The organism is Vibrio hyugaensis, assembly GCF_002906655.1.
Lineage (GTDB): Bacteria > Pseudomonadota > Gammaproteobacteria > Enterobacterales > Vibrionaceae > Vibrio > Vibrio hyugaensis.
Genome location: NZ_CP025794.1, coordinates 2,130,660 through 2,188,330 on the forward strand (window position 1 = coordinate 2,130,660; position 57,671 = coordinate 2,188,330).

At 46.3% G+C, this 57,671-nt stretch carries 45 protein-coding genes, 9 tRNA genes, 3 rRNA genes and 3 pseudogenes (1 of these 60 only partly in view); 29 read left to right on the top strand and 31 right to left on the bottom strand.

Annotated elements, in window-relative coordinates; all coding sequences use genetic code 11:
• Nucleotides 1-276: 276 nt before the first annotated feature.
• The 5 genes from C1S74_RS10500 to C1S74_RS10520 all read right to left on the bottom strand — a co-directional run bounded on the left by C1S74_RS10500 (nt 277) and on the right by C1S74_RS10520 (nt 880).
• Nucleotides 277-353: transfer RNA gene (locus tag C1S74_RS10500), tRNA-Pro, on the bottom strand.
• A gap of 65 nt (nt 354-418) precedes the next feature.
• A tRNA-His gene (locus C1S74_RS10505) sits at nt 419-494 on the bottom strand.
• A 48-nt stretch (nt 495-542) separates the two neighbouring features.
• A tRNA-Pro gene (locus tag C1S74_RS10510) sits at nt 543-619 on the bottom strand.
• A 75-nt stretch (nt 620-694) separates the two neighbouring features.
• A tRNA-His gene (locus tag C1S74_RS10515) sits at nt 695-770 on the bottom strand.
• A gap of 33 nt (nt 771-803) precedes the next feature.
• Nucleotides 804-880: transfer RNA gene (locus C1S74_RS10520), tRNA-Arg, on the bottom strand.
• Between the two features lie 361 nt (nt 881-1,241).
• On the opposite strand from C1S74_RS10520, the gene C1S74_RS10525 reads away from it, so the two are divergent.
• Nucleotides 1,242-1,655, top strand: a complete 414-nt coding sequence (locus C1S74_RS10525; RefSeq protein WP_045402812.1) for a c-type cytochrome — start codon at nt 1,242-1,244, stop codon at nt 1,653-1,655.
• Between the two features lie 72 nt (nt 1,656-1,727).
• Here C1S74_RS10525 and rep read toward each other — a convergent pair whose 3' ends face one another.
• Nucleotides 1,728-3,743, bottom strand: coding sequence for a DNA helicase Rep (gene rep, locus C1S74_RS10530; protein ID WP_045402810.1), 2,016 nt, complete (start codon nt 3,741-3,743; stop codon nt 1,728-1,730).
• 170 nt (nt 3,744-3,913) lie between these two features.
• On the opposite strand from rep, the gene C1S74_RS10535 reads away from it, so the two are divergent.
• From C1S74_RS10535 to ubiK, 4 genes are all read left to right on the top strand, one after another.
• Nucleotides 3,914-4,495 (top strand): TetR/AcrR family transcriptional regulator, encoded by a 582-nt coding sequence (locus C1S74_RS10535; RefSeq protein ID WP_045402808.1) that lies wholly within the window; start codon nt 3,914-3,916, stop codon nt 4,493-4,495.
• 18 nt (nt 4,496-4,513) lie between these two features.
• A complete protein-coding gene (vmeC, locus tag C1S74_RS10540) occupies nt 4,514-5,620 on the top strand; it encodes a multidrug efflux RND transporter periplasmic adaptor subunit VmeC (protein WP_045402806.1) in 1,107 nt (368 codons plus the stop codon).
• Between the two features lie 11 nt (nt 5,621-5,631).
• The gene (gene vmeD, locus C1S74_RS10545; RefSeq protein ID WP_045402805.1) at nt 5,632-8,754 is read left to right on the top strand and encodes a multidrug efflux RND transporter permease subunit VmeD; all 3,123 of its coding nucleotides are present in this window, start codon (nt 5,632-5,634) and stop codon (nt 8,752-8,754) included.
• Between the two features lie 131 nt (nt 8,755-8,885).
• Entirely contained in the window at nt 8,886-9,137 is a 252-nt protein-coding gene (ubiK, locus tag C1S74_RS10555) for a ubiquinone biosynthesis accessory factor UbiK (RefSeq protein WP_005427244.1), read from the top strand.
• A gap of 34 nt (nt 9,138-9,171) precedes the next feature.
• On the opposite strand, the gene C1S74_RS10560 is transcribed toward ubiK, so the two are convergent.
• Both C1S74_RS10560 and ilvC read right to left on the bottom strand, forming a co-directional pair.
• Nucleotides 9,172-9,705 (bottom strand): hypothetical protein, encoded by a 534-nt coding sequence (locus C1S74_RS10560; RefSeq protein WP_045402803.1) that lies wholly within the window; start codon nt 9,703-9,705, stop codon nt 9,172-9,174.
• A 335-nt stretch (nt 9,706-10,040) separates the two neighbouring features.
• On the bottom strand, nt 10,041-11,525 hold the full coding sequence (ilvC, locus tag C1S74_RS10565) for a ketol-acid reductoisomerase (RefSeq protein WP_045402800.1): 1,485 nt from the start codon (nt 11,523-11,525) through the stop codon (nt 10,041-10,043).
• A 142-nt stretch (nt 11,526-11,667) separates the two neighbouring features.
• Between ilvC and ilvY the strand changes: the two genes are divergently transcribed.
• Nucleotides 11,668-12,558 (top strand): HTH-type transcriptional activator IlvY, encoded by an 891-nt coding sequence (ilvY, locus tag C1S74_RS10570; protein WP_045402797.1) that lies wholly within the window; start codon nt 11,668-11,670, stop codon nt 12,556-12,558.
• 274 nt (nt 12,559-12,832) lie between these two features.
• Nucleotides 12,833-13,780, top strand: a pseudogene (locus tag C1S74_RS10575) (IS630 family transposase).
• 92 nt (nt 13,781-13,872) lie between these two features.
• Here C1S74_RS10575 and C1S74_RS10580 read toward each other — a convergent pair.
• From C1S74_RS10580 to C1S74_RS10610, 7 genes are all read right to left on the bottom strand, one after another.
• Nucleotides 13,873-13,963: transfer RNA gene (locus C1S74_RS10580), tRNA-Ser, on the bottom strand.
• Nucleotides 13,964-14,047: 84 nt separating this feature from the next.
• A 5S ribosomal RNA gene (gene rrf / locus C1S74_RS10585) occupies nt 14,048-14,164 on the bottom strand.
• A gap of 88 nt (nt 14,165-14,252) precedes the next feature.
• Nucleotides 14,253-17,143: ribosomal RNA gene (locus C1S74_RS10590) — 23S ribosomal RNA — on the bottom strand.
• Nucleotides 17,144-17,490: 347 nt separating this feature from the next.
• A tRNA-Val gene (locus C1S74_RS10595) sits at nt 17,491-17,566 on the bottom strand.
• Nucleotides 17,567-17,596: 30 nt separating this feature from the next.
• Nucleotides 17,597-17,672 (bottom strand) — tRNA-Lys (locus tag C1S74_RS10600).
• Between the two features lie 2 nt (nt 17,673-17,674).
• Nucleotides 17,675-17,750 (bottom strand) — tRNA-Glu (locus C1S74_RS10605).
• A gap of 89 nt (nt 17,751-17,839) precedes the next feature.
• Nucleotides 17,840-19,392, bottom strand: a 16S ribosomal RNA gene (locus tag C1S74_RS10610).
• The 16S, 23S and 5S rRNA genes sit together here with 4 tRNA genes alongside, the layout of an rRNA operon.
• 558 nt (nt 19,393-19,950) lie before the next feature.
• Here C1S74_RS10610 and C1S74_RS10615 point away from each other — a divergent pair.
• Nucleotides 19,951-20,503: pseudogene (locus C1S74_RS10615) on the top strand (gamma carbonic anhydrase family protein).
• A gap of 14 nt (nt 20,504-20,517) precedes the next feature.
• Here the strand turns inward: C1S74_RS10615 and C1S74_RS10620 are convergent.
• The 4 genes from C1S74_RS10620 to tsaC all read right to left on the bottom strand — a co-directional run bounded on the left by C1S74_RS10620 (nt 20,518) and on the right by tsaC (nt 23,226).
• The gene (locus tag C1S74_RS10620; protein ID WP_038881695.1) at nt 20,518-20,781 is read right to left on the bottom strand and encodes a DUF1488 family protein; all 264 of its coding nucleotides are present in this window, start codon (nt 20,779-20,781) and stop codon (nt 20,518-20,520) included.
• Nucleotides 20,782-20,784: 3 nt separating this feature from the next.
• On the bottom strand, nt 20,785-21,618 hold the full coding sequence (gene aroE / locus C1S74_RS10625) for a shikimate dehydrogenase (protein WP_042602368.1): 834 nt from the start codon (nt 21,616-21,618) through the stop codon (nt 20,785-20,787).
• Nucleotides 21,619-21,716: 98 nt separating this feature from the next.
• On the bottom strand, nt 21,717-22,634 hold the full coding sequence (gene hemF / locus C1S74_RS10630; RefSeq protein WP_045401094.1) for an oxygen-dependent coproporphyrinogen oxidase: 918 nt from the start codon (nt 22,632-22,634) through the stop codon (nt 21,717-21,719).
• A 34-nt stretch (nt 22,635-22,668) separates the two neighbouring features.
• Entirely contained in the window at nt 22,669-23,226 is a 558-nt protein-coding gene (tsaC, locus tag C1S74_RS10635; RefSeq protein WP_045401092.1) for an L-threonylcarbamoyladenylate synthase type 1 TsaC, read from the bottom strand.
• Nucleotides 23,227-23,426: 200 nt separating this feature from the next.
• Between tsaC and purE the strand changes: the two genes are divergently transcribed.
• Together purE and C1S74_RS10645 are read left to right on the top strand one after the other, a co-directional pair.
• On the top strand, nt 23,427-23,912 hold the full coding sequence (gene purE, locus C1S74_RS10640; RefSeq protein WP_045401089.1) for a 5-(carboxyamino)imidazole ribonucleotide mutase: 486 nt from the start codon (nt 23,427-23,429) through the stop codon (nt 23,910-23,912).
• A 4-nt stretch (nt 23,913-23,916) separates the two neighbouring features.
• Complete coding sequence (locus C1S74_RS10645; protein ID WP_045401086.1) at nt 23,917-25,050, top strand: 5-(carboxyamino)imidazole ribonucleotide synthase; 1,134 nt, start codon at nt 23,917-23,919, stop codon at nt 25,048-25,050.
• A 64-nt stretch (nt 25,051-25,114) separates the two neighbouring features.
• On the opposite strand, the gene C1S74_RS10650 is transcribed toward C1S74_RS10645, so the two are convergent.
• From C1S74_RS10650 to C1S74_RS10665, 4 genes are read right to left on the bottom strand one after another with little or no spacing between them, the layout of a single operon-like run.
• Nucleotides 25,115-25,684: a DNA topoisomerase family protein gene (locus tag C1S74_RS10650; protein ID WP_045401081.1), complete on the bottom strand. Its 570-nt coding sequence runs from the start codon at nt 25,682-25,684 to the stop codon at nt 25,115-25,117.
• A 23-nt stretch (nt 25,685-25,707) separates the two neighbouring features.
• On the bottom strand, nt 25,708-26,187 hold the full coding sequence (locus C1S74_RS10655) for a DUF494 family protein (protein ID WP_038870148.1): 480 nt from the start codon (nt 26,185-26,187) through the stop codon (nt 25,708-25,710).
• A gap of 2 nt (nt 26,188-26,189) precedes the next feature.
• Nucleotides 26,190-27,299, bottom strand: coding sequence for a DNA-processing protein DprA (gene dprA / locus C1S74_RS10660; RefSeq protein ID WP_045401078.1), 1,110 nt, complete (start codon nt 27,297-27,299; stop codon nt 26,190-26,192).
• Entirely contained in the window at nt 27,283-28,377 is a 1,095-nt protein-coding gene (locus C1S74_RS10665; RefSeq protein WP_045401075.1) for a LysM peptidoglycan-binding domain-containing protein, read from the bottom strand. The genes dprA and C1S74_RS10665 overlap by 17 nt, the downstream gene beginning before the upstream one ends.
• A gap of 138 nt (nt 28,378-28,515) precedes the next feature.
• Between C1S74_RS10665 and def the strand changes: the two genes are divergently transcribed.
• From def to C1S74_RS10695, 6 genes are all read left to right on the top strand, one after another.
• Nucleotides 28,516-29,034 (top strand): peptide deformylase, encoded by a 519-nt coding sequence (def, locus tag C1S74_RS10670; RefSeq protein ID WP_038870153.1) that lies wholly within the window; start codon nt 28,516-28,518, stop codon nt 29,032-29,034.
• Between the two features lie 33 nt (nt 29,035-29,067).
• Nucleotides 29,068-30,015: a methionyl-tRNA formyltransferase gene (fmt, locus tag C1S74_RS10675; RefSeq protein WP_045401072.1), complete on the top strand. Its 948-nt coding sequence runs from the start codon at nt 29,068-29,070 to the stop codon at nt 30,013-30,015.
• An 82-nt stretch (nt 30,016-30,097) separates the two neighbouring features.
• Nucleotides 30,098-31,381 (top strand): 16S rRNA (cytosine(967)-C(5))-methyltransferase RsmB, encoded by a 1,284-nt coding sequence (rsmB, locus tag C1S74_RS10680; RefSeq protein ID WP_045401070.1) that lies wholly within the window; start codon nt 30,098-30,100, stop codon nt 31,379-31,381.
• 64 nt (nt 31,382-31,445) lie between these two features.
• Nucleotides 31,446-32,822: a Trk system potassium transporter TrkA gene (gene trkA / locus C1S74_RS10685; protein WP_010444684.1), complete on the top strand. Its 1,377-nt coding sequence runs from the start codon at nt 31,446-31,448 to the stop codon at nt 32,820-32,822.
• Nucleotides 32,823-32,831: 9 nt separating this feature from the next.
• On the top strand, nt 32,832-34,277 hold the full coding sequence (locus tag C1S74_RS10690; RefSeq protein ID WP_038870160.1) for a TrkH family potassium uptake protein: 1,446 nt from the start codon (nt 32,832-32,834) through the stop codon (nt 34,275-34,277).
• A gap of 26 nt (nt 34,278-34,303) precedes the next feature.
• Complete coding sequence (locus C1S74_RS10695) at nt 34,304-34,939, top strand: DUF3157 family protein (RefSeq protein ID WP_045401068.1); 636 nt, start codon at nt 34,304-34,306, stop codon at nt 34,937-34,939.
• Between the two features lie 36 nt (nt 34,940-34,975).
• On the opposite strand, the gene trhA is transcribed toward C1S74_RS10695, so the two are convergent.
• Together trhA and C1S74_RS10705 are read right to left on the bottom strand one after the other, a co-directional pair.
• Nucleotides 34,976-35,629 carry a PAQR family membrane homeostasis protein TrhA gene (trhA, locus tag C1S74_RS10700; RefSeq protein ID WP_038870163.1) on the bottom strand — a complete coding sequence of 218 codons (654 nt, stop codon included), beginning with the start codon at nt 35,627-35,629 and terminating at the stop codon, nt 34,976-34,978.
• Nucleotides 35,630-35,701: 72 nt separating this feature from the next.
• Nucleotides 35,702-36,508 (bottom strand): sporulation protein, encoded by an 807-nt coding sequence (locus C1S74_RS10705; RefSeq protein WP_045401066.1) that lies wholly within the window; start codon nt 36,506-36,508, stop codon nt 35,702-35,704.
• A 295-nt stretch (nt 36,509-36,803) separates the two neighbouring features.
• Here C1S74_RS10705 and C1S74_RS10710 point away from each other — a divergent pair, with 295 nt between their 5' ends.
• The 5 genes from C1S74_RS10710 to C1S74_RS10730 all read left to right on the top strand — a co-directional run bounded on the left by C1S74_RS10710 (nt 36,804) and on the right by C1S74_RS10730 (nt 40,765).
• Nucleotides 36,804-36,971, top strand: a complete 168-nt coding sequence (locus tag C1S74_RS10710) for a hypothetical protein (RefSeq protein WP_103415275.1) — start codon at nt 36,804-36,806, stop codon at nt 36,969-36,971.
• A 122-nt stretch (nt 36,972-37,093) separates the two neighbouring features.
• Entirely contained in the window at nt 37,094-37,360 is a 267-nt protein-coding gene (locus tag C1S74_RS10715; RefSeq protein WP_038870166.1) for a YihD family protein, read from the top strand.
• 310 nt (nt 37,361-37,670) lie between these two features.
• The gene (gene ccoG / locus C1S74_RS10720; protein ID WP_038870167.1) at nt 37,671-39,092 is read left to right on the top strand and encodes a cytochrome c oxidase accessory protein CcoG; all 1,422 of its coding nucleotides are present in this window, start codon (nt 37,671-37,673) and stop codon (nt 39,090-39,092) included.
• Nucleotides 39,093-39,140: 48 nt separating this feature from the next.
• The gene (locus C1S74_RS10725) at nt 39,141-40,127 is read left to right on the top strand and encodes a serine/threonine protein kinase (protein ID WP_045401064.1); all 987 of its coding nucleotides are present in this window, start codon (nt 39,141-39,143) and stop codon (nt 40,125-40,127) included.
• Between the two features lie 35 nt (nt 40,128-40,162).
• The gene (locus C1S74_RS10730) at nt 40,163-40,765 is read left to right on the top strand and encodes a thiol:disulfide interchange protein DsbA/DsbL (protein WP_038870173.1); all 603 of its coding nucleotides are present in this window, start codon (nt 40,163-40,165) and stop codon (nt 40,763-40,765) included.
• A 62-nt stretch (nt 40,766-40,827) separates the two neighbouring features.
• Here C1S74_RS10730 and C1S74_RS10735 read toward each other — a convergent pair whose 3' ends face one another.
• Nucleotides 40,828-41,706 carry an acyltransferase gene (locus C1S74_RS10735; RefSeq protein WP_045401062.1) on the bottom strand — a complete coding sequence of 293 codons (879 nt, stop codon included), beginning with the start codon at nt 41,704-41,706 and terminating at the stop codon, nt 40,828-40,830.
• A 165-nt stretch (nt 41,707-41,871) separates the two neighbouring features.
• On the opposite strand from C1S74_RS10735, the gene C1S74_RS10740 reads away from it, so the two are divergent.
• A complete protein-coding gene (locus C1S74_RS10740; RefSeq protein WP_045401060.1) occupies nt 41,872-42,828 on the top strand; it encodes a DUF2860 domain-containing protein in 957 nt (318 codons plus the stop codon).
• Between the two features lie 47 nt (nt 42,829-42,875).
• Here C1S74_RS10740 and C1S74_RS10745 read toward each other — a convergent pair whose 3' ends face one another.
• Nucleotides 42,876-44,399 (bottom strand): YifB family Mg chelatase-like AAA ATPase, encoded by a 1,524-nt coding sequence (locus tag C1S74_RS10745; RefSeq protein ID WP_038870176.1) that lies wholly within the window; start codon nt 44,397-44,399, stop codon nt 42,876-42,878.
• A 461-nt stretch (nt 44,400-44,860) separates the two neighbouring features.
• Here C1S74_RS10745 and ilvG point away from each other — a divergent pair, with 461 nt between their 5' ends.
• Genes ilvG through ilvA form a run of 5 tightly spaced genes read left to right on the top strand, consistent with a single transcriptional unit; the run spans nt 44,861 to nt 51,161 of the window.
• Nucleotides 44,861-46,507 carry an acetolactate synthase 2 catalytic subunit gene (ilvG, locus tag C1S74_RS10755; RefSeq protein WP_038870177.1) on the top strand — a complete coding sequence of 549 codons (1,647 nt, stop codon included), beginning with the start codon at nt 44,861-44,863 and terminating at the stop codon, nt 46,505-46,507.
• A gap of 11 nt (nt 46,508-46,518) precedes the next feature.
• Nucleotides 46,519-46,803, top strand: a complete 285-nt coding sequence (gene ilvM / locus C1S74_RS10760; protein WP_005440786.1) for an acetolactate synthase 2 small subunit — start codon at nt 46,519-46,521, stop codon at nt 46,801-46,803.
• A 12-nt stretch (nt 46,804-46,815) separates the two neighbouring features.
• Nucleotides 46,816-47,754: a branched-chain-amino-acid transaminase gene (ilvE, locus tag C1S74_RS10765; RefSeq protein ID WP_045401058.1), complete on the top strand. Its 939-nt coding sequence runs from the start codon at nt 46,816-46,818 to the stop codon at nt 47,752-47,754.
• A gap of 13 nt (nt 47,755-47,767) precedes the next feature.
• A complete protein-coding gene (ilvD, locus tag C1S74_RS10770) occupies nt 47,768-49,609 on the top strand; it encodes a dihydroxy-acid dehydratase (RefSeq protein WP_038870179.1) in 1,842 nt (613 codons plus the stop codon).
• A 4-nt stretch (nt 49,610-49,613) separates the two neighbouring features.
• Nucleotides 49,614-51,161, top strand: a complete 1,548-nt coding sequence (gene ilvA, locus C1S74_RS10775) for a threonine ammonia-lyase, biosynthetic (RefSeq protein WP_038870180.1) — start codon at nt 49,614-49,616, stop codon at nt 51,159-51,161.
• A gap of 49 nt (nt 51,162-51,210) precedes the next feature.
• Here the strand turns inward: ilvA and C1S74_RS10780 are convergent, their stop codons facing one another.
• Nucleotides 51,211-52,890, bottom strand: a complete 1,680-nt coding sequence (locus C1S74_RS10780) for a sensor domain-containing diguanylate cyclase (RefSeq protein ID WP_045401056.1) — start codon at nt 52,888-52,890, stop codon at nt 51,211-51,213.
• An 88-nt stretch (nt 52,891-52,978) separates the two neighbouring features.
• Complete coding sequence (punR, locus tag C1S74_RS10785; RefSeq protein ID WP_038875201.1) at nt 52,979-53,884, bottom strand: DNA-binding transcriptional activator PunR; 906 nt, start codon at nt 53,882-53,884, stop codon at nt 52,979-52,981.
• A gap of 154 nt (nt 53,885-54,038) precedes the next feature.
• Between punR and punC the strand changes: the two genes are divergently transcribed.
• Entirely contained in the window at nt 54,039-55,244 is a 1,206-nt protein-coding gene (gene punC / locus C1S74_RS10790) for a purine nucleoside transporter PunC (RefSeq protein WP_045401055.1), read from the top strand.
• A 62-nt stretch (nt 55,245-55,306) separates the two neighbouring features.
• Here punC and C1S74_RS10795 read toward each other — a convergent pair whose 3' ends face one another.
• Entirely contained in the window at nt 55,307-56,083 is a 777-nt protein-coding gene (locus C1S74_RS10795; protein ID WP_045401053.1) for a transporter substrate-binding domain-containing protein, read from the bottom strand.
• Nucleotides 56,084-56,205: 122 nt separating this feature from the next.
• Here C1S74_RS10795 and C1S74_RS10800 point away from each other — a divergent pair.
• Nucleotides 56,206-56,945: pseudogene (locus C1S74_RS10800) on the top strand (amino acid ABC transporter permease).
• 99 nt (nt 56,946-57,044) lie between these two features.
• On the opposite strand, the gene glmU reads toward C1S74_RS10800, so the two are convergent.
• Nucleotides 57,045-57,671, bottom strand: the end of a protein-coding gene (glmU, locus tag C1S74_RS10805; RefSeq protein WP_045401047.1) for a bifunctional UDP-N-acetylglucosamine diphosphorylase/glucosamine-1-phosphate N-acetyltransferase GlmU. The gene runs 735 nt beyond the window's last position; only the last 627 of its 1,362 coding nucleotides appear in the window; its start codon lies off the right edge, out of view — the gene reads right to left on this strand; its stop codon occupies nt 57,045-57,047.

Sequence of the window (57,671 nt, forward strand, 5' to 3'; positions counted from 1 at the left end):
AAAAGCATTTGGATCATGGGTGGTCAAAAGCTCCCAAAGCTGTACATTTTTGGTGGAATTGAAAGTGGCGTGAGAGTTTTTGAGGATGAGAAATGTAAAAAAGCCCCAGTCTTTCGACTGAGGCTTTAAATAGCGGTCGATGAAGAGCCATATTCTAACTTCAGGCGAACCCCACTTGGGTTCAAACCCATTGAAATACTGCCGACTCATCTAGCCCAAGCGAGATCATAAGCTCTAAAACGACGAAAGCCTGCTAAAAAGCAGGCTTTCTAATAGTGGTCGGTGAAGAGGGATTCGAACCCCCGACCCTCTGGTCCCAAACCAGATGCGCTACCAAGCTGCGCTATTCACCGAACTGTATTTGCTGATTCTCTCAAATCAGACAGGATACTTCAACTAAGAAGTCACCTTAAATTAATGGGGTGGCTAACGAGATTCGAACTCGCGACCACCGGAATCACAATCCAGGGCTCTACCAACTGAGCTATAGCCACCATCAATTTGTGTCGTTTACCGCTCTAGTATAGCCATAAACTAAATGATGGTCGGTGAAGAGGGATTCGAACCCCCGACCCTCTGGTCCCAAACCAGATGCGCTACCAAGCTGCGCTATTCACCGACGAATTTTGTTTCAACTCTTGGGATATTTGAATCAAAACTGGAAACTTCATTAATTAATGAGTTACCGAAATAATGGGGTGGCTAACGAGATTCGAACTCGCGACCACCGGAATCACAATCCAGGGCTCTACCAACTGAGCTATAGCCACCACTATTTTGTGCCGTTAATTTGTATTCCGGAATGGCACGCCCGAAAGGATTCGAACCTTCGACCTTTGGCTCCGGAGGCCAACGCTCTATCCAACTGAGCTACGGGCGCATGCCCCATCGGCGGAGAGGAATAATACGGATATCACACTATGCCGTCTAGTACTTTTTTTACTTTTTTTCTCGTTTGGTCTCTTTTTCGACAGTTATCTGCCTTTAAAGTGAATTTTTGATGTGATTCACGCCCTGTCATGGATAACTTGTTGTTTATTGCAACAAGTTATCGGGATATAATCACCCATTATTTACATTGATTTAACAGTCGCAACCTGATTGTTCAATCATTTTAGGTTGTTAGAAATGGTTTTCTGCATAGTATTCACGCCATGCAATAAAACTTTCTCCAACAGGCCTAAATACTCTAACTATATAAATAGGTAAGTCACTTACCTTTGGAATGTGAAGTGGGTTTAATGGATATGTCTCGACGAATGATTAGCGTTTTGTTCGCTGCCTTAACTTTTTCTACGGCAACTTTAGCTTCTGACATCAGCCAAACTGAATACGATGCGATCGCAGAACGCATCAAACCTGTCGGTGATGTTTATCTAGCAGGTGCAGAACCAGTAAAAGCAGAACCAACTGGTCCACGTGATGGCGCCGCGGTTTACGGTACTTTCTGTATTGCTTGTCACGCATCTGGCGTAAGTGGCGCACCAAAAACAGGTGATGCTGCGGATTGGGCACCACGTATTGCACAAGGCAAAGACGTGCTAACCAACCATGCGATCCAAGGCTTCAATGCAATGCCAGCAAAAGGTACGTGTATGGACTGTTCTGATGACGAAATCATCGCAGCCATCGACCACATGATTGAAGGTCTGTAATAAAGACACCAACGAAAAAGGCTTGCCACTTGGCAAGCCTTTTTGTTTTTAGCAAATTAGAACAACGCTGTCCTACTTCTTAAACATCGCTCGAATATTAGCGATGTGAGCTTGGCCTTTTGCCATGCGCTCTTCTGCCGATACTGGTTTTTTGTTTACTTCCCATTCAACGTCATCAAATGGCAGTTCATCTAAAAAACGACTTTGTGTCGGTTTGATCAATTCACCAAACTGGCGACGCTCTTTACACATCGTAAAGGTTAATTCTCTTTGAGCACGCGTAATTCCCACGTACATCAATCGACGCTCTTCTTCGACGTTATCTTCATCAATACTGGTTTGGTGCGGTAAAATTCCCTCTTCCGAACCAATCAAATATACATAAGGAAACTCGAGACCTTTCGATGCATGAAGCGTCATCAATTGAACGGCATCACTGTCTTCATCATCTTCTCCGCGTTCCATCATGTCTCGCAATGTTAAACGTTGAACGACTTCTTTGATGGTCTTCTCTTCTTGATCGTAGTTGTCACCTTCTAGGTCAGCCACAATCCAAGAGTAAAGGTCAGAAACGTTCTTCATGCGCATTTCTGCTGCTTTGGGACTTGCTGACGTTTCATATAACCAGTCTTCGTAATGGATATCACGCACAAGCGAGCGCACGGCCTCAACCGTATCACCACGCTCGGCTTGATCGGCAATCGCAACCAACCATTGAGTAAAGCGGCGTAGGTTCTCTAAACCACGACCAGTAAGGTGCTGCTCAAGCCCCATTTCAAAGCTGGCTTCAAATAAGCTTTTGCCACGCATGTTGGCATAGCTACCTAGCTTCTCTAGTGTGACCGGCCCGATCTCGCGACGCGGCGTATTCACAATACGTAGGAACGCATTGTCATCATCTGGGTTAACCAACACGCGCAGGTAAGCCATGATGTCTTTAATTTCAGCACGAGCGAAGAAAGATGTACCGCCAGACAACTTGTATGGCACACGGTTTTGCATCAAGGACTTTTCAATCAGGCGCGACTGATGGTTACCGCGGTATAAAATTGCGTAATCTTTATATTCAGTGCGGTTGAGGAACTTATGCGCAATCAACTCACCAGTAACACGTTCCGCTTCGTGCTCTTCATTCTTCGCCAACAACACTTTGAGCTTTTCACCGTCTGGAATTTCCGAGAACAGTGACTTCTCATACACGTGGGGGTTGTTAGCAATCAGAATGTTTGCTGCGCGCAGAATACGGCTGGTTGAACGGTAGTTCTGTTCCAGCTTAATCAAGCGTAAACTTGGGTAGTCTTCACCAAGCAACACTAAGTTTTGTGGTTTAGCACCACGCCATGAGTATATAGACTGGTCATCGTCGCCTACCACGGTCAAACGACCACGCTCACCGACAATCAACTTCACTAAGTCGTATTGGCTGGTGTTGGTATCTTGATATTCATCCACCAACAAGTAGCGAATGCGATTTTGCCAACGCTGACGCACTTCTTCGTTATTGCGCAGAAGTTGCACTGGCAAAGAAATCAGATCGTCGAAGTCGAGCGCGTTGTATGCCTTCATCTGCTTTTGGTACATCTCAAAACAGAACGCGAACAATTGCTGCTGCTCACCTTGAGCCAGCGCTTTTGCCTGTTCTGGTGTCAGCATATCGTTCTTCCAGTTTGAGATACTGCTTAATAGTTGACGTAATAAATCTTTATCGCCATCTAGCTGCTTTTCTGTCAGCTCTTTCAGTAGTGCAAGTTGGTCTTGATCATCAAAGAGGGAGAAGCCTGCTTTCAAGCCAAGATGCTTATACTCACGCTTGATGATGGTCAAACCTAAGGTGTGGAAGGTCGAAACCATCAAACCTTTTGATTCTGATTTACCTAACGTTTGACCGACGCGCTCTTTCATCTCACGCGCCGCTTTGTTGGTAAAAGTCACCGCAGCAATATTGCGTGCCTTGTAGCCACACTGCTGAACCAAATAAGCAATTTTATTGGTAATTACACGAGTTTTACCCGAACCAGCACCCGCTAATACCAAGCATGGGCCTGATACGTACTTAACGGCTTCGTCTTGTCTAGGGTTCAGCTTCATAAAAATTCTCTGCGGGTGGAAATAGTGGCGCCTATGATAAAGGGGTGACCGCGTGAAAGCTACGGAGATTTTCACGTAATTTTTACACAGACAGATGCAACATTTTGTTGCATACGTGGCCAGAGTTTAAGCTATAATGAATGAACGTTCATTCATTGGGTGGTGGCGTTATGTCCAATAACACTGCTGGAGATAAATACGGACAAATCATAGCAGCCGCCGAGCGCTTAATCGCTGAGTCAGGTTTTCATGGCCTTTCCATGCAAAAACTGGCTACAGAGGCAGGTGTCGCAGCTGGCACGATTTACCGATATTTCTCAGATAAAGAACATCTTTTGGAAGAGGTTCGCCTTACTGTAACTAAACGTATTGCGGACGCCGTTCAAGCGGATGTTCATGACGATATGCCCCTGAAAGAGCGTTACCGCACCATGTGGCTCAATATTTGGCACCTTGCTGGATCAAATTTAGACACCTTAAGTAATCGTGTCCAATATGAATCACTGCCCTGTGCAAATCGTAAAGGGACAAGGGAACTTGAAAGGCAAATGTTTGCCCAAGTAGATCGTCTTTTTAATCAAGGCAAAGCGGAAGGGGTATTCAAACCCCTCGATAACGAAATTCTGTCAGGGTTAAGTTTCGAAGCTAGTGTTGCGCTTGCGAGAAAACATGCTTTGGGATTTTATCAACTGGACGACGATGCGCTGGAAGCAGCCGTTGAAGCCAGTTGGGATGCAATTATTAAACACTAACTTGGAGTTCTTAATAGAATGAAAAAGTGGACTTTCTTTATGTTGCTTATCGCGGTTCTTCTGTTTGGAAGCGTGATAGGTTTCAACTTATTCAAGCAACAGAAAATTGCTGAATACATGGCGAATCGTCCGGAGCCAGAGTTCCCAGTTACCGTTACGAAAGTAGAAGCGGTAGATTGGGTTCCTGTCATCGAAGCGATTGGCTTTATCGAACCTAACCAAGGTGTCACGGTTGCAAACGAAACCAGCGGTGTGATTGATAAGATTTCTTTCGACTCTGGTACTCAAGTTGAAGAAGGCCAGCCTTTGGTTCTTCTAGACTCTGACGTTGAGAAAGCAAACCTAAAAAGCTCTCAAGCAAAACTGCCAGCAGCTCAAGCTAAGTACAAACGCTACCAAGGTCTTTTCAAGAAAGGCTCTATCTCTAAAGAAGCGTATGACGAAGCAGAAGCAAACTACTTCTCACTTAAAGCGGACATTGAAAGCCTAAAAGCAACCATCGACCGCCGTGAAATCAAAGCACCTTTTGCTGGTGTGGTTGGTATTCGTAACGTATATCTTGGTCAATACCTACAAGCAGGTACTGACATCGTACGCCTTGAAGATACAACAGTAATGCGTCTGCGCTTCACTGTGCCTCAAACTGATATATCTCGCATCAAACTAGACCAAGAAGTAGACATTTTTGTAGATGCTTACCCTGATAAGCCATTCAAAGGTTCTATCTCAGCAATTGAACCAGCGGTTAACGTTCAAAGTGGTTTGATTCAAGTTCAGGCAGACATTCCAAACAGCGACGGTAAACTTCGCAGTGGCATGTTCGCACGTGCAAACATCATTCTGCCTAAACTAGAGAAGCAAGTGACTCTGCCGCAAACTGCTATCACCTTTACCCTATACGGCGACAACGTGTACATCGTTACTGAAGAAGACGGTGAAAAACGCGTTCAGCAACACGTTGTAAAAGTGGGTGAGCGCACTAAAGACATCGCGCATATTCTAGATGGCGTGAAACCAGGTGACGTCGTGGTAACGTCGGGTCAAATCCGTCTAAGTAACCACGCGAAAGTGACCATCGTTGAAGATTCGGCACTAACACCACCTGCTGAAACACCAATGCTTTAATTGGAGGCATCATGCGCTTTACCGATGTTTTTATTAAACGTCCAGTTTTAGCGGTATCGATCAGCTTTTTGATTGCGTTGCTTGGTTTACAAGCCGTATTCAAGATGCAAGTTCGTGAATACCCTGAAATGACAAATACGGTGGTTACGGTAACCACCAGTTATTACGGTGCAAGTGCCGACTTAATCCAAGGTTTTATTACTCAACCTTTGGAACAAGCCGTCGCGCAGGCCGATAATATCGATTATATGACTTCATCCTCTGTGCTTGGTACCTCTACCATCACTGTGAACATGAAGTTGAACACTGACCCAAATGCAGCGCTGTCTGACATTCTGGCGAAAACCAACTCGGTTCGTTCGCAGCTTCCAAAAGAAGCGGAAGACCCAACGGTAACCATGTCGACAGGTTCGACAACGGCAGTACTGTATATTGGTTTCACCAGTGATGAGCTGTCTTCAAGCCAGATCACTGACTACCTTGAGCGTGTAGTCAACCCGCAGCTATTCACGGTAAACGGTGTGTCCAAAGTTGACCTATATGGTGGTATGAAATACGCACTACGCGTATGGCTAGATCCAGCGAAAATGGGCGCACTTAAGCTGACTGCGACCGACGTGATGACCGTGCTAAATGCCAACAACTATCAGTCGGCAACCGGTCAGGCTACGGGTGAATTCGTACTTTACAACGGTAGTGCGGATACTCAGGTATCCAACGTTGCTGAACTCGAAGCCTTGGTTGTTAAAACCGGTGAAGGTGACGTAATTCGTCTTGGCGACATTGCAAAAGTGACCCTAGAGAAGAGCCACGATACTTACCGAGCGAGTGCAAACGGTCAGGAAGCAGTAGTTGCTGCGATTAACGCAGCGCCAAGTGCTAACCCTATCAACATTTCTGCTGATGTCTTGAAGTTGTTACCTCAACTAGAGCGCAACTTGCCAAGCAACATCAAAATGAACGTGATGTATGACTCAACTATCGCAATCAACGAATCCATTCACGAAGTTGTGAAAACGATTCTTGAAGCGGCAGTCATCGTACTTGTTGTTATCACTTTATTCCTAGGTTCATTCCGTGCGGTAGTCATCCCTATCGTTACTATCCCACTATCATTGATTGGTGTTGCGATGGTAATGCAAGCGATGGGCTTCTCTTGGAACTTGATGACACTGCTGGCCATGGTACTCGCCATCGGTCTGGTGGTGGATGACGCGATCGTTGTTCTTGAGAACGTCGACCGTCACATCAAAGAAGGGGAATCGCCGTTCCGTGCAGCGATCATTGGTACACGTGAAATTGCCGTACCGGTAATCGCAATGACACTAACACTAGGTGCAGTATACGCGCCAATCGCACTGATGGGCGGTATCACGGGATCGCTATTTAAAGAGTTCGCGTTGACTCTAGCAGGTGCAGTATTTGTGTCAGGTATCATCGCACTGACTCTGTCGCCAATGATGTGTTCGAAAATGCTGAAGGCAAATGAAGAGCCAAGTAAGTTTGAGCAAAAAGTTCACCACGTTCTGGATGGTATGACCAACCGCTACGAGAAGATGCTAACCGCAGTTATGGCACATCGTCCGGTTATCATTGCTTTTGCGATCATCGTGTTCGCGAGTCTACCGATCTTGTTTAAGTTCATTCCGAGTGAATTGGCTCCTTCAGAAGATAAAGGCGTTGTAGTACTGATGGGTACAGCACCATCGAACGCGAACCTGGACTACATCCAAAACACCATGAATGACGTAAACAAGATTCTGTCTGATCAGCCAGAAGTTGAATACGCTCAGGTGTTTAACGGTGTACCTAACTCAAACCAAGCGTTCGGTCTAGCGACTCTAAAACCTTGGAGTGAGCGTGAAGCAAGCCAAGCAGAGATTACCAAACGTGTCGGTGAATTGGTTTCTCATGTACCAGGCATGTCAGTGACGGCATTCCAGATGCCAGAACTTCCTGGAGCAGGTTCAGGTCTGCCAATTCAGTTCGTTATCACGACACCAAACAGCTTTGAAAGCTTGTTCACTATCGCCAGTGATATCCTAACGGATGTATCAACCAGCCCAATGTTCGTCTACTCGGACCTGGATCTAAACTACGATTCAGCAACGATGAAGATCAGCATCGATAAAGACAAAGCTGGTGCATACGGTGTGACCATGCAAGACATTGGTGTAACGCTAAGTACCATGATGGCGGACGGTTACGTAAACCGTATCGACCTAAATGGTCGTTCATACGAGGTTATCCCTCAAGTTGAGCGTAAGTGGCGTCTAAACCCAGAGTCGATGAAGAACTACTACGTGCGTTCAGTTGATGGCAAAGCTGTACCACTTGGCAGCTTGATCACCATTGATGTTGTAGCAGAGCCTCGCTCACTACCTCACTTCAACCAGTTAAACTCAGCAACTGTTGGAGCAGTACCTTCACCTGGCGTTGCAATGGGTGATGCAATTAACTGGTTCGAAGACGTGGCACAAAACAAACTGCCATCAGGCTACAACCATGACTACATGGGTGAAGCACGTCAGTTCGTAACTGAAGGTAGCGCACTATACGCAACGTTCGGTTTGGCATTGGCGATCATCTTCCTAGTACTGGCGATCCAGTTTGAATCTATCCGCGATCCAATCGTAATCATGGTATCGGTACCGCTAGCAGTATGTGGTGCGTTGATTGCTCTGGCGTGGGGGACGGCATCGATGAACATCTACTCTCAGGTGGGTTTGATCACCCTGGTAGGTCTGATTACCAAGCACGGTATCTTGATTTGTGAGGTAGCGAAAGAAGAGCAGCTGCACAACAAGCTGTCTCGCATCGATGCGGTAATGGAAGCGGCGAAAGTTCGTCTTCGTCCAATCTTAATGACAACGGCGGCAATGATTGCAGGTCTGATCCCATTAATGTACGCAACGGGGGCAGGTGCGGCTCAGCGTTTCAGTATCGGTATCGTAATCGTTGCGGGTCTAGCGATTGGTACGCTGTTTACGCTATTCGTACTACCTGTGATTTACAGCTACCTTGCCGAGAAACACAAACCGCTACCAGTGTTTGTTGAAGACAAAGACTTGGAAAAGCTAGCACGAGTAGATGAAGCAAAAGCGGCTCATCGTGAATTAGCTGATAACAAGTAAGCATAAAGCACTAAGAAAAAGGTCACTTCGGTGACCTTTTTTATTACCGCTCTCTTTTTTGCCATCTAAATGGCGACTTTCACGTATCAATTACATAGAATGTGGGTAAATCAAAAGGAGTTTTAGCCACTATGTTTGACCCAAAGAAATTAGAGCAAATCGCTAAACAAATTCACGAATCAATGCCACAGCCAGTAAAAGAGCTAGGCGCAGATGTTGATCAAAAAGTTCGCCAAGTAATCCAAGGTCAGCTAAACAAGCTAGACGTGGTTAGCCGCGAAGAATTCGACGTACAAACTCAAGTTCTACTTCGCACTCGTCAAAAGCTGACAGAAATGGAAAAGAAATTAGCTGAGCTTGAAGAAAAGCTAGCGGATAAATAATAAAAAGCGCTTCCATTGGAAGCGTTTTTTATTATTACTGCTTTGCTTGCAGAGCCTGCAAAGAGGCTTGCTTAAAGCCGATAGCAGAAACGGTATAGGTATAATCGTCCATCACCGTCTGCTCTACTATATTGATGCTACCAACCTTCACTTCTCTATTGCCGATAAAGTGGCCATTCAGAAAGTTCTTACCTGCAACACTTGCTGGTGAGTATTGGGAGAAACCGTCTTGGCACACACCTTTCATCTCAATAAACTGGCCATTAACGGCAATATCTCGATTAGGTAAAGGGCGTTCATCAGACCCCGATTCATCTTCACCATTACAACGATGCCCGCGATCAACAAAGTACAAGATAAAGTCACCATCAAAGCGTACGGTTAGGTAACCATAATCGTGTTCATCAGCAGATATGTCCTTAGACGCAACTTGAGCACCAGAGCCTTCTACAAATTGCCACTGTTGTGTATCAAATTGACTCTTATCTAACTCAGGTAGTGGACGCCCCATAGCGAGGGTCGACGCAGATGTCAGACTAATAACTGCACCGACAATATACTTATTCATTGTTAGCGTTACCTTACTGTTTTATTACCTTCCATATCTAAACATACTCACTGAGCAATTTGAGATCCACTTGTAGGACACCTACAAAGTCTTGACCAAGCTTTCACTAACTTTACTTCACACAAACAAAAAGGCTTGGTCAACGGCGACCAAGCCTTTTAATTAGATGTTGTGTTTTATTTTGTATTTATTGACCCCAGTCTATCTGGAGTCCTTTGCTAACCTAGGTTAGTGAATTACGCAGTATTAAGGTTTCGTTTCTAGGAGAAGGCGCGGAGTTTACGATAGAGTAAATGAGCACATTCGACACTGAAATGGGACCTTAAGGCAAATAATTAACCGCCTACAGCAATGTTTTTCATATCTGTCATGTAACCACGTAGCTCTTCACCAATGTATTCTACTGGGTGATTACGGATTGCTTCATTTACAGCGATTAGCGTTGCGTTATCCACTTGGTTAGAAGTCTCACCTAGGCCTTTACCAATAACATCAATTGACACTGAAGGCATGAATTTCTCACGTAATAGTGGCGTTGCTACGTTTGCAAATAGGTAGTTACCGTATTCTGCTGTATCTGAGATAACCACGTTCATTTCGTATAGACGTTTACGTGCAACAGTATTTGCGATTAATGGCAGCTCGTGTAGTGATTCGTAGTATGCAGACTCATCGATGATGCCTGACGCAGTCATTGCTTCAAATGCTAGCTCAACACCTGCTCGAACCATTGCAACTAGAAGAATGCCATTATCGAAGTACTCTTGCTCAGAAATTTCAACGTCACCTGCTGGGTAGTTTTCAAATGCCGTTTCACCCGTTTCTGCACGCCAGCCCAGTAGGTTTGCATCGTCATTTACCCAATCAGCCATCATAGTGCTAGAGAAGTGACCAGTGATGATGTCATCCATGTGCTTGTTGTAAAGTGGACGCATCAACTCTTTTAGCTCTTCAGAAAGCTCAAATGCTTTGATTTTCGCCGGGTTTGATAGGCGATCCATCATATGCGTGATGCCACCAAACTTAAGTGCTTCAGTAATGGTTTCCCAACCGTATTGTAGCAACTTACCTGCGTAGCTTGGGTCAATACCTTCTGCAACCATCTTCTCGTAAGAAACGATAGAACCTGCTTGTAGCATGCCACATAGGATAGTTTGCTCACCCATTAGGTCAGATTTCACTTCCGCTACGAATGAAGACTCAAGACAGCCTGCACGATGACCACCAGTACCAGCAGCCCATGCTTTCGCAATATCCCAACCTTCCCCCTTAGGGTCATTCTCTGGGTGAACTGCGATCAGCGTTGGTACACCAAAGCCACGTTTATATTCTTCGCGAACCTCAGTACCTGGACACTTAGGTGCAACCATAACTACCGTTAGGTCTTTACGGATTTGCATACCTTCTTCAACAACGTTGAAGCCATGTGAGTAACCTAGTGCTGCGCCTTCTTTCATTAGCGGCATTACCGTCTCAACTACGTTTGTATGCTGCTTATCTGGGGTAAGGTTAACAACCAAGTCAGCTTGAGGAATTAGCGTTTCGTATCTGCCTACTTCAAAACCGTTGTCTTTTGCGTTTTTGAACGACTGGCGTTGCTCATCGATCGCAGCTTGGCGAAGCGCGTAAGCGACGTCTAGGCCAGAGTCACGCATGTTCAAACCTTGGTTAAGGCCTTGAGCACCACAACCTACGATGACCACTTTCTTACCTTTTAGGTAATCTGCTTCTGATGCAAATTCTTCGCGGTCCATAAATCGACAACGACCAAGTTGGTCCAATTGCTCACGCAAGTTTAGGGTATTGAAATAGTTAGCCATTTGGGTGCTCCTTAACATTCTTCCATAGAGGTCGGTATTTGTGTTACCGAATGAGTTCATACTAAAACAGACATTCTGTTGCTTAAAGTGATATATTCACAATTAGTTATTGCAATAAATGCAACATAGAAGTGAAGTTTTAATGAATATCAAAAACCTGCAACTTTTCATTCACCTTTGTGATAGTAAAAGCTTTGCAAAGACAGCAGCAGCAATGCACATCAGCCCTTCAGCATTAAGTAGACAGATTCAAAAACTGGAAGAAGAGACACACCAACAGCTTTTCTTACGCGATAACCGTAGTGTTGAATTGACCGCTCATGGGAAGAAGCTCTTACCCGTAGCCTTAAAGATTCTTGGGGAATGGCAGCAGTACCAAAGCTATATCAAAGGCACTGAAGATGATTTAAAAGGGGAGATTCGTCTATTTTGCTCAGTAACAGCAAGCTACAGCCATCTTCCTGAACTTATTTCAGAGTTTCGCCTTCAACATCCATTTATTGAATTCAAACTATCTACAGGCGATCCAGCTCAAGCCATTGATAAAATATTGGCTGATGAAGCAGATATCGCGATATCTGCAAAGCCAGACCAATTACCAGCTAAAGTTGCCTTCGAACCAATAAGCGAAATCCCCTTATCAGTCATTGCCCCGGTTGGTGTCAGCACTTTTGCAGAAGAGCTACAAAAAGATCGTCCAAATTGGCCTTCAATTCCATTTATTCTTCCGGAAGCAGGAACAGCAAGAGAAAGAGCTAATGTTTGGTTTAAGCAAATGAAGATAAAACCAAACATCTATGCTCAAGTAGCTGGCCATGAAGCGATAGTTAGCATGGTGGCATTAGGTTGTGGTGTCGGTATCGCACCGGATGTGGTAATCAACAACAGCCCTGTCAGGGAGAAGATAAATCGACTTAAAGTTCTTCCTATCAAACCATTTGAACTAGGAGTCTGCTGTACCAAAAGCCAGTTAGAGAATCCACTAGTGAAAGCATTCTGGGAGGTGGCTGAAAGCAAATACATCTCCTTATAGAACTTAAGTAGGAATCCAGAGCCCGTAATGCAAGTGATGGACTTTTTATTTACATGGCTCACTAAACACAACATTGAGCAACACTTAGGAGCAGACGTCACAACTCATATAACTAAAGCAGTGTAAGCAAAGCAGTTAGAACAAGTGAGCACTTATACCAATCTAAGTAAGAATATGATCTCATTAGCTTTATAACTTCTTGTTCGAGAATACTAGGGATAGCTTCAGTAACATCAACTTTAAAAAGCTCGCTAGCCAGCAAAAGTCTATTCAGATGAAGATGCGTCTACTCACTCTAGCACACTTTAAAGAAGGACAATCTCGAACACAGATTGCCAAGTACTTAAAGGTAAGTCGCACTAGCGTAAATAAATGGGTTCAGACCTTTCTGGAGGAAGGACTTGAAGGCTTACAAGAAAAACCAAGAACAGGAAGACCTACGTCTCTTACCCCAAAACAACGTGAACAGTTAAGCCAATATATTAAGAGGCGAGCTTCCGAACCTTCTGGAGGAAGATTAACTGGTAGTGACATTCACGCCTACATCATCAAAGAGTTTGGCAAGCATTACCACCCAGATTCTATCTATTACTTGCTCAATCGTATGGGCTTTTCTTGGATAACATCACGCTCCAAACACCCTTCTCAATCTCAACAGCTCCAAGACGATTTTAAAAAAATTCAAAACTGAAACGATCACATAAGCCTTGAGGCGGTCGACGTCTGGTTTCAAGATGAAGCGAGATTTGGGCAACAAAATACAACGACTCGCTTATGGGCATAGCGTGGCACAAGACCCCGAGCGGTGAAGCAACAGCAATTTGAGTATGCTTACTTATTCGGTTCTGTCTGTCCAAGAAGAGGAATAGGAGAAGCCATCGTCGTACCTTGGGTAAATAAAGAAATTATGATCCAGCACCTTAATCAAATCTCTCAAGTAACAGATGCTGTCGTGATCATGGATGGTGCTGGATGGCATACAGATGACATTGCCGAGCAATTTAACAATGTGAGTATCATCAAGCTCCCACCCTATTCACCAGAGTTGAACCCAATAGAACAAGTATGGAGTTGGCTACGACAACACTATTTAGCGAACCAGACCTTTACGAACTACAACGATATTGTAGACAAGGTGTGCAGCGCATGGGATCGATTCTTGGAAAGTACTGATAGGATGACAGATATGTGCAGAAGAGAATGGATTAATCTGACCAGTTAATTTTCCAGATTGGTATTAGTAAATCCCTATCATTTCACAGCTCGTGCTGAAATGAAAAAAGCCTCGCTATTTCTAGCGAGGCTTCTTAATAGTGGCGGAGAGATAGGGATTTGAACCCTAGGTACGCTATTAACGTACGCCGGTTTTCAAGACCGGTGCTTTCAACCACTCAGCCATCTCTCCACAAATTGTCCTAAAACTTAGTCTTACTCAAATAATGCTACGTTTTAGTTTTGCTTTTAGATTTACCTAAAAGCGATGTTTAAAGCCTGGCGATGTCCTACTCTCACATGGGGAAACCCCACACTACCATCGGCGCTAATTCGTTTCACTTCTGAGTTCGGAATGGAAGTCAGGTGGGTCCAAATCGCTATGGTCGCCAAGCAAATTCTTTAATTCGGAAAGCTGTTTCTAAGTTCTTACACATTCAATCGTTCTTGCATTGAGTCCATCAAAACCCCTTGGGTGTTGTATGGTTAAGCCTCACGGGCAATTAGTACAGGTTAGCTCAACGCCTCACAACGCTTACACACCCTGCCTATCAACGTTCTAGTCTCGAACAACCCTTTAGGATACTTAAAGTATCAGGGAAGACTCATCTCAGGGCTCGCTTCCCGCTTAGATGCTTTCAGCGGTTATCGATTCCGAACTTAGCTACCGGGCAATGCGTCTGGCGACACAACCCGAACACCAGAGGTTCGTCCACTCCGGTCCTCTCGTACTAGGAGCAGCCCCCTTCAATCTTCCAACGCCCACGGCAGATAGGGACCGAACTGTCTCACGACGTTCTAAACCCAGCTCGCGTACCACTTTAAATGGCGAACAGCCATACCCTTGGGACCGACTTCAGCCCCAGGATGTGATGAGCCGACATCGAGGTGCCAAACACCGCCGTCGATATGAACTCTTGGGCGGTATCAGCCTGTTATCCCCGGAGTACCTTTTATCCGTTGAGCGATGGCCCTTCCATACAGAACCACCGGATCACTATGACCTGCTTTCGCACCTGCTCGAATTGTCATTCTCGCAGTCAAGCGGGCTTATGCCATTGCACTAACCTCACGATGTCCAACCGTGATTAGCCCACCTTCGTGCTCCTCCGTTACTCTTTGGGAGGAGACCGCCCCAGTCAAACTACCCACCAGGCACTGTCCGCAACCCCGATTAGGGGTCGACGTTAGAACATCAACACTACAAGGGTGGTATTTCAAGGACGGCTCCACACAATCTAGCGACTGTGCTTCAAAGCCTCCCACCTATCCTACACATGTAGGGTCAATGTTCAGTGCCAAGCTGTAGTAAAGGTTCACGGGGTCTTTCCGTCTAGCCGCGGGTACACTGCATCTTCACAGCGATTTCAATTTCACTGAGTCTCGGGTGGAGACAGCGTGGCCATCATTACGCCATTCGTGCAGGTCGGAACTTACCCGACAAGGAATTTCGCTACCTTAGGACCGTTATAGTTACGGCCGCCGTTTACCGGGGCTTCGATCAAGAGCTTCGACCGAAGTCTAACCCCATCAATTAACCTTCCGGCACCGGGCAGGCGTCACACCGTATACGTCATCTTACGATTTTGCACAGTGCTGTGTTTTTAATAAACAGTTGCAGCCACCTGGTATCTGCGACTCTCGTCAGCTCCATCCGCAAGGGACTTCACCATCAAGAGCGTACCTTCTCCCGAAGTTACGGTACCATTTTGCCTAGTTCCTTCACCCGAGTTCTCTCAAGCGCCTTGGTATTCTCTACCCGACCACCTGTGTCGGTTTGGGGTACGATTCCTTACAATCTGAAGCTTAGAGGCTTTTCCTGGAAGCATGGCATCAATGACTTCACTACCGTAGTAGCTCGACGTCGTGTCTCAGCCTTAAAAAGAGCCGGATTTACCTAACTCTTCAGCCTACGCACTTGAACCTGGACAACCGTCGCCAGGCCCACCTAGCCTTCTCCGTCCCCCCATCGCAATTGTAAGAAGTACGGGAATATTAACCCGTTTCCCATCGACTACGCCTTTCGGCCTCGCCTTAGGGGTCGACTTACCCTGCCCCGATTAACGTTGGACAGGAACCCTTGGTCTTCCGGCGAGGAGGTTTTTCACCCCCTTTATCGTTACTCATGTCAGCATTCGCACTTCTGATACCTCCAGCATGCTTTACAACACACCTTCAACGGCTTACAGAACGCTCCCCTACCCAATGAAGTAAACTTCATTGCCGCAGCTTCGGTTTATTACTTAGCCCCGTTACATCTTCCGCGCAGGCCGACTCGACCAGTGAGCTATTACGCTTTCTTTAAATGATGGCTGCTTCTAAGCCAACATCCTGGCTGTCTGAGCCTTCCCACATCGTTTCCCACTTAGTAATAATTTGGGACCTTAGCTGGCGGTCTGGGTTGTTTCCCTCTCCACGACGGACGTTAGCACCCGCCGTGTGTCTCCCGGATAGTACTTACTGGTATTCGGAGTTTGCAAAGGGTTGGTAAGTCGGGATGACCCCCTAGCCTTAACAGTGCTCTACCCCCAGTAGTATTCGTCCGAGGCGCTACCTAAATAGCTTTCGGGGAGAACCAGCTATCTCCAGGTTTGATTGGCCTTTCACCCCTAGCCACAAGTCATCCGCTAATTTTTCAACATTAGTCGGTTCGGTCCTCCAATTGATGTTACTCAATCTTCAACCTGCCCATGGCTAGATCACCTGGTTTCGGGTCTATATCCAGCGACTGAGTCGCGCAGTTAACACTCGCTTTCGCTACGGCTCCCCTAGATGGTTAACCTTGCCACTGAATATAAGTCGCTGACCCATTATACAAAAGGTACGCAGTCACACCACGAAGGTGCTCCTACTGCTTGTACGTACACGGTTTCAGGTTCTATTTCACTTCCCTCACAGGGGTTCTTTTCGCCTTTCCCTCACGGTACTGGTTCACTATCGGTCAGTCAGTAGTATTTAGCCTTGGAGGATGGTCCCCCCATATTCAGACAGGATATCACGTGTCCCGCCCTACTCGATTTCACTGAATGTGCGTTGTCAACTACGGGGCTATCACCCTTTATTGCCGGACTTTCCAGACCGTTCGTCTAACGCATATAAAGCTTAAGGGCTAGTCCAATTTCGCTCGCCGCTACTTTCGGAATCTCGGTTGATTTCTTTTCCTCGGGGTACTTAGATGTTTCAGTTCCCCCGGTTCGCCTCGCTGCGCTATGTATTCACGCAGCGATACTAGCTTATGCTAGTGGGTTTCCCCATTCGGAAATCCCAGACTCAAGTGGTTTTTACTACCTAATCTGGGCTTATCGCAAGTTAATACGTCCTTCATCGCCTCTGACTGCCAAGGCATCCACCGTGTACGCTTAGTCACTTAACCATACAACCCGAAGGAGTTTCGAGTTGATGTTCAAATCACCAAAGTTGTCTCTCATTATTTGAATGAGCGAGAGACATATCGATTTTGCCGGACTCAATTTCGAATAATCACTGTAAAAGTGATATTCCCAAGAACACTTGAATGTGTTTTTTGGTGTTTGTCATAAAGACAAACATTGAGAACTTTACAAACAAACTTAAAAGTTTGTTTTGTCAGCTTTCCAAATTGTTAAAGAGCAAATCACTTCCGAAGAAGGTCATTTTCTAAAGACTTTCAGAGTCGAAGATTCTAACCACATACGTTTTACTGAAGTGGTTTGGAATTCCTATCCAAAAATACTTAGAGAATGGTGGGCGATACCGGGCTCGAACCAGTGACCCCCTGCTTGTAAGGCAGGTGCTCTCCCAACTGAGCTAATCGCCCACATAAGTTTTAATTCTTCGTGGAGAAGAATGGTGGGTCGTGCAGGATTCGAACCTGCGACCAATTGATTAAAAGTCAACTGCTCTACCAACTGAGCTAACGACCCAATGGTATCCCGTAGGGGAGTCGAACCCCTGTTACCGCCGTGAAAGGGCGGTGTCCTAGGCCTCTAGACGAACGGGACACTGGATTGAAGATATTGGGATATCTTCGTCTCTTTTACTTATAAACCGTATCAATCTGTGTGGACACTCATCGTGAGTAATCATCGTATAAGGAGGTGATCCAGCGCCAGGTTCCCCTAGCGCTACCTTGTTACGACTTCACCCCAGTCATGAACCACAAAGTGGTAAGCGTCCTCCCGAAGGTTAAACTACCTACTTCTTTTGCAGCCCACTCCCATGGTGTGACGGGCGGTGTGTACAAGGCCCGGGAACGTATTCACCGTGGCATTCTGATCCACGATTACTAGCGATTCCGACTTCATGGAGTCGAGTTGCAGACTCCAATCCGGACTACGACGCACTTTTTGGGATTCGCTCACTATCGCTAGCTTGCTGCCCTCTGTATGCGCCATTGTAGCACGTGTGTAGCCCTACTCGTAAGGGCCATGATGACTTGACGTCGTCCCCACCTTCCTCCGGTTTATCACCGGCAGTCTCCCTGGAGTTCCCGACATTACTCGCTGGCAAACAAGGATAAGGGTTGCGCTCGTTGCGGGACTTAACCCAACATTTCACAACACGAGCTGACGACAGCCATGCAGCACCTGTCTCAGAGTTCCCGAAGGCACCAATCCATCTCTGGAAAGTTCTCTGGATGTCAAGAGTAGGTAAGGTTCTTCGCGTTGCATCGAATTAAACCACATGCTCCACCGCTTGTGCGGGCCCCCGTCAATTCATTTGAGTTTTAATCTTGCGACCGTACTCCCCAGGCGGTCTACTTAACGCGTTAGCTCCGAAAGCCACGGCTCAAGGCCACAACCTCCAAGTAGACATCGTTTACGGCGTGGACTACCAGGGTATCTAATCCTGTTTGCTCCCCACGCTTTCGCATCTGAGTGTCAGTATCTGTCCAGGGGGCCGCCTTCGCCACCGGTATTCCTTCAGATCTCTACGCATTTCACCGCTACACCTGAAATTCTACCCCCCTCTACAGTACTCTAGTCTGCCAGTTTCAAATGCTATTCCGAGGTTGAGCCCCGGGCTTTCACATCTGACTTAACAAACCACCTGCATGCGCTTTACGCCCAGTAATTCCGATTAACGCTCGCACCCTCCGTATTACCGCGGCTGCTGGCACGGAGTTAGCCGGTGCTTCTTCTGTCGCTAACGTCAAATGATAGTGCTATTAACACTACCACCTTCCTCACGACTGAAAGTGCTTTACAACCCGAAGGCCTTCTTCACACACGCGGCATGGCTGCATCAGGCTTGCGCCCATTGTGCAATATTCCCCACTGCTGCCTCCCGTAGGAGTCTGGACCGTGTCTCAGTTCCAGTGTGGCTGATCATCCTCTCAGACCAGCTAGGGATCGTCGCCTTGGTGAGCCATTACCTCACCAACTAGCTAATCCCACCTAGGCATATCCTGACGCGAGAGGCCCGAAGGTCCCCCTCTTTGGCCCGTAGGCATCATGCGGTATTAGCCATCGTTTCCAATGGTTATCCCCCACATCAGGGCAATTTCCTAGGCATTACTCACCCGTCCGCCGCTCGACGCCCTTAACGTTCCCCGAAGGTTCAGTTAAGTCGTTTCCGCTCGACTTGCATGTGTTAGGCCTGCCGCCAGCGTTCAATCTGAGCCATGATCAAACTCTTCAATTTAAGATTTTGTTCGGCTCAACGAATACTGACTTCAAAACTCATCCTTACTCGAAAGTAAGAAGTAATTTTAAAGCTATTATCATTCCAACAGAATGATAATGAATTGACTGTGCCAAGTCCGAAGACTTGATTGGTCACTCAGTTCATTGAAACCTAATTTGAAACCGCTCTTTATTAAGAGAAATTTCTAATTGGATTATCATCAACGAGTGCCCACACAGATTGATAGGTCTATATTGTTAAAGAGCTTTCCTATTGAGCTTTGCTCAAATCGGACGGCCATTTTAGCGAGTTAGAGTTTAGTGTCAATCACTTTTTTCAAACTTTCTTTCAAGCGTTTCCGCTTGGCTAATTGGCTTGCTAACTTGGCTTTCGTTTCTTTCGAAGCGTTGCCGTGTCAGCGAGGTGGCATTATAGAGATTGCGATCACATTGGCAAGCCCTTTTTCACCTTTTTTTTGATTTTTTTATCGTTTGAATGTTTTTTATTCTAAAAGCCGAGTTTTTGCTACTCTTCTCACCAGATATCACTGTTATTGGCGCTTTATAAGGAGTAAAGATGAGTTCAATCAGAAGTTATAAAGGCATACGCCCACAGCTAGGTAAGCGTGTATACATAGATTCAACCTCTGTTTTAGTCGGTGATATTCGTATTGGCGACGATTCGAGTGTCTGGCCACTAGTTGCAGCTCGTGGTGATGTGAACCATATTCATATTGGTGCTCGAACCAACATTCAAGATGGTAGCGTACTGCATGTAACCCATAAAAATGCTGAGAATCCCAACGGCTATCCGCTAATCATTGGTAATGATGTCACTATTGGTCATAAAGTAATGTTACACGGCTGCGAAATCCACGATCGTGTATTGGTTGGTATGGGAGCAATCGTTTTAGATAACGTTGTTGTCGAATCAGACGTAATGATAGGCGCTGGAAGTTTAGTCCCACCGGGGAAAGTATTAGAAAGTGGTTACTTATATGTGGGCAGTCCGGTAAAACAAGCTCGCCCTCTATCAGAGAAAGAACGAGCTTTCTTGCAAAAGTCTGCCAATAACTATGTGCAGAACAAAAACGACTACATTAACGAATGTGGAAGACATCAATGAGTAGTTAGGAATAGCCCGCTAATCGATGATGATATGGCCTTCTTCACTGAAGGCTTCCTCTTCTATTAACTCTTCGGCGATTTCTTCAAGATCAAAGCGGTAATCAGTAAATACTTTGATTGCCGCTTGCTCAGTTTCAATCAGTGAACCACTGAGTTTTGCTAACTTTTGTTTAGTGACATAACACTCAATCAGCGCACCTGATTGCTGCGCAGCAAAATTTACCGATTGTGATGCTTCATCCCAAGACTGCATGTCAGGGAACAGAATGGATTGATTCATTGATTACTGACCTTCAAGATTCTTTCTTAGCTCTCTAAGAATTTGTTTTGAGCCAGGGCGTAGACCTCGCCATAACATAAAGCTTTCCGCTGCCTGCCCTACCAACATTCCAAGACCGTCATACGCATAGGCAGCACCGTTTTCTTTTGCCCATAAATTAAAGCTCGTCACTCCTTTGCCATAAATCATATCGTAGCTAGTACTATTGCTACCAAAGATAGAAGAAGAAATAGCAGGCAACTCACCACTAAGAGAAGCGGAAGTGGAGTTGATGATGACATCATATTCTTCATCAATGCTCCCCATCTCTTTGGCTGTGATCGGGCCATGAGAGACAAACAACTCTGCAAGCTCCTGAGCTTTGCTAAAGGTACGGTTGGTTATAGTTAAAGAGATAGGGTTTTGCTCAAGGAGTGGTTTAATCACACCACGAGCAGCACCACCAGCACCGATGATCAGGATTCGTGCACCTTCCAACATGACTTGATACTGAAGTAAGTCTTGTACTAGACCCGCACCATCGGTGTTATCACCAATGATTTCTCCATCATCAAGCTTCTTTAGTGTATTGACCGCACCCGCTAGCTGAGCGCGCTCTGTGAGGCGACTAGCAAATTGATAAGCATCTTCTTTAAATGGCATGGTGATGTTGCAACCTCTACCACCTTCAGCAAAAAACACCTTCGCCGCTTCGATAAAACCATCAATAGGAGCGCTTTCTGCGGTATATACCAAAGGCTGATTGGTTTGGCGTGCAAACAAGGTGTGTATGAACGGTGACTTACTGTGCCCGATAGGGTTACCAAACACGGCATAGCGATCAATTTGCTGAGTCATTTCCTTACCTTCATTCCTTACTATATAGAAAAAACAGGGCCATCTGATTACAGATGACCCTATCACTATCTATCTATATAGAAAAGGAGATTCAGTGCTTACCAATCACGTGGGTTTAGGTATCGCTCGTAAAGCTCTGCTTCTGGAGAACCTGCTTGTGGCTCGTAGCTGTATTCCCAACGAGCAAGAGGTGGCATCGACATCAATATCGACTCTGTACGCCCGCCACTTTGTAGGCCAAACAGAGTACCGCGGTCATACACAAGGTTGAATTCAACGTAGCGACCACGGCGGTATAGTTGGAATTCACGCTCACGCTCACCGTACTCAATGCTTTTACGACGAGATACAATCGGCAGATAAGCTTGGCAATATCCTTCGCCAACCGCTTTGATGTAGTCAAAACACTTGTCGAATTCCCACTGGTTTAGGTCATCAAAGAACAGACCACCAACACCGCGAGTTTCATTACGATGTGGTAGGAAGAAGTATTTGTCACACCATGCTTTGTGCTCTGCGTAAACGTCGTCACCAAATGGCGCACAAAGCTGTTTTGCTGTGTCGTGCCATGATTGGCAATCTTCTTCAAATGGGTAGAAAGGCGTTAGGTCAAAACCACCACCAAACCACCAAATTGGATCTTCGCCATCTTTCTCTGCAATAAAGAAGCGGACATTGGCATGTGAAGTCGGTATATAAGGGTTTTTAGGGTGGATAACCAAAGAAACACCCATCGCTTCAAAGCGACGACCCGCTAACTCTGGACGATGCGCCGTCGCTGATGCTGGCATTTCATTACCTTCGACATGAGAGAAGTTCACCCCTCCCTGCTCGAAGATATGACCACCACGCAATACGCGAGTGCGACCACCGCCGCCAAGACGCTCTCCTTTTTCACGTTGCCATGCATCTTCGACAAAGACGGCCTTTCCATCTTCTTGCTCTAATTGCTGACAAATGGAATCCTGAAGTGACATCAAGAACTGCTTTACGGCGTGCTTATCGATTGCTGACATACGTGTAGTACCTATTGATTGCTGACTAGCAGGGTTAGCCCTGTCTTAATATTTGCGAGGTTTTAGCATCACGGATTTCACTCGGCTTGTCACGACCACTGGTTTTACCACGTAAGATCGCCACAAGTCGGTCACCTAACTGTTCTTCGACTTCTTCCGTCGTCATACAAGGAGGCAGACCTGTAAGATTCGCGCTGGTAGAGGTTAGCGGCTTTCCGAACGCATTACACATCTTTTGTACCAAAGGATGATCCGTCACACGTACGGCAATCGAATCAAATTGACCCGATACCCAGTGAGAGACTTTGTCACTCGCGGGCATAATCCAAGTGTATGGCCCTGGCCACGTCGCATGGACTTTATCTAACTGATCTTGAGTCAACTGAGATTCATCAACATAAGGCAAAAGCTGCTCATAGCTAGCCGCAATAAGAATGAGCCCTTTCTCTACTGGGCGCTGCTTTAGCTCTAGCAACTTTTGAATCGCTTCCGGGTTATCTGGGTCACAGCCAACACCAAACACGCCCTCTGTTGGGTAGGCGATCACTTCGCCTGTTTGTAGTGCTTCTAGCACCTGTTCAAAGTTCTCCACTGAAGACTTCCTGATAATCTTATTTGTTGTGTTTGTACTAAGTGTACAAATATTCATTCTTAGAGACTAAAGCAATTTGTTTATAAAATGTATCAATAGCATTTACAAATACACGCAAACGTTTGCTTGAGGTAAAAATCCCCGTATAATGCGCACAAATTTATCAGCTCACCTAATTTTGCAGCTTGAAGGAGTTTGAGATGAAAGTCGGTATCATCATGGGTTCTAAATCAGATTGGCCAACCATGAAACTAGCAGCGGACATGCTGGATCAATTTGGCGTGTCTTACGAAACAAAGGTGGTGTCAGCTCACCGTACTCCTCAATTATTGGCTGATTACGCAAGCAGTGCGAAAGAACGTGGCATTAAGGTCATCATCGCAGGTGCGGGTGGTGCAGCTCACCTACCAGGCATGGCGGCGGCGTTTACCAGCGTACCTGTACTTGGCGTTCCAGTTCAGTCTCGTGCACTAAAAGGCATAGATTCGTTGCTTTCTATCGTACAGATGCCAAAAGGCATTGCGGTTGGCACATTGGCGATTGGTGAAGCAGGCGCAGCAAACGCAGGCATTCTGGCTGCTCAAATCCTTGGTACACATGATGAGGCGATCATGGCAAAAGTCGAAGCGTTCCGTAACGAACAAACGGAAACTGTTTTGGCGAACCCAAACCCTGCTGAGGATTAATCAGATGCATGTACTGGTTCTTGGTGCGGGTCAACTAGCTCGTATGATGTCTCTGGCTGGTGCGCCACTGAATATTCAAATATCAGCTTACGATGTGGGCAGCGGTAACATCGTTCATCCACTGACTCAGCACGTAATCGGCAACGGCTTAGAGAATGCAATTGAACAAGTCGACGTCATTACTGCTGAGTTCGAGCATATCCCACATGATGTGCTCGATGTTTGCGAAGCGAGCGGTAAGTTCTTACCAAGTACGCAAGCCATCAAAGCAGGCGGTGATCGCCGCATTGAAAAGGCATTGCTTGATGATGCTGGCGTGCGTAACGCGAAATACTACGTAATCGAAACTCGTGAAGACTTTGACCGCGCAATTGAACATGTTGGTATGCCAATGGTTCTGAAAAGTGCGTTGGGTGGTTACGATGGTAAAGGCCAGTGGCGCTTAAAAGAGACTTCTCAAGTCGAAGACATTTGGACAGAGATGGTAGAGTGCATCGCAGCAACACCAACCCAAGCGATTGTTGCTGAGGAATTTGTCCCTTTTAACCGCGAAGTTTCATTGGTTGGTGCTCGTGGTAAAGATGGCAGCGTTGAAGTGTACCCTCTGGCAGAGAACGTCCATACCAATGGTGTATTGAGTCTATCTACTGCGATTGATGCGCCAGAGTTGCAAGAGCAAGCGAAACAGATGTTCACGGCCGTTGCCAACAACTTGAATTACGTTGGCGTGCTAGCGCTGGAGTTCTTCGACGTTGACGGTACTTTACTGGTTAATGAAATCGCACCACGCGTACACAACTCTGGACACTGGACTCAACAGGGTGCAGAAACCTGTCAGTTTGAGAACCACCTACGCGCCGTGTGTGGCATGCCTTTGGGTAGCACGAAACTGGTTCGTGAAACCTCGATGATTAATATTCTTGGCGAAGACACACTACCAGAAGCATTGCTAGCAATGGATGGTTGCCACATTCATTGGTACGGCAAAGAAAAACGTGCGGGTCGCAAGATGGGCCACATCAACGTATGTGGTGACTACACTGGCGAACTTAATCGCAAACTTTGTGCATTAGCAGAGGTTCTGGATGAACAGGCTTTCCCTGCTGTGCATGAATTTGCCAAGCAGTGGCAAGCATAGAAAAGCATCGGAATAAATAGCAAAAGGGTCGCATGATGCGACCCTTTTTAATTCGTACTGAAGGTTATTGTGATTGAATATGCTGGCACTTACGGCTCGCGCATTGCAGCTTGATCCCGCTGGCAAGTTTCTTTTCTACCAATAAGGTAAACCCACATTCCTCGCAGCGGCCTCTTACAGGCGGCAAGTTCACCGCAAACTTACACTTCGGATAGTTATCACACGCATAAAATGTTTTACCAAATCGGGTCTTACGCTCAACCAAATGTCCTTTACCACATTCAGGGCAAGCATGTTGCTCTTTCGCTTGCTGCTCTGGCTCAGGTTGGTTAATCGACTCAATATGATGACATTCTGGGTAATGGCTGCAGCCAACAAACATACCATAACGCCCTTGGCGCAACACCAGCTCATTACCGCAATCTGGGCAAGGCACGCCCAACTCTTTTACGATGTGGCCATCATTGCTGTGTAGCGGCTTGATATAATCGCAACTTGGATAATGGCTACAACCTAAAAACGGGCCATGCTTACCGTGTTTAAGAGAGACTTCCCCACCGCATTTAGGACAAGGTTCGCGCTCAAGCGCATGCTCATGTGCCGAGAAAAGGTTGTGATCGATTTTACTACTCATACTCATCGCTCAAGCAGAAGATATTAATGAAGAATACCTTGTTCCTTGGTGTATAGCAGCTCTTCCATCAGCGTGTAGGCGTTTTCGTTGCCCGGCACATTAAACAGCACCATAAGAATGATCCATTTCAGGTCTTCAAGCTCAAATTCATGAGTTTCTAGCCCCATCACCCGATCAATAACCATTTCGCGAGTTTCCGTAGTCAGAACATTGATTTGCTCTAGAAACAATAGAAAACCACGACATTCAAGATCCAAACGCTGCATCTCAGACGATGTATAAATACGGGTCGATGCCGCTGCAATGCAAGTCGAGATAGCAGAATGTGCGTCACTTTGTTGCAACGCCGCCAGCTCTTCTAACCAGACAAGGGCTTTGTAGATGTCTTTTTGTTGGAAACCTGCACGAAGCAACTCATCTTCCAATTCGTCTTGATCGACCTGTAAATCTGCATCGCTATGGATGTAGGTTTCAAATAGATACATAAGTATATCCATCATCATAGCTAGCCCCTCCCCTTTCGAATATAGCCACCGGATACTGCAACAACATGCCCTGAAAGCTCAAGCTCTAAGAGCTGCATCATGACTTCTTGGACAGGTATATTGGTCCTGTTTGCAAGAATATCAACTGGTGTAGCCTCATTTCCTACGTTAGCTAACAGCTGAGGAAATGGCAATTCTTCTTCATCAATTGGCGCAGAAAATAAATCTAGGCTCTGATTAATAGACCAATCAAGCAGTGACTGTATTTCATTTAACACGTTTTGAGTAGTTTGTACGAGACAAGCACCGTTACGAATCAATTGATTACCGCCACTCGCATTGGGCGAATGAATAGAGGCAGGAAGCGCAAATACTTCACGACCTTGTTCCAGAGCATAACGAGCAGTAATCAAAGAGCCACTTTTTTCCGCCGCTTCCACCACCAATACACCCAACGACAAACCACTAATAATTCGATTGCGACGTGGGAAGTTTTCCGCACGAGGTTTCGCGTTTGGACGAAACTCCGAAACGAGAGTGCCATTCTCCATGACACGCTGCGCTAAACCACGATGCCTGGCGGGGTACACTTGCTCCAACCCAGAACCTAAGACAGCGATAGTTTTACCGCCCGCCATAAGCGCACCATCATGAGCGTGGCCATCAATACCCAAAGCCAAGCCACTGGTCACTATCAGATCATGTTGTACGAGTTCTGAAGCAAAGCTACGAGCATGTTGCAACCCATCCACACTAGCATTACGACTACCAACCATGGCGATTTGCGGTTGAGACAAACAGCTCGCATCTCCCTTTACAAATAATAAAGGAGGTGGCGCGACCGTTTGTTTAAGAAGTGGAGGATAAAGTGGATTCGCCAAGGTGAGAATAGAATGATGGGAAGAGGATTCTAACCAAGTTAAACAAGCATCGACTTCTTTATCGACCTCAGACCATGCTTGTAACTGTTTCATCGTCAGCCCAAGGCGGAGAAGCTGTTCAGTCGAGTATTGGACAATGTTATTCGGCGTGTCTTTGGTCAGCAGCTTATTCATCTTAACCCCGCCAATGCCTGGTAAGCAGCTGAGCTTTAACCAGGCAGCGAGGTCGGTATCATTGTGTGGTTGCATTGGTAGTCGATTCCTCTACCAGAGGAGAAACCACAGATACCTCTTTGTTGATTGGCTTCGTGCTATTGGTGATCAGAGCAAGACTGAAATACTCATACGGGCGAATCACTAACAACTCCCCAACTTTGCTCTGTGGTAAGGTAATTTTCGTATCGAGCAAACCATTATCTTTGGCAAAGTCATCACCGTCTTTGAATACTGGGTGTGCGTCTTCTTTCAAATCAAACACACTGCCTTGGCGAAGCGCATCCGATGTGCCTTTATCTATCACCACAACTTGGTTGGTCGAGCTATAACGGATACCTTCAATATTCCCCAATAATTTCGCAGAAGAGCCTTGTGGTGATGGCAACGGATAGAATGTTGCAGAGAAATCACCGTTATCAAGAACTTGAACTGGCAAAGCAATGTCGTTACGGACAATCTCTTGCAATTGCGTGGTGATCTTCAGACCAGAAAATTCTCTCGACGCCTCGATCAACTCACCTTTAGCAATCAAACGTAATGCCGTGATTTGCTTTGATACATCATCTCGCGAAAAGGTTTCTACAGGTCGATAGATAGCCCATCCTGCCGAAGTTTGCTCACCACTAATATACAGCGTGTCTTCCGCAGTAAGGAATTTGTTGCCTTTACTGCTGCCCATCACTTTGGCTGCATTTTCTAATGTTTCATCATCCACTAAGCGATCGGATTTCAGATAAGGCATCACCAACCCTTCCGCAACCGTCGGTACCGCTTTTCTTTCCGTGATACGCGCTTGAGGGCTAAGCTTTTTAACCGGCTTTAAACTCAATACCGGTTGGCCATTAATCCAAACCAAAGAGAGCTTATCACCGGGATAAATCAGATGTGGGTTGTCTATTTCTGGGTTTACCTGCCACAAACGAGGCCACAACCAAGGGCTATCCAAATACAAAGCAGAAATATCCCACAGCGTATCACCTTTCACCACAACGTAAGTTTTGGGTGCATCGTCTTTAACGGTAAGTGGTTGGGAGTCCGTGTTTGCTACGGCACTGAAAGAGAAAAGTAACGGCAACGTAATGCGAGAAACGTTGCGGAAAATTCGATTCATGACCCTCGTCCTTGGTCTGTTAGGCAGTTGCCGGAATGGAAATTGGTATCAGGATGCTGTCATTTAGGTCATAAAATGTCTAGAATTGAGCCAACAAGGTTTGTGCTGTTACGGCACAGTTCAATATTTCGAGTGAATATGTCTGTATTACAAGTATTAACATTCCCAGATGATCGCCTGCGTACCGTTGCAAAACCTGTAGAAGAGGTGACACCTGAGATTCAAAAAATCGTCGATGACATGATTGAAACCATGTACGACGAAGAAGGTATTGGCCTTGCGGCAACGCAGGTTGATATCCATAAACGTATCGTAGTAATTGATATTTCAGAGACTCGCGATGAGCCAATGGTGCTTATCAACCCTGAGATTCTGGAAAAGCGTGGCGAAGATGGCATTGAAGAAGGCTGTCTGTCGGTACCTGGTGCTCGAGCACTTGTAGCTCGCGCTGCTGAAGTTACCGTTAAAGCCCTAGATCGCGATGGCAAAGAATACACTTTCGACGCTGACGATCTGCTAGCAATCTGTGTTCAGCACGAACTAGACCATCTAATGGGCAAACTGTTCGTTGATTACCTATCGCCACTAAAGCGCAAGCGTATTCAAGACAAGCTAGCGAAAATCAAACGCTTTAACGAGAAACAGCAAAACGCTTGATCTCGATACAATTTAATTAGAAGGAAGTCTACCTTGAGTCAGTCTTTACGTATTGTCTTTGCAGGTACTCCGGATTTCGCCGCCCGTCACTTGGCGGCGTTGTTGTCTTCGGAGCACGAAGTAATTGCGGTTTACACTCAGCCAGACCGCCCTGCTGGTCGCGGTAAAAAGCTTACTGCCAGCCCAGTAAAAACCATCGCGCTAGAGCACGGCATTCCGGTTTATCAGCCAGAAAACTTCAAATCAGACGAAGCCAAGCAAGAGCTTGCCGATCTAAACGCCGATATCATGGTAGTAGTGGCTTATGGCCTATTGCTTCCACAAGTTGTGCTAGACACACCTAAACTAGGTTGTATCAACGTACACGGTTCGATTCTTCCTCGCTGGCGCGGCGCTGCTCCTATCCAACGTTCAATTTGGGCTGGTGATGCAGAAACGGGTGTAACCATCATGCAGATGGACATTGGTTTGGATACAGGTGACATGCTGAAAATCGCAACATTGCCGATTGAAGCAAGTGACACCAGCGCATCTATGTACGAAAAACTTGCAGACTTAGGCCCTGATGCTCTGATTGACTGCCTAGCAGACATCGCAACAGGTAATGCTGAACCAGTGAAGCAAGATGACGAGCTTGCAAACTACGCAAAGAAGCTAAGCAAAGAAGAAGCACGCATTAATTGGAATGACGACGCGGCACACATTGAGCGTTGCGTTCGCGCATTCAACCCATGGCCAATGAGCCACTTTGAAGCGGCTGAAAACAGCATCAAAGTATGGCAAAGCCGTGTGACGGAACAAACCAGTGACAAGCCAGCGGGCACTATTGTGCAAGCAGATAAAACTGGTATTTATGTTGCGACAGGCAATGGCACACTGGTACTGGAACAACTGCAAGTTCCGGGTAAAAAAGCCATGTCAGTTCAAGATATTCTGAACTCACGTGCATCTTGGTTTGAAGTTGGCACCCAACTGGTTTAAAAAGCCAGACAATAGTGTCAAAGACCAATAATACGAACTTTTAGAGGGCAGAGATGCCCTCCTTTACTTTAAGGTACTCATCATGAATGTTCGCGCTGCGGCTGCCAACGTCTTGTATCTTGTCGTCGACAAGGGCCACTCACTTTCAAGCGCTCTTCCAGCGGCTCAACAAAACGTACGACCACGTGACCACGCTCTTCTACAAGAGATCTGTTACGGCGCTCTACGTTACCTCCCTCGCCTAGAAATGATTGCAAACCAGTTGATGGATAAGCCGCTAAAAGGCAAACAACGCGTTTTCCATCACCTGATTTTGGTAGGCATTTATCAGCTAAGCTTCATGCGTATTCCTGCGCACGCTGCAGTCGGTGAAACGGTTGAAGGTACCAAAGAGCTGAAAGGTCCTCGTCTACGCGGTCTTATCAACGCGGTATTGCGTAACTATCAGCGCAACCAAGAAGAACTAGACCAAATGGCAGTCAGCAACAATGCGGGCAAGTACGGCCACCCAAGCTGGTTACTTAAACTGCTGCAAGAAGCTTACCCAGAGCAGTGGGAAAGCATTGTTGAAGCCAACAACCAAAAAGCGCCAATGTGGCTGCGTGTAAACCACCAGCACCACACTCGTGATGAATACCTAACGCTACTCAAAAATGAAAACATTGATAGCACGCTACACACACAAGCAATGGACGCCCTAAAATTGGCCGCGCCATGCGATGTGATGAAACTGCCAGGCTTTGAAAAAGGTTGGGTATCGGTGCAAGATGCGGCAGCACAGCTGTCGATTAACTATCTTGAACCAAAAGATGGCGAGCTGATCCTAGACTGCTGTGCAGCACCGGGCGGTAAGACGGCGCACATTCTTGAACGTACGTCTGGCAGCGAAGTGGTTGCCATTGACTGCGACGACACACGTCTTAAACGTGTGCACGAAAACCTGAAGCGTCTCAACCTTCAGGCAAAAGTGGTTTGCGGCGATGCGCGTAATCCTCAAGAATGGTGGCAAGGCGAACAATTTGATCGCATTTTGCTGGACGCACCATGTTCTGCAACGGGCGTAATTCGTCGTCACCCAGACATCAAATGGCTACGTCGTGCTGATGATATTGCCGCACTGGCGGAACTACAGAGCGAAATTTTTGATGCCATGTGGACGCAACTGAAACCGGGCGGCACCATGGTTTACGCGACTTGCTCAATCACACCACAAGAAAACGTGGAGCAAGTAAAAGCGTTCTTAGCACGAACTGCGAACGCACAACTAGTGGACTCTGATCCCGAACAACCTGGTCGTCAGATTCTACCAGGTGAAGAAGATATGGATGGTTTCTACTACGCAGTGCTAACGAAAAAACACGCGTAACAGCATGCTAAATAGGGCGATTGAAGCGAATTCAATCGCCTTTTTCAGATAACGAGTAAAGAGTATGAAAATCATTATTCTTGGTGCTGGTCAGGTTGGCGGCACATTGGCAGAAAACCTCGTAGGTGAGAATAACGACATCACCATCGTCGACAAAAATGGCGACCGACTGCGAGAGTTACAAGACAAGTACGATCTTCGTGTTGTTAATGGTCACGCGAGCCACCCAGATGTGCTGCACGAAGCGGGCGCACAAGACGCTGACATGCTCGTTGCGGTGACCAACACCGATGAGACCAATATGGCCGCGTGTCAGGTTGCCTTCACTCTGTACAATACCCCAAACCGTGTTGCACGTATTCGCTCTCCAGAATATCTGGCAGAAAAAGAAGCCCTATTTAAATCTGGTGCTATTCCTGTCGATCACCTTATCGCACCAGAAGAGTTGGTAACCAGCTACATCGAACGCCTCATCCAATACCCAGGCGCGTTGCAAGTGGTAAGCTTTGCCGAGCAGAAAGTCAGCCTAGTAGCGGTAAAAGCCTACTACGGTGGCCCTTTAGTAGGTAATGCTCTGTCTGCCCTGCGTGAGCACATGCCGCACATCGATACTCGTGTTGCTGCGATTTTCCGTCAAGGTCGTCCAATTCGTCCGCAAGGCACCACCATCATTGAAGCTGATGATGAAGTGTTCTTCGTTGCAGCAAGTAACCATATCCGCTCAGTAATGAGTGAGCTTCAGCGCCTCGAGAAGCCCTATCGCCGCATCATGATTGTTGGTGGTGGTAACATCGGTGCGAGCTTAGCCAAACGCCTTGAGCAAACCTACAGCGTCAAACTGATTGAGCGTAACTACCAGCGTGCAGAAAAACTGTCTGAGCAGCTTGAAAACACCATCGTCTTCTGTGGTGATGCGGCAGACCAAGAACTGCTAACAGAAGAAAACATCGACCAAGTAGATGTGTTCATCGCGTTAACCAACGAGGATGAAACCAACATCATGTCTGCGATGTTGGCAAAACGCATGGGCGCAAAGAAAGTGATGGTGCTGATCCAGCGCGGCGCTTATGTTGACCTAGTGCAAGGCGGTGTGATTGACGTGGCTATCTCACCACAGCAAGCGACGATTTCTGCCCTACTGACGCACGTTCGTCGTGCTGACATTGTTAACGTATCTTCTCTGCGTCGTGGCGCGGCAGAAGCGATTGAAGCCGTTGCGCATGGTGACGAAACCACATCCAAGGTGGTAGGTCGCGCGATTGGCGATATCAAACTCCCACCAGGAACCACCATTGGTGCTATCGTTCGTGGCGAAGAAGTTCTTATCGCACACGACCGCACTGTCATCGAACAAGATGACCACGTCGTGATGTTCCTGGTCGACAAAAAGTACGTACCAGACGTCGAAGCGCTGTTCCAGCCGAGTCCATTCTTCCTCTAGGATTTTCCTATGGTCAACTTACGTCCCGTACTGTTTGTTATCGGGCTGGTTTTATCCAAACTGGCCCTTTTTATGTACGTGCCGACTTTGGTCGCGTTTTTCACAGGTACAGGCGGATTCCTCGATTTCGCCCAAGCCGTTGTGATCACCCACCTAGCCGCATTCATCTGTTTGACGATTGGTCGAACCGCTAAATTCAAGCTCAGTGTTCGCGATATGTTCCTCATTACCAGTTTGGTGTGGACCATCGCCAGTGCCTTTGCAGCATTACCATTCGTATTCATCAACCACATTAGCTTTACCGACGCCTACTTCGAAACCATGTCTGGCATCACGACAACCGGTTCTACAGTGCTCAGTGGCTTAGACAACATGGCTCCGAGCATCTTATTGTGGCGATCTATCTTGCAGTGGCTTGGGGGCATTGGCTTTATCGTAATGGCGGTTGCCATCCTACCAATGCTTAACGTCGGTGGTATGAAACTGTTCCAAACCGAATCGTCTGATTGGTCAGACAAAAGTAGTCCAAGAGCCAAGACCGTCGCGAAGAACATCGTATTGGTGTATTTGATGCTGACAGGCTTGTGTATTGTGGGTTATTTGCTGACTGGCATGAACCTGTTTGAAGCCATCAACCACGCCTTCACCACCCTATCTACGGGCGGTTACTCAACATCAGATGGTTCAATGAACCACTTCTCTAATGGCGCACATTGGGTGGCCACCACCTTTATGTTCCTTGGTGGTCTGCCATTCCTATTGTTTGTTGCCGCGTTACGTAAACGCAGTGTCGAAGTCTTAATACGAGACGCCCAAGTGCGCGGTTTTGCCTACTTGTTTTTGTTCTCAAGTCTCGTGGTTTCTGCTTGGCTCGTGCTTCGTGATGGTTACACCATTTTGGATGCACTGCGTGTATCCATGTTCAACATCGTCTCTGTCGTTACGACCACTGGCTTTGGTCTAGAAGACTTCACCGCATGGGGCGCCCTCCCAACGACACTGTTTGCCTTCTTAATGATGGCAGGTGCATGTTCGGGCTCGACCTCAGGAGGGATTAAAATCTTCCGCTTCCAGATCGCGATGACGCTACTTAACAAGCAAATCATGAAGCTGATTCACCCATCTGGCGTATTCGTTCAACGTTATAACCAACGCCCAGTGAACGACGATATTGTTCGCTCAGTGGTGGCATTTGGCTTGATGTTCTTTATTACCATTATCTTCATCGCTGGCTGTTTAAGTGCGCTTGGCCTAGATCCTGTGACCAGTATTTCTGGTTCGATTACTGCGGTAGCAAACGTAGGTCCTGGCATGGGTAGCGTGATTGGCCCAACAGGTAACTTTGCGCCTTTACCAGACACAGCGAAATGGCTCCTAAGCTTTGGTATGTTAATGGGACGCTTAGAAATTTTGACTATTCTTGTACTGTTCTTCCCGGCGTTTTGGCGTAGATAAACAGACTTAAAATAAAAGGTATAACAATGAAAACATGGATCACTCTGGCTACCCTACTAGCCACTTCATCCGTTTACGCTGCAGAAGTCGTGAAGCTTGCGGATGGGCGCGAAGTAAAACTGAACGACGACTTCACGTGGGAATATGTCGTAAATAAAACAGCACCAAAGGCCGCAGAAACCACACTAGAAAAAGTTGAAGCGGTAGAAGCGGCGGCAGTGGTAGCCTCGACAACAGCCGTAGCAACAGTAGCTGCACCAGACACAACAGCAGAGATAGCGACGATTCCAGTTGTGAACAAGAAAGTCGGAACCACCGTTGTTGTAAACGCGAAGAAGCCAACCATGCAGCTGTCTGATTCAGGTGTGGATGTATTGATTGGCTCGGCGAGCTATGAAGATGGTGAACTGATTTTCCCAACTTCTATCACTAACCAAAGCTCACAATCAGTGATTCAGGTAGAAGTGGAAGTACAGGTATTCGATATGGCTGGCAAACAATTGGCGAAAGAAAACATCACGGTTTGGCAATCTATCAAACGCATGGCAGATACCTACCTTCGCCCACAACAGGCCGAGCAAGGTAAAACAATTAAATTGGCAGTGCCACAGTCGCAGCAGTACCAGTTCTCTGCAGAAGTATTAGAAGTGAAAACTCGCTAATATATGGCACATCACTTTGTCGAGTTTATCTTTATGTTAGATAGGCTCGACAAAGTAATAAATCGCGAAGAAGTGACAGACACAACCCGCCAACACAAAGCCATGCCAAATCGCGTGATTAAAAGGAATTCGTTTGGCAACGTAGAAAATCACCCCTATTGAATACACCAAACCACCAGCAGCCAGCAACGTTAAACCACCGATATCTAGGTTAATCGCTAACTGATAGATCACAATCAGTGACAACCAGCCCATCACTAAGTACGTCATCAAAGACAGCTTTTTAAACCGATACACAAATGCGACTTTCATGATGATACCGATCAGAGCAATGGTCCAAATCACAATCATCAACCCAATTGCTAGTGGCGTACGTAGGCTCACTAATAAAAATGGCGTATAGCTACCTGCAATCAGTAGATAAATAGCGCAGTGGTCAAACGTTTTTAGCCAGCGTTTGGCTTTCGGATATGGGATCGCATGGTAAAGCGTGGATGCCAGAAACAAGACAATCATACTCGAGCCGTAGATCGCCATACTGGTAATGGTCAGCGCATCCGCTTGATGATCGAAAGCCTTGATGAGAAGCAGAACCAAGCCAACAATGCCGAAGATCATTCCAATACCATGAGTAATGGAGTTGGCCAGTTCTTCGCCCTGACTGTATTGTGCTTTCTGAGGTGAGGACATGAACGCGCCTATACTAGAGTTTTGAATATTCACTCTAGTATGGCACATTAGGCTTACACGTGTAAGCTTAAATTAGGACTCGTGCGCTGCGGTAGTTTGATCAAGATAGTTGAGCACTAATGAGCCAACATCATCCAATTTAGTATTGATTGGGATACTCAACTCACGTTTTAATTTCCCACTGCCGAGTAGGCTAGCTAACATGCCACGAGCACCACTACGAGTCCGATCAACTTCAAACCATAACTTCAGGTTTGTCTCGTCGCGGTGAGCAACAAACTCCAATTCTCGCCATACTCCGTGATATGGGCCGTCGGTTGGCACCATTTCAAACTCTTGCACAAATGGGAGGTCAAAGCCTTTCACTTCTTCGCACTCAACTTGTCGAATGCGCAAACCTTGCGATTCAAAAGCAGACAAAATGGCATCCATAAGTGGGTCGGGTCTAACAGTGAGAATGTCTTTGTCGGTTGGATCTAGTGCCATGGCGACGTCTAAGCCAGTTTCAAGCCAGACTTGGGCATCACCAATAGTGACAGGTGTGTTCCATGGTACGTCGAGCTTCACGTCAAAGGTGCGCTCTTCACCAGGGTGAATGGTAAATGCATAAGGGAGGTTCCACTTCGCCAAAACATGAGTCTGCAGCACTCTTCGCATACTCTGTCCTTCACGAGCACCACGATCATCTGGGGCTTCTGCGATATAACGACAGCAAAGTTTGAGATCGATATTGTCGATCGCTTGCTCTGTCGCTCCACCATAGACATGGATAGAAACATCCACGCTCTGGCCGGGATATAGCACATCTTGATTCAGGACCGAGTCGACCTTAGCACTACCGATCCCAAAACTTGCCAGTGTCTTCTTCAAAAATGACATATGCACCTCCTTCGTAGAATTCTCATACTACTACTGCTGATCATGGGATCAAAACAAATTTCACCTTGTTCTAAGCTCAAAAACGATAAAATCCATACAATTCAACTGTTCAACTATCGACCAATTATGGCAGGAGTGCTAACCTATACACGATATGCATGCATATCATTATTCCTGATTCATTATTTGGATTGGCGAAAGCCAGAAGAGCCACCCTTCAAGCAGTTGAAGCTCAACTCATAGTGACTCAGGCCATTACATCGGCAATGGATATGCCTGGCAGTTAGGTATCTAAATGCGCCCAACAATAGTCAGGTTCGCACACACTAATCGTAGTGCAATGCGCCGTCGCAGTGGTTTTACTGCTGCGCCAAAGGCAAAACAAGTTGCGCCAACAATGACTCTGGTTGAGAAGACAGCGATTATGCCAAGTGTTCCAAACAAAGTTATTAAAGCAGCTTAATTAAAAAGCGCGGCAGTCACCGCGCTTTTTTCTTTTCTCTCCGCCCTTTCCTATTTGGTGTTCGCCAAGCAATTTGATACCTTTAGTAGCAAATAACACCTATAAATTCTGTGGAGAAAGAAATGAAGTGTCATCGTATTGAAGAGCTGCTTGAGCTACTAGAACCAGAGTGGCATAAAGATCAAGAAATGAACCTGCTACAGTTCATCGTTAAACTGGCAAACGAAGCGGGTTATGAAGGCAAATTGGAAGATCTGACTGATGATGTGTTGATCTACCACCTCAAAATGCGCAATAGCAGCAAAGACGAAATGATCCCAGGTCTAAAGAAAGACCAAGAAGATGACTTTAAAACCGCCATCCTTCGCGCTCGCGGCATCATCAAGTAAACGGCTCAACACCCAATACTGATAAGCGACTCATTTGAGTCGCTTTTTTTATAACTAAATCAACCAGTTCGAAAAGCCATTTATAACTGTTCAGCCATTTATCAGGTTAATTGTACTGACTTTTGTTGTTAAACGTTGACAGTGTTAAAGAAACGGAATTGTTATTGATTGTATAATCGCCGTTCATCAGTATTTACTAAAATAATTATGCCCAGTCATGATTCACCGTCTGGGCAAAACAGCAATGTCATTGAGCGTCATCAATAGAAATGTCGCCGCACATTATAAGAGCCGAAAGAAGGAAGCGTTCATGAGTCAGGATAAGATCGATATCAAAGATGTGACTCCCAAAACCTTTAATCCCAAAACCCACAAAGGGAATGGGGACCGTTTCAACCCAAGTAATCGTATCTATGTGCGTGAGAGCAAAGGCACCTTTCAAAAGCTACGCCGTTATGGTGGTTGGTTTTTGTTGTTGCTATTTGCATTGGTTCCGTGGATTCCTTACGGAGAGCGCCAAGCCATTTTGCTGGATATCGGAAACCAGCAGTTCAACTTTTTCGGCACCACTCTGTACCCTCAAGATCTCACCCTGCTCGCCCTGCTGTTTGTGATTTCCGCTTTTGGGTTATTCTTCATCACCACCTTTTTAGGTCGGGTTTGGTGTGGCTATCTGTGCCCACAAACCGTGTGGACCTTCATGTATATCTGGTTTGAAGAAAAGCTAGAAGGCAGCGCCAATAAACGCCGTAAACAAGATTCCAATAAGTTGACCACCAATTTAGCGATACGCAAAACCCTCAAACATATCGCGTGGTTTGCGATAGCCCTTGCGACAGGTTTCACCTTTGTTGGTTACTTCGTACCGATGAAACAGTTGGTTATCGACTTCTTTACTTTCAATGCTAACTTCTGGCCAGTGTTCTGGGTGATGTTCTTCGCAATTTGTACTTACGGTAATGCAGGTTGGATGCGCTCTATCATGTGTATTCACATGTGTCCTTATGCACGCTTTCAATCCGCCATGTTCGACAAAGACACCTTCATTGTTGGTTACGATACCAAACGCGGAGAAAAGCGAGGTCCTCGCTCACGTAAAGCAGACCATAAACAAATGGGGCTCGGTGACTGTATCGACTGTGATTTGTGTGTTCAGGTCTGTCCAACTGGCATTGATATTCGCGATGGCTTGCAATATGAGTGCATTAACTGTGGTGCATGTATTGACGCCTGTGACAAAACCATGGAACGCATGGGTTATGAAAAGGGTCTGATCAACTACACCACAGAACACCGCCTCTCAGGCAAGAGTACAAAGGTCATGCGTCCCAAACTGCTTGGTTATGGTGCAGTATTATTGGTGATGATTGGCTTGTTCTTCCTCCAAGTCGCATCCGTTGACCCGGCAGGCATGAGTGTACTGCGTGATCGTAATCAGTTGTTCCGCGTTAATAGCTCAGGTGAAGTGGAAAACACCTATACCCTCAAAGTGATCAACAAAACCCAACAAGTTCAAAAGTATGACTTAAACGTGGAAGGCTTGAGTGATGTCAGTTGGTATGGCAAACAAACGATTCAAGTTGAACCTGGAGAAGTCTTGAACTTACCAATGAGTCTTGGCGTTGATCCTGACACGCTAAACTCCGCGATTACGACAATTCAGTTTATACTCACCGATAAGAGCAACGAATTCACTATCGAAGTAGAAAGCCGATTCATCAAGAAGCTATAACTTCGAAGACCAATGGAAAAAGGCTCAGTAATGAGCCTTTTTATTTATATGTCCCAAGGTACTTTCAACTTTGATGCCCTGACGCCCGACTTTATGTGGTACGCGCTAGAGAGCATCGGTATTCGAGCAGAGTCAGGATTTCTGCCTCTCAACAGCTATGAAAACCGCGTATACCAATTCACTGACGAAGAACGCCAACGCTACGTAGTAAAATTCTACCGCCCAGAACGTTGGAGCAATGAGCAAATTCAAGAAGAGCATGATTTCACGCTTGAACTGATCGACAACGAAATTCCCGTCGCCCCACCCGTTCGCATTAATGGTCACACCTTGCATCACTATCAAGGTTACAGCTTTGCTTTGTTTGAGAGTGTTGGCGGTCGTCAGTTTGAAGTGGATAACCTCGATCAATTAGAAGGCGTTGGTCGCTTTTTAGGTCGTATTCATAAAGTGGGAAGCAAACAAGCGTTTCAGCACCGTCCAAGCATTGGTCTACAAGAGTATCTCTACCAACCAAGAGAGATTTTGCAAAACGCCAATATGATCCCAATGCATTTGGAAAATAGTTTCTTCAATGATTTAGACATGCTGATCAAATCACTCGAAAACCACTGGCAAGATGGCTTTAAATCCATTCGTCTGCACGGTGATTGCCATCCGGGTAACATCTTATGGCGTGATGGGCCAATGTTCGTCGATTTAGATGACTCACGTAATGGCCCAGCGGTGCAAGACTTGTGGATGCTACTCAATGGTGAACGTCAAGATAAGCTAATGCAATTGGACATTGTTTTAGAAGGTTACCAAGAGTTTTGCGATTTTAACTCGGCAGAATTGAAACTAATCGAGCCACTTCGCGGTCTACGAATGGTGCACTATATGGCATGGCTAGCAAAACGTTGGCATGACCCGGCATTTCCGCTCGCTTTTCCATGGTTCAATGAGCCAAAATACTGGGAAGGTCAGGTCCTTGGATTTAAAGAGCAGATTGCCAACTTAGAAGAAGCACCACTGTCTTTAATGCCTCAATGGTAAGTCGGGCCGAACAATTCAAAATGGAGATTATTTAAATGAAAAAGCTGTTCGCACTGTTTTCTATGCTGATGCTTAGCCTGTCGGCACATGCAGCGCAATTCAAAGAAGGTGAACAATACAAAGTATTGGATCTAGAAGCATCAAAGAAGCCTGTCGTTACTGAGTTCTTCTCTTTCTACTGCCCGCATTGCAATACGTTTGAACCTATCATTCAGCAGTTGAAGAAGCAGCTACCTGAAGGGGTGAAACTGCAAAAGAACCACGTGTCATTCATGGGGGGCAACATGGGGCCTTCAATGAGCAAAGCCTATGCGACCATGGTTGCGCTTAAAATTGAAGATAAGATGGTACCCGTGATGTTTAACCGCATTCACAACATGCGTAAAGCACCACGTGACGACGCAGAGCTTCGTCAAATCTTCCTAGATGAAGGTGTAGATGCGAAGAAATTCGATGCTGCATTCAAAGGCTTCGCGGTAGATTCAATGGTTCGTCGCATGGACAAGCAATTTGAAAACAGCGGCCTAACTGGTGTACCTGCAGTAATCGTGAACAACAAGTACCTAGTTCAAGCGCAAGGCATCAAATCAACTGAAGAATACTTTGCTCTTGTAGATTACCTACTGACACTTAAGTAATTCGAATTGAAATGAAAAAGGGGAGCAAGATGCTCCCCTTTTCAATTTAACTTTAGCTCGGATTATTTATGAATACCTTGCAGCAAGATATCTTTCTCTTGCCAAACCTCGCCTAACCATTGCTGGAATTGGCGCTTGTACGGCTTATCATTGAAGTAATCCCCCAATACCTTCTCATCCACAGGCAACACGTTCACACGCACCACAATCTTGGTCATACGGCCCATCAAAATATCTTTAAATGGTTTATCTGTGTTTTCTGGGTAAGCTAATGTCACATCGATAATGTTCTCAAACTGATCACCCATTGCCGCTAATGTATATGCGATACCACCTGACTTAGGCTGCAATAAGTATTGGTAACCGGCACGGCTCTTACGCTGCTTCTCTTGGGTAAAACGAGTCCCTTCGACATAGTTAACTACTGTGGTCGGAGTATGTTTGAATTTGGAACACGAACGGCGCGTGGTTGCCAAATCTTGACCACGTTTGTGTGGATTACGAATCAAAAACTCCCGCGAATAACGACGCATAAACGGCATATCCAGCGCCCAACAAGCCATTCCGATAAAAGGCACATATAATAGCTGTTGCTTGAGGAAGAATTTTGGCATCGGAATGCGATCTTTAAACACGCAACACAGTACAACAATATCAGTCCAACTAAGATGATTACTGATCAAGAGGTACCAACCATCCTTCTTTAGGTTTTCACCGCCTTCAATATCCCATTCAACGCGATTGAATAAGGCAAGAATACCCATGTTGATGGTGGCCCAAACCCACATCATTTTATTGGCCGCCTCTGTCCCCTTAGCTTTGAGCTTTGCTGTTGGAAGCAAAAGCTTAAAAATAGCAATGATACAAATTGCGATAGAACAAATCGCAGAATTTATAATCACAAAGGAAGCGTTAAAAATGAGTAACAAATATGCCAACATGGTAACCAATCGATAACTTGTGCGCGTGAGCAATAAAACAGCGTGTAATTATACGAATCCATTGCCATATTGGAACATTTGTAAGAATGGTCAGATTTGTTGCAATGTAAAACTGGACCACCGCTCAAACAAATATTCTTCATTCGACAAACAAGGAGAACGCGAATGAATCCAAGGCTAACCTTACTGCCTTTGGCCTTTATCGTCAGCACAGCTCAGGCTCAACTAGCAGAGACCGCAGGTTTTAGCGGCGAAGTTTCATTAAATGCTGGCTTCGTCTCATCTGAATCCCATTTTAATACGGATAACAGCAGTACAATTAACTCTCTCGATGAAAGTGCCGAGAGCGACAGTTCTTTCATTGCTGCCCCTCTAGGCAACGCAGCTTATACATTCGGTCACCGACTTAACCACCAAGTGTATGCTGGTACGACACGTTCCGATATCGCTATCGGTACTTTGGCATTCCAATTGGGCTATAAATACCAATTAGATTCAGGCACTGTGCTCGATTTCTCGTATTTACCGACCATTTTGGAAGGGGAAACCTGGCAAAACCCTTACTTGATCAATCAAACAAGAAAAACCACAGATGAGGGTGGCAACGCCTTTCGTTTCCAGATCAACCGCTTTTTAGACGATAACTTTAATCTTGATCTGGCTTACGCAGACAAAGACGTAGAAAAAGACACCGTGACCGATCCATCACTGGCCCGTGATGCTAAGATCTACCACATCAAAGGTGACTATCGAATTCCACTCAGCCGCACATCGATGCTACAACCCGCATTTACTTACATTTATCATGATGCAGATGGCGACGCAGAATCCTTTAACTCTTATAGATTGGACTTAAGTTGGTTCCAGTTTATCAATCGACATCGTGTTGCCTTAACTGCCGGCTACACGGTCAAAGACTTTGAATCAGCAAGCGCGACGTTTGGTAAAACTCGCAACGATGATAAGTTAAGTTTGTTTGCTGCATACGAGTACAAAAATGTATTTGATTGGGACAACTGGTCTTTCATCTCACTAGCAGGTTATAGCAGTACGGATTCCGACATTACTTTTTATGATGAAAAAGAGTACTTGTTGTCGGTCGGTTTAAACTACACCTTCTAACCCTTATATTGCAGCGAGTACAAACCAGACTCGCTGCGAAATAGCTTCTATACCGCCTGTGCGGTTAACTGCTTGAGCAATCTATCCATCGCTCTGTACCCTAACGCTTCTGCAAGATGCGTTCGTTCAATCGCTGCTGAGCCCTCCAGATCAGCAATCGTCCGCGCAACTTTGATAATCCGGTGATAGGCACGAATCGATAACCCAAGACGATGCAGCGCATTCTCTAAAAATTCCGCATCGGATTTTTGTAATGGGCAGAAAGCTTCAATTTCTCGGCTCCCCAGCAGGGCATTTACCTTGCCACTGCGTTGCAACATACTCTCTCTGGCTAAGTTGACTCTTTGTTTTACTACGGAGGTTGGCTCACCTCTATCACCTCCTTCAGCTAACGTACCTTTCGGCAGTGCAGGAATCTCTAACGACATATCAAATCGGTCAAGCAACGGCCCTGATAATCGACCAAGATAACGCAAAATCGCCTGTGGATTTGTGCGAGATTGGTTACCTTCGTAATAACCCGTAGGGCTCGGGTTGAGCGCTCCGACCAACTGAAATCGAGCCGGAAAACGAGTTTTACCCTGCGCACGTGAAATAATGATTTCCCCCGACTCTAATGGCTCCCTTAAAGAGTCGAGTACTTTGCGATCAAACTCTGGCATCTCATCCAAAAACAACAGTCCATTATGCGCCAATGAAATTTCACCGGGTCTAGGCACTGAGCCTCCCCCGACCAATGCCGCCATTGAACTAGAATGATGCGGGCTGCGCAGCGGGCGTGTTTTCCAATTGTGTTCATTGATTTCACTTTGAGTTAGCGACGCTACTGATGCCGTTTCCATCGCTTCTTCATCGGTCATCTCAGGCAATAAATCACACAGTCGTGAAGCCAACATGGTTTTACCCGTTCCGGGAGGGCCAAGAAAAAGTAAGTTGTGATTACCTGCCGCCGCTATCTCTAAGGCACGCTTACCTTGTTGCTGCCCAATGATGTCTTGCAGATCTCGACCATGCTTTTCGACGACATTACGCTTTGGTGCTTGGTGTAATTCCAACTTATGCTGACCACAAAGCTCAGCGCACACTTCCAGTAAAGACTGCGCAGATTTGTGTTTTTCTTTCCCCACCAAAGCGGCTTGATCACCGTTGGCATGGGGCACAACTAAATGACGCTGACTTTTATTTGCGGCCAGCGCGGCGGGTAAGACGCCTTTTACGGGCCTTAATCCGCCAGAAAGTGCCAATTCGCCAACAAATTCGTAGTTTTTAAGCTTATCTGTCGCGATTTGCTCTGAAGCAGCTAAAATTCCCAACGCAATTGGTAGATCGAAGCGCCCACCTTCCTTGGGTAAATCTGCTGGGGCCAAATTTACCGTGATTCGCTTGGCAGGAAATTGGAAGTTGGAATTAATGATCGCACTGCGGACACGATCTTTAGATTCTTTTACTGTTGTTTCTGGTAGACCGACGAGTGTAAAGCCCGGCATCCCATTGCTGATGTGGACTTCCACGCTTACCGATGGCGCTTGCACACCCACACTTGCTCGACTATGAATGATTGCCAGCCCCATAATTTCCTCAAATTTTTGTACGCTATATAAGCAGATGTTTTCTATATGGATATGTTATATAGCCTGTCCAGATGGGTACTTAATGTGAAAAAAGAATGACTTTTTGCTTGTCATGCAGCAGATTTGTGTGTTACCACTAGTGACGCAAACATTTTCGTAGAACATTACACAATACTTTTTAACGAAAAAAGAACGACAGACAGATGAACATATTCGCTCACATCAACTCACTGCTAGCCCTGATTATCGTGGTCATTATTGACACCGCGCGGGGAATGTGGGCGAAAAATAACCACAAATTACAAAAAACCCCCGCACTGAAAAGTCCGGGGGTTTTTTTACAACTACATGTTGTCATCTGTCTAACTCTTAGACAGCTTAACGGGAAGAATGGGAGTGCACATGAAGTGCGAAACACATGGCGATAGCTACGAGCCACAACGTAGCAAAGGAGGTTTACGATGACCGGTGCACAACTTGTCGTAGCCGCTTTAAGACAGCAAGGCATCGAGACGGTGTTTGGGTATCCTGGTGGAGCCATCATGCCAATCTACGATGCGCTATATGATGGTGGTGTAGAACACATCTTATGCCGTCATGAGCAAGGGGCCGCAATGGCCGCTATAGGAATGGCCCGCGCGACACAAGACGTTGCAGTTTGTATGGCTACTTCTGGACCTGGTGCCACCAATCTTGTTACTGGCCTTGCCGACGCCTTCCTAGATTCCGTGCCACTTGTCGCCATTACCGGTCAGGTTGCCAGTTCTCATATCGGTACCGATGCTTTCCAAGAGATGGATGTGATCGGAATGTCCCTCTCTTGTACCAAACACAGTTACCTAGTGACTGACATCGAAGACCTTGCCCCAACGCTTGCCGAAGCGTTCGAAGTAGCGAAAACAGGCCGCCCAGGTCCAGTTATTGTCGATATCGCTAAAGATGTTCAACTTGCTCAAGCACCAACTGAACTTCTGCCTCCCTGTGTTCCACCAGCCATCCCACAAGTCCGCGATGAAGACATCCAACGCGCACAAGAAGTTCTCGCCGCTTCAACTCGCCCTGTTTTGTACGTAGGTGGCGGTGTTCAACTTGCTAAAGCAACAGATGCCGTTCGTGAGTTTCTACGCCTAAACCCTATGCCAGCAGTAAGCACTCTGAAAGGGCTGGGTACCATTGAACGCCATGACCCACACTACCTTGGTATGTTGGGTATGCACGGCACTAAAGCAGCCAATCTTGTTGTACAAGAGAGTGACCTTTTGATTGTGGTAGGAGCACGTTTCGATGACCGAGTAACGGGTAAGCTTGATACATTCGCACCCCATGCCAAGGTCATTCATATCGACATCGATGCGGCAGAGATACACAAACTGCGTCATGCAAATGCGCCATTGCGTGGTGACATCAATACCATTCTTCCTCAGTTAGAGTTAACACAAGATATCTCACCATGGGTTCACCACAGTGAAAGTCTACGTAGCGGTTTTAAATGGCGTTACGACCACCCAGGCGAGTTAATTTACGCTCCTCTGTTACTTAAACAGCTGTCTGACATGATGCCGGACAGCTCGATCGTGTCGACTGACGTAGGTCAGCATCAGATGTGGGCAGCGCAACATATCCAACCGCGTAACCCACAAAACTTCATCACTTCTGCTGGTCTAGGTACGATGGGCTTTGGCTTACCTGCTGCAATGGGTGCTGCTGTCGCACGTCCTGATGATCAGTCTATCCTTATTACAGGTGACGGTTCATTTATGATGAACGTGCAGGAGTTGGGCACGCTGAAGCGTCGTCAGATACCAGTAAAGATTGTCCTCCTTAATAACCAACGTCTTGGCATGGTTCGCCAATGGCAGTCGCTGTTTTTTGACGGCCGCCATAGTGAAACCATTCTTGATGACAATCCAGACTTCGTGATGCTGGCAAAAGCATTCGATATCCCGGGTAAAACCATCACCAAGAAAGAAGAAGTCGAACCGGCTCTCAAAGAGATGCTAGAAAGTAAGACTTCTTACATGCTTCACGTTTTAATCGATGAAGAAGAGAACGTGTGGCCATTGGTGCCACCAGGCGCATCCAACAGTGACATGTTGGAAAATACTTAGGAGACAATCACATGGACAGATATTTACTCGACATCAAAGCCGATGACAAACCGGTACTGTTAGAGCGCGTTCTTCGTGTGATTCGTCATCGAGGCTTTGTGATCAAACAAGTTGCGGCGACGCAAAACCACGAAAGCAAAGTCGCCAGCGTAGAGATCATCGTCGACAGTGACCGACCAATCTCGTTCTTGGTTAATCAAATTGAAAAGTTGTGGGATATCCGTACCGTCGAGGTACTGAAAATTCGCAATGACGAACTCCCAAATCACAACCTACAACAACACGTGAGCGCATAAGGAAGGCAATAAATGGCAACGAAAACCGCAGATTTCATTTGGTTTAATGGTGAGATGGTTCCATGGGCAGAGGCAAACGTACACGTTTTGACTCATGCGATGCACTACGGCACCTCTGTTTTTGAAGGCGTACGCTGCTACAACACACCAAAAGGACCAATTGTCTTCCGCCATCGTGAGCATGCACAGCGTTTAAAAGACTCCGCAAAAATTTACCGCTTCCCTATCCCTTTCTCTGTAGAGGAAATCATGGAAGCAACACGCGAAACACTTCGCCAAAACAAACTCGATAGCGCTTATATCCGTCCACTAGGTTTTGTGGGTAATGTTGGCTTGGGCGTATGCCCGCCAGTAGGCACTGAAATGGAACTCATCATTGCTGCTTTCCCTTGGGGGTCTTACCTAGGTGAAGAAGCGCTAGAAGCTGGTGTTGATGCCATGATCTCTAGTTGGAATCGTGCAGCTCCAAACACCATCCCAACTGCGGCTAAGGCAGGCGGTAACTACCTATCTTCACTATTGGTGGGTGGAGAAGCTCGCCGTCACGGTTATGACGAGGGCATCGCACTAAGTGTCGATGGTTACCTATCTGAAGGAGCGGGTGAGAATATCTTTGTTATCAAAGATGGTGTCATCATCACGCCACCAGCAACCAGTGCAATTCTGCCAGGTATTACTCGTGATTCGATCATGACGATTGCACGCGACAAAGGCTATGAAGTACATGAAGCAAACATTGCTCGTGAAGCACTTTACCTTGCCGATGAAGTTTTCATGACTGGTACCGCAGCTGAAGTTGTACCAGTGGCAACCATCGACAAAATTGAAGTGGGCACCGGTAAACGCGGCCCAATAACTAAAGAACTGCAAGCGGCCTACTTTGGCCTATTTAACGGCACCACGGAAGACAAGTGGGGCTGGTTAGACTATGTGTACCCAGAACAGAAGTAAGAAGGATTAAGAAATGCCAAAATATAGATCAGCTACCACCACACATGGTCGTAACATGGCGGGTGCACGTGCTCTTTGGCGTGCTACTGGCGTAAAAGATGAAGACTTCGGTAAACCAATCATCGCCGTTGTGAACTCATTTACTCAATTTGTTCCGGGTCACGTACACCTAAAAGACATGGGTCAATTGGTTGCTGGTGAAATAGAAAAAGCCGGCGGCATCGCAAAAGAATTTAACACTATCGCAGTCGATGACGGCATCGCAATGGGCCACGGTGGCATGCTTTACTCACTGCCTTCACGTGAACTGATTGCCGACTCTGTTGAGTACATGGTGAATGCGCACTGTGCCGATGCAATGGTGTGTATCTCTAACTGTGACAAAATCACTCCGGGAATGATGATGGCTGCAATGCGCCTAAACATTCCGGTTATTTTTGTTTCAGGCGGTCCTATGGAAGCAGGCAAAACCAAGCTTTCAGATCAGATCATCAAACTAGATCTTGTTGATGCAATGATCCAAGGTGCCGATCCAACCGTTTCTGATCAACAAAGCGAACAGATCGAACGCAGCGCATGTCCAACATGTGGATCATGCTCAGGCATGTTTACCGCAAACTCGATGAACTGTCTAACAGAGGCATTGGGTCTGTCTCAGCCAGGTAATGGCTCAATGTTGGCGACTCACGCTGACCGCGAGCAATTATTCATTAACGCAGGTAAACGCGTGGTTGAACTAACTCGCCGTTACTACGAACAAGATGATGAGTCAGCCCTACCACGTAATATCGCTAACCGCGCAGCCTTCGAAAATGCCATGGCACTGGACATCGCAATGGGCGGCTCTAGCAATACGGTTCTGCACCTGTTAGCAGCCGCACAGGAAGGTGAAATTGACTTCGACATGAACGACATTGATGAAATGTCTCGTCGCGTTCCACACCTCTGTAAGGTGGCACCGTCAACGCAGAAATACCACATGGAAGACGTGCACCGTGCTGGTGGTGTCATGGCGATCTTGGGTGAACTTGATCGTGCAAACTTGCTAAACGGCAATACACACACAGTGCTTGGCATGACGATGCAGCAACAACTTGCTGAATACGACATCATGCAAACGGAAAACGAAGAAGTCCTTAAGTTCTTCCGCGCTGGTCCTGCGGGCATCCGAACAACTCAAGCCTTCTCTCAAGATTGCCGCTGGGATCGCCTTGATGACGATCGCGTAGACGGTTGTATCCGTTCAAAAGAAAACGCCTTTAGCCAAGAAGGCGGCCTAGCCGTTCTGTCTGGCAACATCGCAGTGGATGGCTGTATTGTGAAAACCGCTGGCGTAGATGAAGAAAACCTTAAGTTCCAAGGTCCTGCAATCGTCTTTGAAAGCCAAGACTCTGCTGTTGATGGCATTTTAGGTGGCAAGGTAAAAGCGGGTGAAGTGGTTGTTATTCGCTACGAAGGTCCGAAAGGTGGTCCGGGCATGCAAGAAATGCTTTACCCAACCACGTACCTAAAATCGATGGGCCTTGGTAAGTCTTGTGCGCTACTGACAGATGGTCGCTTCTCTGGTGGTACATCAGGCCTCTCAATTGGTCACGCCTCTCCAGAAGCAGCCAGTGGCGGTACTATCGGCTTGGTTCAAAATGGCGACATCATCACCATTGATATTCCTAGCCGCTCTATCTCACTGGATGTTTCAGAAGAAGAGCTTACTGCACGTCGAGCAAAACAAGACGAACTAGGCTGGAAGCCAGCGAACCGTCAGCGTGAAGTCTCTTTTGCTTTGAAGGCGTACGCAAGCATGGCAACCAGTGCTGACAAAGGTGCAGTGCGAGATAAATCTAAGCTCGAGGGCTAGCTTTATGAGTCAACCCTTTCCCTTAAAACAGGAAAACCAGTCTGGTGCAGATTATCTGCGCCAGATCTTGCGCGCTCCTGTGTACGAAGTGGCAACCGTCACCCCTTTACAAGAGATGCCGCGCCTTGCTGCACGCATTGGTAACAATGTGCAGATCAAACGTGAAGACCGTCAACCAGTGCACTCGTTCAAGCTACGTGGCGCCTACAATATGGTGGCAAGCCTATCCGAAGCGCAAAAAAACGCGGGCGTGATTGCAGCATCAGCAGGTAACCATGCTCAAGGTATGGCTCTCTCTGGTACTAAACTTGGTATCCGAACGACGATTGTTATGCCAAAGACAACACCAGACATCAAAGTGGATGCGGTACGTGGTTTTGGTGGTAATGTCGTTTTGCATGGCAGTAACTTTGATGAGGCAAAAGCCGAGGCAGAGCGTCTATCCGAGTTAAACGGGTACACCTTTGTCCCTCCCTTCGATCATCCACTGGTGATTGCAGGTCAAGGCACCATCGGCATGGAAATGCTGCAACAAAATGGCCACCTTGATTATATCTTTGTCCCTGTCGGAGGTGGTGGTTTAGCTGCTGGCGTGGCGGTACTCGTCAAGCAACTGATGCCCGAAATCAAAGTCATTGCGGTTGAGCCGGAAGATTCTTCTTGTTTAAAGGCTGCATTAGATGCAGGCGAGCCCGTCGTGCTCGATCAAGTCAGCATGTTTGCCGATGGTGTTGCGGTAAAGCGCATTGGTGAAGAAACTTTCCGTCTATGCCAAAAGTACATTGATGGCCATATTGCGGTCTCTAGTGATGAAATCTGCGCAGCAGTCAAAGACATCTTTGAAGACACGCGCGCGATTGCAGAGCCCTCAGGTGCGCTTGCTCTAGCGGGTTTAAAGAAGTTTGCTGAGCAGAACAAACTAGAAGGCAAAAACCTTGGTACCGTGCTGTCTGGTGCGAATACCAACTTCCATGGTTTGCGCTACGTATCAGAACGTTGCGAATTGGGTGAAAAGCGCGAAGGTTTATTAGCAGTTACGATTCCAGAACGTCAAGGCGCTTTCTTTGAGTTCTGCAACTTGATTGGTGGTCGAGCGGTCACTGAGTTTAATTACCGTTACAACGATGATGCTTTGGCAAATATCTTTGTTGGTGTTCGTTTGCAAGGCGGTCAAGAAGAGTTGGAAAATATCATTCGCGATTTACGTGATGGTGGTTACCCTGTGGTTGACCTGTCCGATGATGAAATGGCGAAGTTACACGTACGCTACATGATTGGCGGTAAGCCGTCTAAACCACTCAAAGAACGTCTGTATAGCTTTGAGTTTCCAGAATACCCAGGTGCGCTACTTAAGTTCTTAAGCACTTTAGGTACTCATTGGAACATCAGCTTGTTCAACTACCGTAATCACGGTGCCGACTACGGACGCGTTTTATGTGGTTTCGAGTTAGATGAAAGCGACTTAGCTCAGTTTTCCGCGCATTTACGCGAACTTGGCTATCAATGTAAAGACGAAACGGACAACCCGTCTTATAAGTTTTTCTTGTCGTAGCCGACATCAAGTTATACAAAAATCCCTCGCCATGACGAGGGATTTTTTATTAACGTTGAATCAATGCGATTTCCACCGCATCTGGCTCTGGCGTCTTAAACTCGCTATATTGTTGATAATTAACGACGCGGTCTCTGCCTTGGTCTTTCGCAAGGTACAGCGCCTTATCCGCCATCTTCACCAGTCCCTCAATATCCGAAGCCGGTTCTGGATACGTTGCGACACCAATCGAGACACTTAACTGACCTAGCGACAAACCTTTGTGCTCTAGGTGTAAAGCACGGATCTGATCCACTATGTTCTGCGCATAATCCGTTGCCGAAGCCATATCGCAATGTGGCAGAATCACGGCTAACTCTTCCCCGCCTAAACGACAGGCTGTTTCATCTTCAGAGACGGTGCGTTTCAATAGCGCGCTGATCTCTTTCAATACGTAATCACCGGCATCATGACCAAAGTTGTCGTTAAAGCGCTTGAAATGGTCGAGATCAAGCATCAATAGCGACATGGCTTCTGTGCTGGTCGCTGAGTTGTTTACGTGCTCCGTGAGCTTTTGCTCGAAGAAACGGCGGTTGTACAACCCCGTTAACGGATCGCTCAACGCCTGAGAACGTAACTTCTCTTGGAGACTCAAGTTCGCTAATGCTAAGCCTAAATGTTCCGCCACGCTGTACGACAACTGCATGGTCATCTCATCAACTTCAATCTCACCTTGGCCAAAATACAAATGCATGATACCGATGGTATTGCCGTGTGCAGTTAGAGGAATACACAGCGTCTGGTTATTTTCGATCGATGCCATATGTTCACAAGTTAAGTTATGGAATGACTCAATCGATAAGTGACTGCGACCTTTACGCAGTGACCAGCATTCATCAGGAGCAAATGAGCGACTTCCTGGCCAGCTATCCCCCCAATCTAGTTGCGTGACTAACTGGTTTCTTGAAGAGCGCATCAGAGAAATACTGCCATTCACCTTACCCAAAATACGAGGGACGATATCCTCTACGACCATCTGAGCTTCAATCAAATTGTTACATGCTGCCAGCATATTGGCTAAACGATGCATTAACTCAATTTCCAATGTACGCTGACGAATGCGCTCATCTTGTTTTTTCTGCTCTTCGGATACTTTATGGATGATTTGACGATGGCTGAAAATCGAGGTTGCGATAAGAAAGCCAATACTCAGTACCACCATGGCACCTAAGATCGCCATCAATTGTGATGTCATGGTTTTCAAATGATGCATCGGTACGGCGAGTACCACGACGAACTCTTGAGAATCGATAACAACCTTGCGTGATACGTAAAACAGATCAACAGACAACACTTCACTAAAGCGTACGTCGTAGCCAGACCCATTCTCCCAAGCTTGGACAAATTCAGGTCGGTCGCTGTGACTTTCCAGTCCAATTAAAGCGCGGTCTGACAGCGCAGTATCTCCGACAACGGTGCCCTGCCCATCAAGTACTTGAATACGAGCATCTGCATCAGCTTGCGTTAAGTCACCGATATAATCATCGATATCAGAATCGTGAGCGAAGCTCGGAGCATCTTCCTTAATTTCATAGATAACATCGGTAAGCAGAGATTCCGTTGTTCGCTGCACAGAATCATGCACTGAACGCTCAAGCGTTATATAAAACCCGTATAACCCCACCAACATAAACACAGACAATGTGATGATCGGTAAGATTTGCCATTTTCTATCCACTAATTTTGACATAATCGTTCATCCTAAATTTACCGAACTTTGTTTCGATTTTTAATGAATTGACCACATTGTCAACACGTGTTTCGGTCAATTTTCAATTTTATGAATGTTGTAGCCAATCTCGATGAAGTTGACTTGACGAGCCAAGATAATCCACCATCCATTGAATCAACTTATGGTTATCGTCCTTACGCCACACCAAACAACACTGGCTCAGCGGCTTATCATCCGGCAGCACTTTTTCTACCAGTACACCATCATTAATAAGTGGCATAGCGATATGTCGTGGCATGTATCCTACGCCGACCCCATTTTTTAGACACTCAATCGCACTGTACCAATTAGGTAAAAGCAAACGTCGTTGTTTCGGATAATGCCCAGTGTGACGTTTTGGCAAGACGTTTGACGTATCATCTAAGCAAATAGCCGGAAATTTACTGACAAATTCTTCGGTAAGTATCTGCTGACGAACGCAAGGATGAGCCGGAGACATTACGAATGCCCAATCGAGTACGCCCATATCTTTGACTTCAAAATCGCCACCAACAGGAATTGCAGAAGTAGCACCAACCACGATATCAGCTCGTTCCTGAGCGATAGCCTCCCAAGAACCATTAAATACTTCCATGTTGATTTGCAGCTCTGCAAATTCAAACTCTCGATAAAAGTCTTCAACCAAAGGTTTGAGCTTGTCGAGCTTGACCACGTTATCCAACGTGAGCTTCAACGTTGATTGCCAGCCATGAGCTGCACGTCGAGTTTGCGCTTTCACTTCTGCCATCTGTCTCAATAATAAACGCGCTTCAGCAATAAAAAGTTCTCCCGCTGGCGTGAGTTCTACCTTTCTCGGCAAGCGGCGAAACAGCACCACATCCAGTTCTTGTTCCACTTGACGTACGCCATAACTGATCGCCGACGGCACCTTATGCAACACTTCGGCAGCCGCAGTAAAACTGCCCAAGCGAGCAACCGTATCGAGCATCTCCAACGAAGATTTTGAGAACATGAATATCGACCCTTCAAAAAATTTGATTGATAACCAATAATTTTAGCGTTTTATTTTCTTAAAATCGAAAAATAGAATGGCGAGGTAAATAAATCAGGGTTAGCGCTAACTGATACTGAACAATAAATGATTAAATAATTTGATTGGTTGAATCATGAAAATCTCAAAACTACAGCTTGTTTATCTCGCAGCCTTATCAATGCTCGGCTTTATTGCTACCGATATGTACTTACCGGCATTCAAAGCAATGGAAATCGATTTTGCTACAGGCCCTGAACAAATCGCACTTTCTCTGACCGTATTTCTTGTTGGTATGGCTTTTGGTCAGTTGATGTGGGGCTTGGCTTCAGACAAATTTGGACATCGTAATACGTTGGCCGCAGGTTTGGTTCTGTTTACCATAGCCTCATTTGGCCTCGCGTTCAGTGAGCAAGTATGGCAACTACTCGCACTGCGCTTCGTTCAAGCGATTGGTGTTTGTGCTCCTGCGGTAATCTGGCAAGCGATGGTGATTAAACGTCACTCTAGCCAAAGCCAGCAAATCTTTGCCACCATTATGCCTTTGGTTGCGCTATCACCAGCACTCGCACCTCAATTAGGTGTGTTATTGGCAGACAGCTTTGGCTGGCATAGTATTTTTGTTGCATTGACGCTGATGGGTGTACTTCTCGTTGTAGCAACTATGGCTCAGAAAGATGAAAAAGTAGAAGCAAAACAAACCAGTATGTCTTCAGATATCAAATCACTACTAGGCTCTAAAACTTACCTAGGTAACGTGTTTATGTTTGCTACAGCATCGGCGGCTTTCTTTGCTTATTTAACCGGTATGCCAGAGATCATGTCTCAACTTGGCTATGAAGCGAAAGACATTGGTTTAAGCTTTATTCCGCAAACTATCGCTTTCATGGTCGGTGGTTACTTAGGAAAAGTTGGCGTACGTAAGTATGGTGACGAGAAGATTCTGCGTCAGTTGATTGGTCTGTTTAGTGTTGCGTCACTACTCATATTCGCAGCGTCACAATGGGAATTGACCTCTATCTGGCCAATCCTAGCGCCATTCTGTTTAATTGCGGTGGCAAACGGCGCACTTTACCCAATCGTAGTAAACCGTGCCTTAGCAAGTGCAAAGCAAAGCCCTGCGACTGCGGCTGGTCTACAGAATAGTTTACAAATTACCGTTAGCAGCTTATCAAGCGCACTGGTTGCGGCAATGGCAAGCCAAGCTCAAATGGTAACAGGCATTGCGATCGTACTTTGTATGGGTGGATTGTGGATGGGTTACATTCTGTCGAATCGTGAACTCTCACAACATTTCACAACGCCTGACAACGCTCGCGTGGTCAGCGAAGAAGAAGTGTAATCCGCACTAATAAGAACAAATCGAAAAGAGCCACGTAATGCGGCTCTTTTTTCACCCACGACCTACATACTTTTTAAGCCCCATTTCTCTGCGGTTTGTTTGAAGAAACCTTGCGTCTTCTTTAACTCAACCCAGTGATTGATGTAGTTAATCCAAACTTGGTCATCTTGCGGCAGCAGCATCGCTATTGGGGTTGGCTTGCGAGGTTCTTTCACCGGAACAATCGCCAATTGTTTAAACTTCTCCACCAGCGTAGCTGCTTCTACATTTGATGTTACCGATACGTCGGCACGGCGAGCTAACAATTCTTGAAAATCACGTGCTGGCGCCTCAATGACAATGTGCTCAGCCGATGGAAAAAACGCTTTGACCATCTTTTCTTGCACCGTACCCAAGGTTGCTGCCACTTTCACTTCTGGTTTATTGAAATCATCCCAATCAGAAAACTTGGCCAAATCTTTCTTTTGTACCACTGGTACAAACGCAAGATAGAAATACGGTTGGCTGTAACCCGCCACCTTAGCGCGCGACATATTCAAAGAAGCGCTCCCCGTGATGTCGTACTTATTGGCGGTAATGCCATTAACCAAGGTCTTCCAATCGGTCGCAACGTATTCCACTTTAACGCCAAGATCTTTGGCAAGCTCTTTCGTGACATCAATATCAAATCCACGATAGCTGTTCGTTGCCGGATCTTTCATTGTCATCGGGTTCCAATCCCCTGTCGTTCCGACACGCAACACACCTTTGTCCAAGATCTCTTGTAGACGACTTTCTGCATGAGCAACTTGAGTTATCGCAAGCAGACACATTCCTAGCGCAAGCAACGTTTTTTTCATTTTCTATTCCCTTAAAAGAATGAGAGTGGGAGATATTCCCTTTAATTATTAACCATTAGTACGGCTTCATTGATAACATAGCAGCAACAAAGGAAGTTTTTTAGTCAGTTCAGGGAGTAATTGTGAACTATAGACATCTGTGCCTCGTTTCATTGCTTTTTCTTACCGGTTGCTCTGACTACCAATGGGGCTGGTATGTTCTTGATCCATCGACCGAACAAGGGCTGACAAACATCAAGTTTCTGGTCGCAGGCTTTAATGACACGATCCAAGTGTCATTGCTCAGTATGTTGTTTGCGATGACGATTGGATTACTCATCGCCCTACCCGCGCTCTCTGACTCTCCAATACTCAAGTGGATAAACCGTGTTTATGTGGAGGTGATCCGCTCTATTCCCGTTTTGGTACTGCTGCTTTGGGTGTATTACGGCATGCCGACACTGCTAGACGTATCACTGAATCATTTTTGGGCAGGTGTGATTGCGTTAACCATTGCAGAAAGTGCCTTTATGGCAGAAGTATTTAGAGGAGGAATCCAAGCCATCAGTCGTGGCCAACATGAAGCAGCAGAGTCACTTGGATTAAACTACTGGCAAAAAATGCGTTTGGTGATTCTTCCTCAAGCTTTCCGACAAATTCTCCCCCACTAGGGAATCAATTTGTGTATATCCTCAAGATGAGTTCTCTCGTCAGTGTCATTGGTCTGAGCGATTTAACCCGCAGGGCAAATGAGTTAGTGGTCAATGAATACTTACCATTGGAGATCTATACTTTTTTAGTATTGGAGTACTTGGTCTTAATCCTTGTGGTTTCTCAGGCGGTACGCTGGTTAGAAAAACGCATTGCGATTCCGAGCCATTAAACCCACACGACTAAAAATATCGACCGCTAAACTAGATACAACAAAGCCGCTCATGATGAGCGGCTTTGGTTAATATCGTTTAAAGAAAGTAACTAGAGCTTACTTCTGCTTCACTGGACGTTGCCAACCGGTAATTTTGCGCTCTTTTACGCGAGTGATCACTAACTCACCTTCTGCGACATCTTTGGTTAACGTAGTACCCGCACCAATGGTCGCACCATCAGCAATCGTCACTGGCGCAACAAGCTGGCTATCTGAGCCAACGAAGACGTCGTTACCAATGATGGTCTTGAACTTGTTCGCACCATCGTAGTTACAAGTAATGGTACCCGCGCCGATGTTAGTACGTTGACCAATCTCTGCATCACCAAGGTAAGTTAGGTGGTTTGCCTTAGAACCTTCACCAATACGCGCGTTTTTCACTTCGACGAAGTTACCTACGTGAGAATCGTTACGCATCTCCGCCCCAGGACGCAGGCGAGTAAATGGACCAACCGTACATTCTTCACCAACGGTAGCACCTTCAATCACACTGTAAGGACGAACAATAGTGTTATCATCGATTTCACAATCTTTTAGAACGCAGCCAGTACCAATCACTACGTTATCACCTAGTGAAACGTTGCCTTCGATGATCACATTGACGTCGATTTCACAGTCCATACCGCATTGCAGTTCACCGCGTAAATCGAAACGTGCTGGATCACGCAGCATAACGCCTTGTTC

Excerpts from the sequence above, each read along its gene's own strand:
- C1S74_RS10525 (WP_045402812.1), top strand. The coding sequence starts at position 1,242 with ATGGATATGTCTCGACGAATGATTAGCGTTTTGTTCGCTGCCTTAACT.
- rep (WP_045402810.1), bottom strand. The coding sequence starts at position 3,743 with ATGAAGCTGAACCCTAGACAAGACGAAGCCGTTAAGTACGTATCAGGC.
- C1S74_RS10535 (WP_045402808.1), top strand. The coding sequence starts at position 3,914 with ATGTCCAATAACACTGCTGGAGATAAATACGGACAAATCATAGCAGCC.
- vmeC (WP_045402806.1), top strand. The coding sequence starts at position 4,514 with ATGAAAAAGTGGACTTTCTTTATGTTGCTTATCGCGGTTCTTCTGTTT.
- vmeD (WP_045402805.1), top strand. The coding sequence starts at position 5,632 with ATGCGCTTTACCGATGTTTTTATTAAACGTCCAGTTTTAGCGGTATCG.
- ubiK (WP_005427244.1), top strand. The coding sequence starts at position 8,886 with ATGTTTGACCCAAAGAAATTAGAGCAAATCGCTAAACAAATTCACGAA.
- C1S74_RS10560 (WP_045402803.1), bottom strand. The coding sequence starts at position 9,705 with ATGAATAAGTATATTGTCGGTGCAGTTATTAGTCTGACATCTGCGTCG.
- ilvC (WP_045402800.1), bottom strand. The coding sequence starts at position 11,525 with ATGGCTAACTATTTCAATACCCTAAACTTGCGTGAGCAATTGGACCAA.
- ilvY (WP_045402797.1), top strand. The coding sequence starts at position 11,668 with ATGAATATCAAAAACCTGCAACTTTTCATTCACCTTTGTGATAGTAAA.
- C1S74_RS10620 (WP_038881695.1), bottom strand. The coding sequence starts at position 20,781 with ATGAATCAATCCATTCTGTTCCCTGACATGCAGTCTTGGGATGAAGCA.
- aroE (WP_042602368.1), bottom strand. The coding sequence starts at position 21,618 with ATGACTCAGCAAATTGATCGCTATGCCGTGTTTGGTAACCCTATCGGG.
- hemF (WP_045401094.1), bottom strand. The coding sequence starts at position 22,634 with ATGTCAGCAATCGATAAGCACGCCGTAAAGCAGTTCTTGATGTCACTT.
- purE (WP_045401089.1), top strand. The coding sequence starts at position 23,427 with ATGAAAGTCGGTATCATCATGGGTTCTAAATCAGATTGGCCAACCATG.
- C1S74_RS10645 (WP_045401086.1), top strand. The coding sequence starts at position 23,917 with ATGCATGTACTGGTTCTTGGTGCGGGTCAACTAGCTCGTATGATGTCT.
- C1S74_RS10650 (WP_045401081.1), bottom strand. The coding sequence starts at position 25,684 with ATGAGTAGTAAAATCGATCACAACCTTTTCTCGGCACATGAGCATGCG.
- C1S74_RS10655 (WP_038870148.1), bottom strand. The coding sequence starts at position 26,187 with ATGATGATGGATATACTTATGTATCTATTTGAAACCTACATCCATAGC.
- dprA (WP_045401078.1), bottom strand. The coding sequence starts at position 27,299 with ATGCAACCACACAATGATACCGACCTCGCTGCCTGGTTAAAGCTCAGC.
- C1S74_RS10665 (WP_045401075.1), bottom strand. The coding sequence starts at position 28,377 with ATGAATCGAATTTTCCGCAACGTTTCTCGCATTACGTTGCCGTTACTT.
- def (WP_038870153.1), top strand. The coding sequence starts at position 28,516 with ATGTCTGTATTACAAGTATTAACATTCCCAGATGATCGCCTGCGTACC.
- rsmB (WP_045401070.1), top strand. The coding sequence starts at position 30,098 with ATGAATGTTCGCGCTGCGGCTGCCAACGTCTTGTATCTTGTCGTCGAC.
- trkA (WP_010444684.1), top strand. The coding sequence starts at position 31,446 with ATGAAAATCATTATTCTTGGTGCTGGTCAGGTTGGCGGCACATTGGCA.
- C1S74_RS10690 (WP_038870160.1), top strand. The coding sequence starts at position 32,832 with ATGGTCAACTTACGTCCCGTACTGTTTGTTATCGGGCTGGTTTTATCC.
- C1S74_RS10695 (WP_045401068.1), top strand. The coding sequence starts at position 34,304 with ATGAAAACATGGATCACTCTGGCTACCCTACTAGCCACTTCATCCGTT.
- trhA (WP_038870163.1), bottom strand. The coding sequence starts at position 35,629 with ATGTCCTCACCTCAGAAAGCACAATACAGTCAGGGCGAAGAACTGGCC.
- C1S74_RS10705 (WP_045401066.1), bottom strand. The coding sequence starts at position 36,508 with ATGTCATTTTTGAAGAAGACACTGGCAAGTTTTGGGATCGGTAGTGCT.
- C1S74_RS10710 (WP_103415275.1), top strand. The coding sequence starts at position 36,804 with ATGCGCCCAACAATAGTCAGGTTCGCACACACTAATCGTAGTGCAATG.
- C1S74_RS10715 (WP_038870166.1), top strand. The coding sequence starts at position 37,094 with ATGAAGTGTCATCGTATTGAAGAGCTGCTTGAGCTACTAGAACCAGAG.
- ccoG (WP_038870167.1), top strand. The coding sequence starts at position 37,671 with ATGAGTCAGGATAAGATCGATATCAAAGATGTGACTCCCAAAACCTTT.
- C1S74_RS10725 (WP_045401064.1), top strand. The coding sequence starts at position 39,141 with ATGTCCCAAGGTACTTTCAACTTTGATGCCCTGACGCCCGACTTTATG.
- C1S74_RS10730 (WP_038870173.1), top strand. The coding sequence starts at position 40,163 with ATGAAAAAGCTGTTCGCACTGTTTTCTATGCTGATGCTTAGCCTGTCG.
- C1S74_RS10735 (WP_045401062.1), bottom strand. The coding sequence starts at position 41,706 with ATGTTGGCATATTTGTTACTCATTTTTAACGCTTCCTTTGTGATTATA.
- C1S74_RS10740 (WP_045401060.1), top strand. The coding sequence starts at position 41,872 with ATGAATCCAAGGCTAACCTTACTGCCTTTGGCCTTTATCGTCAGCACA.
- C1S74_RS10745 (WP_038870176.1), bottom strand. The coding sequence starts at position 44,399 with ATGGGGCTGGCAATCATTCATAGTCGAGCAAGTGTGGGTGTGCAAGCG.
- ilvG (WP_038870177.1), top strand. The coding sequence starts at position 44,861 with ATGACCGGTGCACAACTTGTCGTAGCCGCTTTAAGACAGCAAGGCATC.
- ilvM (WP_005440786.1), top strand. The coding sequence starts at position 46,519 with ATGGACAGATATTTACTCGACATCAAAGCCGATGACAAACCGGTACTG.
- ilvE (WP_045401058.1), top strand. The coding sequence starts at position 46,816 with ATGGCAACGAAAACCGCAGATTTCATTTGGTTTAATGGTGAGATGGTT.
- ilvD (WP_038870179.1), top strand. The coding sequence starts at position 47,768 with ATGCCAAAATATAGATCAGCTACCACCACACATGGTCGTAACATGGCG.
- ilvA (WP_038870180.1), top strand. The coding sequence starts at position 49,614 with ATGAGTCAACCCTTTCCCTTAAAACAGGAAAACCAGTCTGGTGCAGAT.
- C1S74_RS10780 (WP_045401056.1), bottom strand. The coding sequence starts at position 52,890 with ATGTCAAAATTAGTGGATAGAAAATGGCAAATCTTACCGATCATCACA.
- punR (WP_038875201.1), bottom strand. The coding sequence starts at position 53,884 with ATGTTCTCAAAATCTTCGTTGGAGATGCTCGATACGGTTGCTCGCTTG.
- punC (WP_045401055.1), top strand. The coding sequence starts at position 54,039 with ATGAAAATCTCAAAACTACAGCTTGTTTATCTCGCAGCCTTATCAATG.
- C1S74_RS10795 (WP_045401053.1), bottom strand. The coding sequence starts at position 56,083 with ATGAAAAAAACGTTGCTTGCGCTAGGAATGTGTCTGCTTGCGATAACT.